We start from the raw sequence: 57,224 nt of genomic DNA, 5'->3' as shown, positions 1-57,224 counted from the left end.
ACATCCCGACCCGTGACCTCGGCCTGAAGCGCCGGGTGTGGATCAACCGCTACGGCCGCAAGGGCAGCGCCGACTACCAGCCCTACGACGAGCTGCCCGACCTGTCGGGCCTGCCGAAGCTGCTCGGCTGCTGACCGGCCGGGACCGAAGCACACCGAGACAGAACACAGAGGACGCACGTCATGAAGCAGATCCCCTACTGGCTCGACACCGCTCCAGCCCTGCCTGACCGTTCCGGCAAGGCGCTGCCCGACGAGGCGGACGTGGTGGTGATCGGCGGCGGCCTCACCGGTCTGTCCACCGCCTATCACGCCGCCCGCAAGGGTGCTCGGGTCGTCCTCGTCGAGAAGGACAAGGTCGGTTCGGGCGCCTCGGGGCGCAACGGCAGCATGTGTACCCAGGGCATCACCATCAGCCCTGCCGAGGCGCGCAAGCGCTACGGGCAGGACCGCGCCCGTGAGTTGTACGACGCGTTCCGCGAGGCGGTCGACGTCGTAGAGGAGCTCACCCACACCGAGAAGATCGACTGCGACTTCCACCGTGCGGGCCGCCTGGGCGTGGCGTTCAAGCCGCAGCACTTCGAGTCGATGAGGGCCACGCAGCGCGACCTGGCCGACAACTTCGACCACGAGACCCGGCTCCTGAGCCGCAGTGAGCTGAAGTCGGAACTGGGCTCGGACTACTACCATGGCGCCCTGCTCGACCCGCTCAGCGCTGCCCTGCATGTGGGCAAGTACGTCCACGGCCTGGCGGAGGCCGCCGAACGCGCCGGCGCCGAGATTCACGAACGCACTGCCGCCACCGGACTCACCCGCCTGCCGGGCGGCGGGTTCGACGTGGAGACCCTGCACGGCACGATCCGTGCCAAGCAGGTCATGGCCGCCACCGACGCCTACACCGACAAGGCGCTGCCCTGGTTCCGCAAGCGGCTGATCAACGTCGGCAGCTTCATCATCGTCACCGAACCGCTCGGTGAGGCGCGTGCTCGTGAACTGATCCCCAAGGGCCGCCTGGTGGTCGACTCCAAGAACATCGGCCACTACCTCCGCCTCACCCCGGACAACCGCCTCGCCTTCGGCGGCCGCGCCCGCTTCGCCCCCTCCAACCCCGCCTCCGACGTCAAGAGCGGCGACATCCTGAAGCGGGAGATGACCGAGATCTTCCCGCAGCTGGCGAATGTCCGCGTCGACTACGTGTGGGGCGGCATGGTCGGCTTCTCCTGGGACCGTCTCCCGCACGCCGGCGAGGCCGACGGGGCCAAGGGCCTGTACTACTCCATGGGCTACTGCGGCCACGGCGTCCAGATGGCCACCTACATGGGCCGGGCAGTCGCCGAGATGATGGACGGCAAGCCGGAGGCCAACCCGCTGCGTGGCCTCGGCTTCCCCAAGGTCCCCGTCCCCTTCTACAACGGCACCCCCTGGTTCCTGCCCTTCGGCGGCGCCTACTACAAGGCCAAGGACCGCCTGCGCTGACCCGCTGCCGACAGTGGCGGCACCGCGGGGGCTTTCCGCGAAGTGGTCGTGGAGAGCCCCCGTGGATACGGGACAGTGCGTTCCCCCTGTGAGGCGTTCGGGGGGCGACTGTTGACGTCCCGGTGACCGCGGTGCGTGCCTGTTCTTCCCTTCGCGCCCGCACCGCACGTCCACCTATCTGAGTCCGCGTATCCCCAGTCCGAACTTGTATCCGGCGATCGTGCGCCTCCGGGAGAACGCGTGGGAGGCGTTCACCCCGTTCCTCCGCTTCGGCACCGAGATCCGCCGCATCGTCTGCACCACCAACGCGATCGAGTCCGTCAACGCCAGGATCCGGCGGGCGGTCAAGGCCCGCGGCCACTTCCACACCGAGCAGGCCGCGTTGACGTGCGTCTACATGGCCATCATGTCCCTCGACCCCACCGGCAAGGATCAGGCCTGCTGGACCGGGCGCTGTAAGACCGCACTCAACGCCTTCGACATCACCTTCGACGGCCGGCTCTCCGCAGCACGTCAGTAACCCCAACAATCCCAGTTACACCGCTCCGCTTTCGCCGACGGCGCGTGACCCACGGTCGTGATCCCGCGTCCGGGCGGCCCCGATGAGGCTGACACAACGTCCGGATGTCGCCTCCCGGCCGGACAGGTCACGCCTTGTCCCGTTACGCGAAGGCTCGGATGCTCGGGTACCGGAGCTGAGCCAAGCCACCAGACCTCGTCGTACGGCCGGGAGACACCATGACCGCACTGTCGCCGCACCTACGCAGGGCCATGCCCTGGTGGCGGCCCGGGGCGAGGGCATCCACCTCCGTGAAACGCCGGATCCTCGCCTTCGCCTCCAGGCGCGCGCTGCACCGGGCGCTGCGCATGGCGAGGACCGGCGAACCGGCGAAGACGCTGCTCTTCGTGGACAGCCTCACCCGCGCCTCCCGCCCCGGGGTGGCCGGAGCCACGGGCCGCGTACGCGCCGACGCCGGCATCCCCTGTACGGCGGAGGACGACCTGCGCCGTGGCCTGACCTGGGTGAGCATCGGCCAACTGTCGCTCGCGCGCCGCATCATGGCCCGCACGGTCGCCCACCTGGACAACGGCGACGACCGGCCCATCGCCGTGGCCGAACCCAGCTGCGCCGCAGCGCTCAAGCGTGACGTGCCCGAAATCCTCGGCACGCACGTGGCCCGCGGCGTAGCGGCCCGCGTCCACACCCTCACGGGAGAGCCCGGTTTCCACGCCGCCGGGCACGGGGAAGGGCCCGCGACGTCTCCTCAGCGACGGCCGAGGCAACCAGCGACTCCAGCAGCCTCTCCTGACCAGGCTCATGGATCGACCGGGGCCGCGGCTGCCGATTTCTCGAATCCAGAAAAGGAAAGTCATGTCGTTCCTGAAGGCCATCGACACCCATCCCTCGTTCGCGCCGCGCGAGTCCGGCCCGCTCCCGGAACGTCTGGTTTCCGGCGACCCCGCGTTCAAGACCTGGGTCCAGGACGTCGCCCGTGGGGAGATGATCCATACGGGCGTCTGGGAAGCGACGCCCGGCGAGACGCGCTCGATCAAGGGCGAGACCTTCGAGTTCTGCCACCTCCTCGCCGGGGTCGTCGAACTCACGCCGGACGGTGGCGAGCCGGTGGTCTACAAGGCGGGCGACAGTTTTGTCATGAAGCCGGGCTTCGTCGGTGTCTGGAAGACCGTCGAGACCGTGCGCAAGATCTACGTGATCGTGAAGTGATGCCGACGCGCGACGCCCGCCTTTGCTCCGGCCCGCGGACGTCAGCCGGCGTGAGGACCAGGAGCCGGGACCGTCGTCAGGCCAGGTGCCGGGCGGTGATCTCCGTAGCCGTCTCGGCGACAAGGCGGCCCAGCTCGGGCAGCCCGTCGGGCTCGAAGCGGGAGTCGGGCAGGGAGACGGCCACGGCGGCCAGCGGTGTGCCCTCGCCGTCGAGCACGGGTGCCGCGATCGCGCAGACACCCTGGAGGTACTGGTTGTGGTTGACGGCGTAGCCACGCTCTCGCACACGGCAGAGCTCGGCGCGCAGTTGCCCCGGGTCGGTGATGGTCTCCTCGCCGTAACCCTCCAGCGTCCCTGCGGCGACCTCTTCGATCTCGGACTTCCCCAGATGGGCCAGGACGGCGTTCCCGGCGGCGGTGGCGTGCAGGGGTGAGGTGTCGCCGATGGCGTGGAAGGTGCGTACGGCGTGGTCGCAGTCGACGCGGTCGACGACGACCATGCCTTGCAGGGCGTCCGGCACCGACAGGTGGATGGTCTCGTTCAGCGCGTCGCGGAGCCGGATCATGGGTTCGCGGGCGGCGGCGAACAGGCTGGAGCCCTGCAGGGCGGCGGGGCGTACGGCCAGGACGCGGGCGCCTACCTCCCAGCGGGTGGTGTCCTTGCGGTTCGCCCGCAGCCAACCCGCTTCGTTCAGGGTGACCAGGGTGCGCTGCACGGTGGACTTCGGCAGCCCGAAAATCCGCGTCAGCTCCCCGACAGTCACGGGTTGATGCCGGGCGACTGCCTCCAGAACGCGTAGCGATCTGGTGACGCTCTTCATTTCCATTCGATGCCCCCTCAGACCCGTGGAATCCCGGTTCTCATTTCTTGACTCCAGTACGGTATTTCATGGTCATGATGCGTGCCGGATTCTAGCATAGCGTTCCACGATGTGGAACGATATGGTGGTTCGGTCGTTCAGTGGCCCGGAGGCTTGAGGCGTGCCCGGGGTCCCGATTCCCCGCGGCGATGGACAGCGGCAGGGCTCTGACCAGGCCTGCCGTGCCGCGTGGTGCGGCCGCCCTGTGTCCGGCTTCCCCCGGCCGGGCGCAGGGCGGTGGCTGCCGTGACACAAGGCTGAGGGCCGGCTCGCACGCGTCAGCGTGCGAGCCGGCCCTCAGTCGACGGTTTGCGGTCGTCTGCCGTTCAGGCGCCCAGGCGGCGCTGCGAGATCTCCGCGGCCGTGTCGGCGACGAGCCGGCCCCACTTCGGTGTCCGCTCGCCGTCGTACCGCGCCTCGGGCATGGAGGCGGCCACGGCGGCCAGCGGGGTGCCGTCCTCGTCGAGCACGGCGGCGGCGACGGCGCAGACTCCCGGCCGGAACTGGTTGCGGTTGACCGCGTAGCCGTCGATGCGGATCCGGTCCAGCTCGGCGCGCAGCTCGTCGGGCTCGACGGGGGTCGTGTTGCTGAACCGCTCCAGCCCCGCCGCGATGAGGTCTTCGACGTCCCGCCTCGGAAGGTGGGCGAGAACGGCGCGCCCGACGGCCGTGGCGTGCAGGGGTGAGGTGTCGCCGATCGTGTGGAAGGTGCGTACGGCGTGGTCGCAGTCGACGCGGTCCACGACGACCATGCACTGCAGGGCGTCCGGCACCGACAGGTGGATGGTCTCGTTCAGCGCGTCGCGGAGCCGGATCATGGGTTCGCGGGCGGCGGCGAACAGGCTGGAGCCCTGTAGTGCGGCGGGGCGTACGGCCAGGACGCGGGCGCCGATCTCCCAGCGGGTGGTGTCCTTGCGGTTGGCGCGCAGCCAGCCGGCCTCGTTGAGGGTGACCAGGGTGCGTTGCACGGTGGACTTCGGAAGTCCGAAGAGCTTCGTCAACTCCCCGACGGTCACGGGCTGATGCTGGGCGACCGCCTCCAGGATCCGAAGCGACCTGGTGACGCTCTTCATTTCCATCCGGTTTCCCCCTGTTAATCCTCGAAAATTCTGCTGGACACCCTCTTGACTCCTCCCTGAAGCCACTGTCATTCTCTGTGCCAGATTCTAGCACAGCATTCCACATAGTGGCACGGCCTCGGGGAGATCCCCCGGAAGTGAGCCGGACTGCGAGACGCGGCGGTTGCGAGCCGCAGGTCCACGAGGGGACCTGGCTCCCGCCCAAACCCTCTCGAATCGAACAGCCTCACGTCGATGGCTCAGCATGCGCCTCGGCGATACGAAAGGAAAGCCCTGTGTCAGCTGCCAGGAAGCGCGTCGCGGTGGTCGGCGTCGGAACGATGGGCAGCCAGGCCGCCTGGCGGCTGGCGTCCCGCGGCGCCGACGTCGTCGGATACGACCGCTACGCACCCGGCCACGACCGCAGTGCCGCCGGCGGCGAGTCCCGGATCTTCCGCAGCGCGCACTTCGAGGATTCCCGCTACGTTCCGCTCCTCAAGCACGCAGACGCCCTCTGGGAACAGCTCCAGCAGCAGACCGGTCGCGAGCTGCGCCGCCTGACCGGATGCCTGCTCATGGGGCCGACCGAGCAGCAGCAGATGGCCACCGTCCTCGAGTCCATCGCCGAGCACGACCTCGACCACGAGGTACTGGACGCCGAGACGCTCGCCAAGCGCTTCCCGCAGTACCGCATCGAGGACGGCGACGCGGCCGTACTCGACCGCCGCGCCGGGTTCATCCGCCCGGAGCTGACGATCCAGACCGCCGCCCGCCGCGCCGAGCAGCTGGGCGCCGTCATCCACCGCTACAGCACGGTCCGCGAGATCGTCCCCGTCGCCGGCGGCGTGGAGATCCGCACCGACTCCGGCAGCGAGCGCTTCGACACCGCCGTCGTCACGCCCGGTCCCTGGGTCAACGACCTGCTGCCCGACCTGCCCTGGGAGGTGGAGGTCCGCCGCCTCGTCAGCGCCTGGTACGTGCCCACCACCCCCGATGCGTGGTTCGGCGAGGAGCGCCCGGCGTTCATCCGCACGGCACCCACCCACTGCTACGGCCTGCCCTCCCCGGACGGCATCTCGGTCAAGCTCGGACTGTCCCGCACGCTGCACCGGCTCGCCGACGACCCCAACCAGCTGGACCGCACCGTGCGCCCGGACGAGCTGGAGATCTACACCGAGCTGATCGGGCGCTACCTGCCCGACCTGCACCCGGACCCCACCCGCCTCTCCGTCTACATGGAGGGCTACACCGAGAGCAGCCGCCCCCTGGTCGGGCCGCTGCCCGGCGCCGAGAACGTCATCCTGCTCGCCGGTTTCTCCGGCCACGGCTTCAAGCTCTCACCCGCCTTCGGCGACATCGCGGCGGACCTCGCGCTGGACGGCGCCTCGCCCCAGCCCATCGACTTCCTGTCCACCATCGGCCGTACGGAGGCATGACCATGCAGGACACCACTCTCTGTGTCGACCACCTTCAGGCCCTCCCCGGCACCAAGGCGCGCGGCACCGTCCAGGCCGATCTCGGCACCCTCACCACGGACATCCCGGTGACCCTGGTCAACGGGAGCCGCCCGGGTCCCCGGGTCGTCATCACCGCCGGTGTGCACGGCGGCGAGTTCACACCCGTCGAAGCCGCCGTGCGCCTGGCGGACCTGCTGGAGCCCGGCGAGGTGAGCGGGCAGGTGATCGTCTGTCCGGTCGCCAACCCTCCCGCCGTGTACCGGGGCCGGCTCAACGTCTCCCCGGTCGACGGCGTGAACCTCAACCGTGTCTTCCCCGGCGACCCGTCCGGGGGCCCCACCGAGCGACTGGCCGCCTGGCTCTTCGGGAAGCTGGTCGACGGCGCCGACGTCTACATCGACCTGCACTGCGGCGGCATCGACCAGGTCCTGCGGGACTTCGTCGGCTACCGCCTCACCGGTGACCCGGACCTGGACAAGGCGACGGCCGAACTGGCAGGCTCCTTCGGCATCCAGGACGTCATCCTCGGGCTGACGCCCGAGGGCGGCAACAGCCACGCGGCTGCCGCTCGCCGGAACATCTCGGCGGTCCTCGTCGAGGTGGGTCAGCTCGGCCAGCGGGACGAGGCCACCGCCCTTCGCCGTGTCGACGGCCTGCTGAAGGCACTTCGCCACCTCGGCGTCCTCGACCAGGACGGCTCCGCCCCGGAACCGATCCGCGAGTGGGTCTGGTCCGGCGGCGCCACCGCCGAGGCCACCGGCCTGTGGTACCCGGAGTTCTCCTTCGACGCCGACGTCATCGGCGAAGTCGCCGAGGGCGACCTCCTCGGCCGCATCGTCGACCCGACCGACGGCACGGAGCACACCGTCCACGCCCCGGCCGACGGACGGATCTTCTACGGCATGCACGGTCTCACGGTCGCCACCGGTGCAGAACTCGCCGCCATCGCCATCCCGTGGGACCCCGACACGGCCGCGCGGGCCGACACCCTCCGGGCTCCCGGTCTGGGCGCCGGATCAGACGAGGCGGATCCCCGCCCCTAGAACCCCCCTTCCAGCCGCTCCCCTTTCCACATCCCCAGTTGCTCCCCTTCTCACGGCCAGCACCACCCAGGAGGCACACGATGAAAGATGCCCGAATAGACCGCAGACTGTTCCTGCGAGGAATAGGCGGGGTCACTGCGGGTGTCGCCGCCGCGACCGCCCTCTCCGGCTGCGGTACCGGCACCAGCCGCGCCTCGGCCGGTGGAGGTAAGGGCGGCAAGACGGTGGTCGTCCGTGACAGCGGTGGTTCCTATGGTGCGGCTCTGCAGAAGGCGATCTATACGCCGTTCACGCAGGAGACCGGCATCCAGGTGAAGGTGCTGAACCTGGACGACGCGCCGCTGCTGGCGCAGATCAAGCAGGGCCGCCCGCAGTGCGACCTCATCAACAACTCGATGATGTCGCACACCAAGTACGTCCAGCAGGACGCCCTGGAGAAGCTGGACCTCGACCGGGTCAAGGGCGTGAAGAGTGCGAAGATCCCCGAGAGCCAGATCACCGATCATGCCGTCGGCAGCAGCTTCTACGGCGCCTGTATGGCATACCGCACGGATGCGTTCGGGGGTAAGAAGCCGGAGTCGTGGGCGGACTTCTGGGACACCAAGGTGTTCAAGGGCGGCCGTTCGATGTGCAACCCGGACGGTGACCTGCCGGAGCTGGAGTTCGCGCTGCTGGCCGACGGCGTGCCGATGGACAAGCTGTACCCGCTCGATGTGGACCGGGCTTTCAAGGTGCTGACCCGGCTGCGGGGTGACATCAAGAAGTACTGGGACAGCGGCCCGCTCCCCGGTGTGCTGCTCAGCCGCCAGGAAGTGACGATGTCCACCGTCTGGGACGGCCGTGTCGCCGATCTGCAGAAGCAGGGCGTCCCGGTGGAGCGGCAGCTCAATGGTATGCGCCGCCAGTTCCAGGGCTATGCCATCGCCAAGGGCGCCACCAATGAGGACAACGCCTACCAGCTGATGGACTTCTCGCTGCGTGCGGAGAGCCAGGCCGCCCTGGCGAAGGCGTTCCCGTCGAACCCGTCGTCTCCGCTGGCCTACGCCAAGCTCAGCGAGGACGAGCGCAATGCGCTGGCGGGTGCGCCGAAGCATTACGACAAGGGTTTCGACACGGACATCGACTGGTGGCTGAAGAACGAATCGGCCGTCACCAAGCGTTGGTTGGAGTGGGCTCGTGGCTGAATTCGGTATCGCGGCACCGTCGGTGAAAGTGGCCGGTGGCAAGCCGGCCACGGCGACCGGAAAGGCGCTGTCGGTGGTGGCGTTGCGCAAGACCTACGGGGACGTGGTCGCTGTCGACGAGGCGTCGATGGAGATCGCGGCGGGGGAGTTCGTCACCTTCCTGGGCTCGTCCGGGTCGGGCAAGACCACGACGTTGATGATGATCGCCGGGTTCTGCGAACCCGACTCGGGCACCATCACCGTCGGCGGCCGGGATGTGACGCGGCTGGCGCCGCAGAAGCGAAACCTCGGCTTCGTCTTCCAGCAGTATCTGCTCTTCCCGCACATGACCGTGCGGGAGAACGTCGCCTTCCCGCTCACTCTGCGTGGGGTGGGCAAGGATGAGATCCGCCGTCGGGTGGGGGAGACGCTGGAGATCGCGGGCCTGTCCCGCTTCGCGGGGCGTAAGCCGCGTGAGCTGTCCGGTGGTCAGCAGCAGCGTGTGGCGTTGTGCCGTGCGCTGGTCTACCGCCCGCCGGTGATCCTCATGGACGAGCCGCTGGGCGCCCTGGACAAGAAGCTCCGTGACCAGCTCCAGGTGGAGATCAAGACCATCCAGCAGGAACTCGGCCTGACCGTCATCTACGTGACGCATGATCAGGAAGAGGCGCTGGTCATGTCCGACCGCATCGCGGTCATGCGCAACGGCCTGATCGAGCAGTTCGACACCCCCCGGGAGTTGTTCGAGCGGCCCAGGACGCCGTTCGTGGCGGACTTCCTGGGCGCGGCGAACTTCCTGCCCGGCCGCATCGAACAGCACGACGGGGAACACACGCTCGTCCGCCTCGACAACAGTGGCGGCCTGCTCAAGGCCCGTCGCCACGACCTCGCATCCGGCGCGCAGGTGAAGGTTGCCGTGCAGCCGGGCCGGCTGCGGGCTTGTGCCAGTGATGACGGGTTCTGTACCGGCACCGTCGAGACCGCCACCTACGTGGGCACCCTGGTGCGCGCGGGGGTGCGGATCGACGGTAAGGACGCACCGTTGCTGCGCCTGGAGGTCCCCGCAGGCCGCGGCCCCGTCGCCGGCGAGCGAGTGGGCATCTGTGCGGACCCCGAGGACGTCAACCTCTTCTCCACCGACGAACAGGCAGGGTGAGCCATGGCAGCCCTCACCGCCACCACCCCCGCACGCCCCCGCAAACTGCTGGCTTCGCGCCGGACGCGGGTCGGGATCTTCTACGCCCTGCCGGTTGTGATTTACCTGCTGGTGCTGTTCGTCTACCCGATCTTCTCCACGCTGCTGCTCAGCCTGAAGAACGTCGACGGCTCGTTCACCCTGCACTGGTATGCCGACGCACTGACCGGTGTGAACCTCTCCGTCCTGATCACCACGCTGCGGATCTCGGCCGAAACGGCTGTGTTGAGCCTGGTCTTCGGGTTCGTCCTGGCCCAGGCCATCACCCGGCTCAAGCCCATCTGGGCGGGTGTGGCGATGCTGGTCGTGGTCGTGCCGCACTTCGTCAGTGCCCTGGTGCGCACCTATGGCTGGATCATCATGCTCGGCGACAAGGGCCTGGTGAACGAGACCCTCACCAGCATGTCGATCCCCGGAGCGCCGTTCCAGCTGCTCTACAACGAGCTGGGTGTGGTCATCGGCACCACCTCGATGATGCTCCCCTACACCGTGCTGCTGCTCTACGGCGTGATGCGCGGGGTGGACCGGCGCCTGCTGGCGGCCGCGTCCAGCATGGGAGCGGGCAAGGTGACCATCTTCCGCCGTATCTACCTGCCGCTGGTGGCCCCGGGCCTGGCCAGTGCGGGACTGCTCAGCTTCATCCTGTCGCTGGGTTACTACATCACCCCGGCCCTGATGGGCGGCCCCCACCAGACGATGATCGCCACCCTCATCAACCAGCAGGTCACCAAGGAAAACCAGTGGAACGGAGCCGCCGCCCAGGGCGTCATCCTGCTGGTCCTCACCCTCGCCGGACTGCTCCTGGTCAAGGCCGTGACCTCGCTCGGCGCCAGCCGTAAGAAGAGGAGCGCGACATGATGGAACTGCGCAAAAGCATCGCCGGACGCATTGCTCTCACGGCCGTCGCCACCGTCATCCTGCTGTTCCTGGCGCTGCCGATCATCGTCATCCTGGTCACGTCCTTCAGCAACAACGCCTTCGCCTCCTTTCCCCGGAGACGTGGACGCTGAACTGGTACAAGGCGCTGTTCGCCGACGGCAGCAAATGGCCGGCCGCGTTGTCGCTGAGTGCCCTGGTCGCCGCGTTGAGTACCGTGTTCTCCCTGATCATCGGGGTGACCGCGGCGACCGCTCTGGTCCGCAGCGAACTGCCGCTGCGCTCCGCGGTCTTCGCCCTGGTCCTCGGGCCGCTGGTCATTCCGCAGATCGTCACCGCGCTGGGTCTGTTCCTGTTCTTCGAGCCTGCGGCGATGCTGGGCAGTCCGATCGCGATCGCGCTCGGGCACACGGTGCTGGCCTCGCCGATCGCGGTCCTGATCCTGATCGCGACCCTGCGCGGCATCGACGAACGCCTTGAGGACGCCGCCGCAAGTATGGGCGCCGGCCGGCTCACGATCGCCCGGAAGATCACCTTCCCGCTTGCGGCGCCGGGCATGATCGCGGCGGCGATCTTCTCCTTCATCACCAGTTTCGACGAGTTCTACATCTCCCAGTTCCTGTCCTCCGTCGACACCGTCACCCTGCCGGTGCAGGTCTACAACTCGCTGACCTTCGAGATCGATCCCAGCGTGACCGCGGTCAGCGCGATCCTCATCGCCTTCGCCATCCTCGCCCTGGGCCTGGTGGCCCTGGTGCGCTGGCTCGGCTCCGGACGGCAGGACTCCCTGCTGTCGGTCGAGAACACGGTCGGCGTCGCCAACCCCGGAGGCGAAGCCGTATGACCACCGTCGCCGCTCGGCTGACCGCGGCCACCGCTCAACGGCACCTGCTGCTGCACATGACCGCCAACGGATCGCTCGGCGACGAGGGCGAAGACCTCCTCGTCGTCCAGCGAGGGGAGGGCCCTTACGTCCACGACGCGGACGGCAGGCGCTACATCGACGGTCTGTCGGGGCTGTACTGCTGCCAGCTCGGCTACTCCTACGGCCCTGAGTTCGCCGAGGCCGCCGAACGGCAACTGCGTGAGCTGTGCTACAGCCCGCTGTGGACCGGGTCCGCGCACCCCTCGGCCATCGAACTCGCCGAGCGGCTGTCCCACATCGCCCCCGTCGACATCGAGCACACCTTCTTCTCCAGCGGCGGCGCCGAAGCCGTCGAGACCGCCTGGAAGCTAGCCCGCCGCTACCACGTCCTGCGCGGTGAGCCGGGCCGGACCAAGGCGATCGCCCGGCGCGGCGCCTACCACGGCCTGACCGTGGGAGCCCTGTCCCTCACCGACGACCCCGGTCTGACGGAGCCGTACGGTCCGCCGGCGATCGACACCCGGTTCGTGTCGAACACCAACCGCCTCGGCCTCGCACCGGAGTTCGCGGACGACGAGGTGTACACGGCGTGGCTGCTCGCCGAGTTGGAGGCCGCGATCCTGACCGAGGGCCCGGAGACCGTCGCGATGCTCATCGCCGAGCCGGTGCAGAACCGGGGCGGCTGCATCACCCCGCCCCAGGGTTACTGGCAGGGGTTGCGGGCGCTGGCCGACCGGTACGGCTTCCTGCTCGTCGCCGACGAGGTCATCACAGCCTTCGGCCGGATCGGCGAGTGGTTCGGCGGGGACCGCTACGGCGCCCGCCCGGACATGGTCACCGTCGCCAAGGGCATCACCGCCGGATACGCCCCCCTGGGCGCGACCCTGGTCGGCACCAAGGTCACCGAGGTCATCAACCAGCCCGGCGCGGTCCTCAACCACGGTTACACCTTCGCGGGGCATCCGTTGAGCACGGCCATCGCCCTGCGCAACCTGGAGATCATGGAGCGAGACCGCATCCTGGACAACGTCCGAGGTCTCCAGGGCGACCTGGCCAAGCGCATGACGGCCCTCAAGGACCTGCCGATCGTCGGTGACGTCCGCGGCACCGGGTTCTTCTACGCCTGCGAACTCGTCGGCGACCTCGAAGACGGCGCTTTCAGCGCCAACGCCCGAGCCGCTCTGATCGGCGACCTGATCCCGCGTCGGCTGCGCGAGGCCGGCCTGCTGGCCCGCGTCTACAACCGCTCCAGGCCGCTGGTCCAGATCGCGCCCCCGCTGATCAGCGACCGCGCCGTCCTCGACCGTATCGCCGCGATCATCGCCGGCACCCTCGCCGAGGCGTCGTCCCGCATCTGATCCACGTATTGGGAAGGAACCACATGTTCTCCATCGGTCCGCTGACCGTCGCCCCGGGCGAGCGTGCCCACGGCCTCATCCCCGTCGGCACCAGCAGCTACGGCGTGGAGCTCGGCATTCCGCTGATCGTCGTCAACGGCGTCCAGGACGGCCCGGTCCTGTGTGTGGACGCGGGCGTGCACGGCGACGAGTACGACGGCCAGGAGGCCATCCGACGCGTCCTCGCCGAGCTCGACCCGGCCACCCTGCGCGGCACCGTCGTCGGCATCCCCTGTCTGAACACCCCGGCCTTCGAGGCGGCCGCCCGCGCCAGCGGCATCGACCACCTCAACCTCAACCGGATCTTCCCGGGCGACGCCGAGGGCTCGTACTCGCAGCGTCTGGCCGCCACCTTCGTCGAGCAGGTCGTGCCGGCGGTCGACGCCGTGGTCGACCTGCACACCGGAGGCGCCTACGGCGAGATCGCCCCGCTGGTCATCCTCCAGGGCGGTTACGAGGACATCGCGACGGACCTGGCCCTGGCCGCCGGGCACGAGCTGGTCTGGAAGGGCGGAAAGTGGGGCGGCACGGTCCGCCACCCCGTCCTCGAGGCCGGCAAGCCCGCCATCACCATCGAGTGCGGCGGCGCCACCTACCGCGAGACCAACGTCGAGCACCACATGAACTCGATCCGCAACATCCTGCGCAGCCTCGCCATGATCGACGGCGAGGCGGAACTGCGGGACACCTACACGACGGTCTCCGGCACCTTCGCCCGCTCCGCCTCCGGCGGCTTCTTCGTCGCCCGCGCCGAGCCGGGGGAGACCTGCAAGGAAGGCGACCTGATCGCCACCATCACCGACCACTACGGCACCACGCTGGAAGAGGTCACCGCGCCGCAGGACGGCATCGTGCTCTGGGTCCGCCGGATCCGCACGGTCCGCCCGGGCGACGAGGTCGTCATCTTCGGCGAGGTGCTGGGGGAGATCCAGCCATGAGCGACGAACTGCAGCTGACCGAGCTGCTGATCGACGGCAAGCACGTCCCCGCCGCCGACGGACGCTCCTTCACCGTCCTCGACCCGTCGAACGACACGGCCATCGCCCAGGTGGCGCTGGCCGGCACGGCGGACGTGGACCAGGCGGTGGCCGCCGCGCGCGCGGCCTTCACCGCTCCCGAATGGGCCGGGATGCGCGCCGCCGACCGGGGGCGCATCCTGTACCGGATCGCTGAGGCCATCCGCCACGAGGGCGAACGGCTGGCCCGTCTGGAGAGCCAGGACGTCGGCAAGCCGCTGCGCCAGGCGAAGGCGGATGTCGAAGCGGCCGCCCGCTACTTCGAGTTCTACGCGGGCGTCGCCGACAAGCTCGGCGGCTCGACGGTCCCGCTCGGCCCCGGCCTGCTCGACTACACAGTGCGCGAGCCGATCGGCGTCTCCGGCCACATCATCCCGTTCAACTACCCTCTCCAGAACACCGCGAGGGGCTCCGCCCCGGCGCTGGCCGCCGGCTGCACCGTGGTGCTCAAGCCGTCCCCCGAGGCGCCGCTGACCCCGCTGGAGATCGGCAGGATCGCCCTGGAGTGCGGTCTGCCGCCGGGCGTTCTGAACGTCGTCCCCGGCGACGGGGAGACCGGCGCGGCCCTCGCCGGCCACCCGGACATCGACCAGGTCACCTTCACCGGCTCGGTGCCGACCGGCATCAAGGTCGCGCAGGCCGCCGCCGCCAACGTGGTCCCCTCGGTCACGGAACTGGGCGGCAAGTCACCGGTCGTCGTATTCGCGGACGCCGACTTCGACGCGGCGCTCGGGGCGGTAGCCGCCTCCGCGTTCGGCAACGCCGGGCAGACCTGCTCCGCCGGCACCCGGTTGCTGCTCCAGCGCGGCGCGGAGGAGTTCCTGGACAAGCTCGTCGCGCACGCCGCCTCCCTCAGCGTCGGCCCCGGTCTCAGTGACCCGGACGTAGGCCCCCTCGTCGCCGCACGGCAGCGGGACCGGGTCCTCGGCTACCTGCAACTGGCCCGCGAGGAAGGCGCCGTGGCACGGGCCGGCGGAGGCGCCCCCACCGACCCCGAACTCGCCGACGGCTACTACGTCCAGCCGACCGTCCTCACCGGCCTGGACAACCAGGCCCGGTGCGCCCGCGAGGAGATCTTCGGCCCGGTCGTCACGGTCATCGAGTTCGACGACGCGGACGAGGCACTGGAGATCGCCAACGACAGCCCGTACGGCCTCGCCTCGTACGTCTGGACCCGCGACATCGACAAGGCGATGCGGCTCGCCGAGGGCATCCGAGCCGGCCAGGTCTATGTCAACGCCACCGGCGTCGGCACGGGCGTCGAGCTGCCCTTCGGCGGCTACAAGCACAGCGGCTGGGGCCGGGAGAAGGGTCTCGAAGGCCTGGCCAGCTACCTGCAGACCAAGAACGTCTGCATCGGGTTCGGGAACCGGTCATGAGATACCGCACGCTCGGAGAGCGCGGCCCGACCGTCTCGGTGGTCGGCGTCGGCGGCAACAACTTCGGCGCCCGCCTCGACGAGGACGGCACGAAGGCCGTCGTCCACGCCGCCCTCGACGCCGGGATCACCCTGTTCGACACCGCCGACATGTACGGCGGGTCCGGCGAACGGGGCGGTTCCCGCGGCGACGGTGAACGGCTCCTCGGTGCCGCGCTCAAGGGCAGCCGTGACCACGTGGTGCTGGCCACCAAGTTCGGCATGGAGATGAGCCGGGATGCCGACCTGTACGGTCCGCGCGGATCCCGCGCCTACATCCGGTACGCGGTGGAGGCGTCACTGCGCCGGCTCGGCACCGACCGGATCGACCTGTACCAGTACCACGAACCGGACGGCGTCACGCCGCTGGAGGAGACGGTCGCCGCGCTACAGGAGCTGGTCCGGGAGGGCAAGATCCGGTACATCGGTTGCTCCAACCTCCCGGCCGAGCAGGTCACGGACGTCTTCGTGTCCACCCAGGACCGCTACCACCTGCTCGACCGCGGCGTGGAGCAGGACCTGATCCCGGCCTGCCTGCGCCACGGCGTCGGTCTGCTGCCGTACTACCCGTTGGCCAACGGCCTGCTCAGCGGCAAGTACCGGCGCGGCGAGGAGCCGCCGCCCGGAAGCCGGCTGTCCTGGCGGGAGGGCTGGCTCACCGACGCGGCCCTCGACAAGGTCGAGGCGCTCACCGCGTACGGCGCCGCACGCGGCCTGACCCTCCTCCAGGTCGCGATCGGCGCACTGGCAGCCCTCCCCGCCGTCGGCTCCGTCATCTGCGGAGCCATGACCCCCGAACAGGCCGCCGCCAACGCGGCGGCGGCCGACTGGATACCGAGCCCGGCCGACCTGGCCGCACTCGACGCGATCGTCGCCCCCGGCGAACGCGTCGTCTGAAGCTCCCACCCCCTCTGAAAACCGCGAGAGCAAGGCTGGACACCATGCGAGAGATCGTCACCTTCGACGCCTACGCCACCCTGATCAACTTCGAGCTCGGGCCCACCACCTTGAAGGTCCTGGAGGACCGGCTCGACCTGGACAACCTGGATGTCGACGAGTTCCTCGACGACTTCCGCGTCATGCGCTTCCAGGCCGTCCTGGAGGCCTACCGCCCCTACCACGAGATCCTGCCCTCCAGCCTGCGCAACGCCATGCGCCTGCACGGCCTGGAGTACCGCGACTCCGACGGCGACGCCCTTGTGGACGCCGTCCCCACCTTCGGCCCCTTCCCGGAGGTCCCGGACGCCCTGCGGAAGCTGAAGACCAAGTACGAGATCGCCATCATCTCCAACACTGACGACAACCTGATCGCGCGGAACGTCAAGAACATCGGCGTCGAGTTCGACTACGTCATCACCGCCCAGCAGGCCGGCGCCTACAAGCCCGACCGCCAGACCTTCAAGCACGCCTACCGGACCATGGGTGTCGAGCCCTCGCAGGTCATCCACGTCGCCCAGGGCTGGGAGTACGACCACATCCCGACCCGTGACCTCGGCCTGAAGCGCCGGGTGTGGATCAACCGCTACGGCCGCAAGGGCAGCGCCGACTACCAGCCCTACGACGAGCTGCCCGACCTGTCGGGCCTGCCGAAGCTGCTCGGCTGCTGACCGACGGCATAACCGGCGAAACAGACCGAGAAGACAGAGGACGCACGCCATGAAGCAGATCCCCTACTGGATGGACACAGCCCCCGCCCTGCCCGACCGTTCCGGGAAGGACCTGCCCGACGAGGCGGACGTGGTGGTGATCGGCGGCGGCCTCACGGGCCTGTCCACCGCTTACCACGCCGCCCGCAAGGGTGCCCGGGTCGTCCTCGTCGAGAAGGACCAGGTCGGTTCGGGCGCCTCCGGGCGCAACGGCAGCCACTGCAACCCCGGCATCACCATCAGCCCGGCCCAGGCCCGCAAGCGCTACGGGCAGGAGCGTGCTCGCGAGCTCTACGACGCGTTCCGTGTCGCTGTGGACGTCGTCGAGGAGATTGCGGTCAGGGAGAAGATCGACTGCGACTTCCACCGTGCCGGGCGCCTCGGCGCGATCTGCAAGCCCCAGCACTTCGAGGGCCTGCAGGCCAAGCAGCGTGACCTGGCCGAGAACTTCGGCCACGAGACGGTCGTCCTCAGCAAGAGCGAGCTGCGCGCCGAGCTGGGCACGGACTACTACCACGGCGCCCTGCTCGACCCGCTCGGCGCAGCCCTGCACGTGGGCAAGTTCGTCGTCGGCCTGGCGGACGCCGCCGAGCGTGCCGGTGCCGAGATCCACGAGCGCAACGCCGCCACCGGCCTCACCCGCCTCCCCGGCGGCGGCTTCTCGGTGGAGACCCTGCATGGCACCATCCGTGCCAAGCAGGTGATGGCGGCGACGGACGCCTACACCGACAATTCGATGCCATGGTTCCGCAAGCGGCTGATCAACGTCGGCAGCTTCATCATCGTCACCGAGCCGCTGGGGAGGCGCGCGCCAAGGAGCTCATCCCGAACGGCCGCCTGCTGGTCGCCCAGAAGAATGTCGGCAACTACATCCGTCTCACCCCGGACAACCGCCTCGCCTTCGGCGGCCGGGCCCGCTTCGCCCCCTCCAACCCGGCCTCCGACGTCAAGAGCGGCGACATCCTCAAGCGGGAGATGACCGAGATCTTCCCGCAGCTGGCGGGGGTGCGCATCGACTACGTGTGGGGCGGCATGGTCGGCTTCTCCTGGGACCGCATCCCGCACGCGGGTGACGTCAACGGCCTGTACTACTCCATGGGTTACTGCGGCCACGGCGTTCAGATGGCCACGTACATGGGCCGCGCGGTCGCCGAGATGATGGACGGCAAGCCGGAGGCCAACCCGATGCGCGGCTTCGGCTTCCCGAAGGTGCCCGTCCCCTTCTACAACGGCACACCCTGGTTCCTGCCGTTCGGCGGCGCCTACTACAAGGCGAAGGATCGCCTGCTCTGAGCAGGTACCGACACCGGTGACACCGCGGGGGCCTTCCGCGCAGCGGCGCGGGAGGCCCCCACCATGCCTCCCGAGAGAGACCCCCAGCCCATGACCGCCGTCACCCGCATCGAGCACGATCTGCTCGGCGACCGGAACGTCCCCGCCGATGCCTACTGGGGAGTTCACACCCTGCGTGCCACGGAGAACTTCCCGATCACGGGCATGCCGATCTCCGCGTACCCGCATCTGATCGACGCTCTTGCCGCGGTCAAGGAGGCCGCCGCCCTCGCCAACGAGGAGCTCGGGCTGCTGGAGCCGGCGAAGGCCGCAGCGATCGTCGCCGCCTGCCGGGAGATCCGCGCTGGCAAGCTGCACGACCAGTTCGTGGTCGACGTCATCCAGGGCGGCGCCGGCACCTCGACCAACATGAACGCCAACGAGGTCGTCGCCAACCGGGCGTTGGAGCTGTTGGGCCACGAGAAGGGGCAGTACGCGTACCTGCACCCGAACGAGGACGTCAACCTCGGTCAGTCGACCAACGACGTCTACCCGACCGCCGTCAAGATCGCGACGGTGTTCGCGGTGCGCGGGCTGCTCGTCGCGATGTCCGTCCTGCAGGACACGTTCGCCCACAAGGCCATCGAGTTCCGCGCCGTGCTCAAAATGGGCCGCACCCAACTCCAGGACGCGGTGCCCATGACGCTCGGCCAGGAGTTCTCCGCGTTCGCCGTCATGATCGAGGAGGACCGCAGCCGGCTCGCGGAAGCGGTGGAGTTGATCCATGAGATCAACTTGGGTGCCACCGCGATCGGTACCGGTCTCAATGCTCCCGCCGGATACGCCGAGTCGGCCCGCCGTCACCTCGCCGGGATCACCGGGCTGCCCCTGGTGACGGCGGCCAACCTGGTCGAGGCGACCCAGGACTGCGGTGCCTTCGTGCAGATGTCCGGGGTGCTCAAGCGCATCGCGGTCAAGCTGTCCAAGAGCTGCAACGACCTGCGGCTGCTGTCCTCCGGGCCGCGGGCGGGCCTGGGCGAGATCAATCTGCCGCCGGTGCAGGCCGGTTCGTCGATCATGCCCGGCAAGGTCAACCCGGTGATCCCCGAGGTCGTCAACCAGGTCGCCTTCGAGGTGATCGGCAACGACGTCGCCATCACCATGGCCGCCGAGGCCGGACAGCTCCAGCTCAACGCCTTCGAGCCGATCATCCTGCACTCCCTGTCGGAGTCGATCACCCATCTGCGTGCGGCTTGCCTGACCCTGGCCGAGCGGTGCGTGGCCGGCATCACCGCCAACACCGAGGCACTGCGCGCGAGCGTGGAGAACTCCATCGGCCTGGTCACCGCCCTCAACCCGCACATCGGCTACACGGCGGCCACCGACATCGCCAAGGAAGCCCTCGCCTCCGGCCGCGGCGTGGCCGAACTCGTCCTGGAGAAAGGTCTGTTGCCGGCCGAGACACTCGTCGACCTGCTCCGTCCGGAGGTCGTGGCGGGCAGCGGCCAGGCCCTGGCCTGAGGTGCTCACCGACTGTTGGCCACAACGGTCACCAGTCCGCGTCTCCCAGGTTCTGGGACTCTCGGTAGCACGCGGCGCGGTGCACGCCTGCCTGGCCATGACTCACAAGCGTCTGCAGGACGCGCTGCTCAGGGCACGCGCTCAGGGACCGAAGAAGGAACAGGCTGCGCCGGCCTTCTGATCCGGTCGTTGCGGGACATGAGGAGAAGAGTCCAGCAACGACCGGAGTCAAGTGGCCGGCGATTCCCAGGTTGCTGCGTCGAGGCGGCGGGAGTGGGTGGGCTACCTGGTCTTGAACCGGTCCGGGCGCACGAAGTCCAGGCCGTCGATGGTCTGTTTGCCGAGCGCCTCGTGTGCGGCGATGTGGCCGTAGCCGGTGGCCATTTTGAAGCCCTTTCCGGAGAATCCGGTGGCGTAGTAGACCCTGCTCTTCTGATCCAGCCAGCCGAGGAGGGGATGCCTGTCCTCGGTGAAAAGGTCGGGGAACGCGTCGGAGCGCACGATGGTGGGGGTCAGGCCGGGGAAGAATTCGGTGACGGTCTCGGTGACCTTGTCGATTTCTTCCGGGGTGAGTTCCCTGGGCACGGAGGCCGGGTCGGGGTTGTCCTTCTGCGCCCCTCCATCGGTGCGTCCAATGATGCCTTGACCGTCACGCCATCGACGGCGGGTGCGCCGTACAGGGAGCGATCGTCATACAGCCGGCTGAAGACGGGGAAGTTCTCGGGCGAGAACTGCGTGCTGTCCTGGGCGATGAACCAGGTCAGGACGATCCGATGGGTTTCCGTGACGGCCTTGAGGTGGTCGGGCATGAGCTTTCGGGACCAGCCGCCCGAGGCGACGATGACCTTCTCGAACGTCCAGGTTCTGTCGCCCGAGGTGACGACCACGCCGTGGTCGGTTTCGGTGACGCTGTCCACGGGTGTGTTCTGAAGGACGGTGGCGCCGTTGGCCTGGGCCGCGGTGACGGCGGCGCTGACGGCGCGGTCGGTGCGCAGAACGCCGGCGCGGGGGTCGTAGATGGCGCAGTCGTCGGGGCGGAGGTTGTGCTGGGGGTAGCGTTCCGCCAACTCCTCCCGGCTGAGGACGTAGTGCTCGGCTCCGTTGAGGCGCGTTGTCTCGAGGAGGCTGTTGATGAAGCTGCCGTTCGCCGTCCCGATGGACAGCCCCCCGGTAGGTATGAAGATGTCCTGCCCGGTTTCCGCTTCGAGCTCTGCCCACAGGCTGCGGGAGCGTTCCATGATGGGGTAGTAGTCGGGCTGCCCGAAATAGACCATGCGGAACAGGCGGGTGTCCCCGCCCACGGCACTGCGGCCGTGGGCAGGGGTGGCGGCCTCGAAGCCCACTACCGAGTCGGACAGCCGGGAGGCCTGCCACAGGGCCATGCTTCCGATGCTGCCCAGGCCGATGACTGCGAGTTGTGCGTCCATGAGAGCGGTTTCCTTGTCTCTACTCGTGAAGTCCGGCGAGCCTGCTGCCGAATCTGGCCAGGAGCGAGGTCGTGGTGGAACCCCTGCGCTCTTCCCACTGGTCGGCAATGCCGAAGAGCCGGTACATGGCGTGAACGCCCAGCCAGCGGATGGGTTCCGGTTCCCACTTCCGTGCCCGGTAGCCGACCCAGGGAAGGGTGGTCCGTTCGGTTTCCTTCTCGAAGGCGAGCTCCACGAGAGTCCTGCCGCCGACGTAGGCCGACGTGACGCCGTGTCCCGCGTAGCCGGTGGACGATCCGACCCCGGATACCGGGTCCCAGTGCACGCCGCCGTTCCAGTCCCGTGTGACGCCCAGGACTCCCGACCAGGCGTGTTCCACCTCGAAGGGGATGCCCGGGAAGAAGGAACTGAGCTTGTGCGAGATCAGGTCGATGGTGGACTGGGCGGTCGCACCGGCTCCTCCCGTACCGGACCCGAAGCGGTAGGGGACACCGCGGCCCCCCATGGCGATACGGCCGTCCGCCGTCCGCTGGGCATAGATGAACGTGTGCGCGGAGTCGTTGAGGCACTGCGGCCCGTTCCAGCCGATCTGCTGCCACGCCTCCTCCGGCAGAGGCTTGGTCACGATCAACGAGGAGTTGACCGGGATCACGCTCCGGCGGCCGAGCAGCGGTCCCGAATAGCCCTCGGTGCAGATGAACGTCCGGGCGGCGGTGACCCGCCCGTCGGCCAGGGTGAGAGTCCTGCCCGCGACACTGTCCACCCGGCTGCCCTCGTAGATCCGCACCCCCATGGAGGTCAGGGTGTCGGCGAGGCCGTAGACGAGTTTCGCGGGGTGGAACCGCGCGCAGTGCTTGTAGAAGAGCCCGCCGTGGACGGTGGAGATGTTGATCGTGGACTGGAACTCCTCCCGGCCGAGCAGGTGGACCTCGTCGTCGGTCAGCCCGTACTTCAGTTCGGCGTCACGCCTGGCCGCGAGCCGGCCCAGCCCCGCCTGAGTGTGGGCGGCGACGAGTGCGCCACCCTTGTGCTGATCGGCATCGATGCCCTCGGCCCGGAGGATGTCGAGGACCGCGTCGACGCCGGCGACGAATTCCTGCTGAAGCGCCCGGCTCGCCTCCAGCCCTCCCCCGGCGCGGGCGAAGGTGGCACGGTTTCCCGGGGGCATGGCAGAGAGCCAGCCACCGTTGCGCCCCGATGCGCCGTAGCCCACCTGTTCGGCCTCGAAGACGGCGACCGAGAGCGACGGTTCGAGCTTCTTGGCGAAGTACGCCGCCCACAAGCCGGTGTAGCCGCCGCCGACAATGGCCACGTCAACGGAGTCCTGGCCGGTGAAACGGGGGAACGAGGGCTTCTTGTCAGCTAGTTGGGCCACCCAGAAGCCGAGCTCTCCGTTTCTGGGTGGTGCCGCGGGGGCTTTCATGGTGTGTCCTTCAGCTGTCTCTGGGAACCGCGGGGGTCGGTACTGGAAGGGTGCGTAGCCGGCGTTGACGGGGGAGGGGACGCCCCGGTGAGGTACGAGAACTCCGACGACGCGGGGGAAGAGGACGGCGTCGGCGATCACCTCGGGAGCGGCGGGGCGTCTGACCGGGGCTCTGCCTTCACGCTGTGGCGTGTGGCCTCGAGGTCGGACCTGCGCTGGAAGGAAGCCTCGATGGCTCGGTCGACGCTGTTCTGACATCGCGTCGGCCGGCACGATCGGCGCAGGGGTGCCCATCGTGCCGGCCGAGGGCGTCGAGGGTTTGCCGGAGCCCGGTCACAGCCCGCTGCTCATGACCGGCTCGCCGCTACACCGCAGTGCAGATCACCTGGATCTCGACAGGGGTGTTGAGCGGCAGCCCGGCGACACCGATCGCGGTGCGCGCGTGCCGTCCGTTCTCACCCAGTACCTCGATGAGCAGTTCACTGGCCGCGTTGGCGACGTTCGACTGCTCACCGAAGTCCGGCGTGCTGGCCACGAAGACCAGCATCTGCACGATCCGGACCCGGTCCAGATCGCCCACTGCCTGCACAGCGGCGGCGAGCGCGTTGAGCGCGGCATGGCGTGCGAGCTCCTGCGCGGTCTCCAGCTCCACGTCCCGGCCGACAACGCCCTGCCCCAGCAGCTCGCCGTCCTTGAAGGGGAGTTGGCCGGAGAGGTGGATGGTGGAGCCCACCGTCCGGTGGGGCACGAGGTACGTGGTGCCGGCGAGGACGGGTAGCTTCAGTCCCAGGGCCTGGAGCCTTTCTGAAGCCGAGTCACCCTTGACGGTCTGAGGCAGGGGCTGATTCATTCCGTCACCGCCTTGCTGTGGATCATTTCCTCAGTTCTCCGCTCGGGCGTCAGGGGCGCGGCAGACCGAAGAGGACGGGGAGGTCGGCGATGTCGGTGATCCGCTCGTAGCCGAGCCAGTGCTCGTCGTGCTCCCAGCCGCGGTCCACGTACACCTTGTTCTCGATGCCCATGATCGCCGCGGAGCGCAGGTCGTACATCGGGCTCGCGGATACATGCACGAGCTCGTCGGGTGTCACGCCGAGCTTGTCGAACATGTAGTCGAACGTGCCGAGTCGCGGCTTGTAGATGCCCATCTCCTCGGCGCTGATGATGACCTCGAACGGCGCCTTGAGGTTCTCCGCGAGGCGCACGGCGTGCGCGGTGTCGCTGTTCGTGATGATCACCAACGGGACCGCCTCGGCCAGGCGGTTCAGCGCCTCGGTGACACCGGGGTGCGGGCCCCACGTGGGGATGCGCTCGTACACCGCCCGCGCATCGTCCTCGCGGTACTCGAGACCGACCTTGCGCGAGGCGCGTTCCATGGAACGCGCGACGACCTGGTGGAACGGCTGGTAGGCGCCCGTGCACTCGTCGATCCGGTACGCCTTGCAGATCCGCAGGTATTCATCGGCGATCTCGGTCGGCAGCCGGTCGCCCAGGACCTCGCGCATCGTGTCGTTGATTCTGAAGTTGATCAGCGTGCCGTTCATGTCGAACGTCACGAACTTGGGCTTGACGTCGAATCCCACTGGTCCTCCTAGTGCTCAGTGGAGCAACCTGCCCCTTTAGTCGATTGTCGACCATCTGACTGGTCGATTGTCGACCAAGTTGGTCTGGGCTGTCAACAGAGTCAGAGGGGTGTCCAGGGCGCCGGAGTTGATCCGCTTGCGCGCAAATGAGGTGATCGGCGGATCGGGCGCAAGGCTGTGAATCCAGGAACTTCCTGCCAGGCAACCGAGTTGAGGTGTGGCTACAACCGGCGGAGGTATAGTCGACAAACGACCAAGTGGTCGACAAGCACTGAGGGAGGGCGACGGGGTGGACCACAAGTTCGAGTGGCAGGCGCAGCGGATGACGACGCCGGACGGCGTCTACCGCACACTGCGTGCCGCCATCCTCGACGGGACCGTACCGCCTGGTGGCCAGCTGCGCGAGGCGCACATCGCCGCAGATCTCGGCATCAGCCGGTCCCCGCTGCGCGAGGCGCTGACCAAGCTGGAGGAGGAAGGGCTCGTCGTCAAGATTCCCTACCGTGGGGCGTTCGTCGTAGAGGTGAGCGCTCGTGAGGTCGCCGAGATCGACTCGGTCCGGCTGCGTGTCGAGCCGTATGCCGCCGAGCTCTCGGCCGAAGCGCTGCGCGGTCCTGAGCGGCCCCAGTTGCTGCAGACCGTCGAGGATCTCCGCCGGGCAATGGAGAAGGACGACATCCCGGCCAGCATCGACGCGCACCTTCGATTCCACAGGCTCTTCTACGATCTCTCGGGGCACGGCGTCCTGCAGAGTCTCTGGAACGGCTGGGAGACCAAGCTGCGCCTCCACCTCAGCGTCGATCACCGCACTTACAGCGACGACCCGCAGCAATTGGTCGTCGAGCACGAGAGGTTGGCCGCGGTTGCCCTGGAAGGCGACACGGACGCGTTCCGCCAGGAACTGGCTGCCCATTTCCCCATGGGGCTGGGGGCCCTGCGGGAGCCCCAGGGGAAGGCGCGCCCCGGCAAGGATGAGGCCGTGCCGCCTGCGTGAAGTGTCCAAGCCCGCTCGCCACCGTGATGTTGTGACCAACGTCGAAATGTCAAGATCAAGCTCGCACTGCCGTGCGATCTTGTAGCGGATCTTGAGCGAGGGTTGCCGGTTGCCGGTTGCCGGTGCCGGGCGGCGCGATGGAGCGAGCGGGCGGGCGACGACGGGACGTTCAAGACTGTGGGGGTAGCTGCGCGGGTGGGGCCGTTCCTCCAGAGGCGGCGGGGCGCGGCGGCCTTGTGTCATACGCGCGGCTTCTCCCGCGGCGCAGTCGCCGTCGACCCCGGTGCGCTCGATGATCGATGCGACCACGGGCAGGTGGCTGGGAGTCACGGTGGAAATGCGGAAAGGCTCCGGTCCGCCAGCAGCATGCCCGTCGGCAGGGTTCCCGGCAGACGGCCGGCGAAGTTCTGCTCGCTGACGAACCGCGACCGAACGCGGCATGGACCACTGCACGTCCCGCACCCCATCAGTGCCGACGCCCGGATCTTCCCGAACCCGGATCGAGCGGCTGCGCGGAGTCCTGGGTGCCTCTCATACCGGCCGCAATCGGTCGCGTTCTGTCCGGTCGGCAGCCCCGTACGCCATGACGGACTCGATCGCGCACCGCGACCCGGCCCAGGCGCCGATGCACCGAGTTCGTCGAGGGTGCCCCGGTGCGGGCTGGCTCGGTCTCTGACGTCGGCCCCTTGAGCGAAGCGCAGGTGTGCGGTCGCCCAGGCGGACCCGAACCCGGAGGAACCCCCTGAGGCCGGTGAGCCGGGGCGCGGCTGCACCTGTGGCTTCCAACAGCGACGGGTGCAGCCGCACGTGGTGTTCCGGGGCCGCATTCGAGGTTGAAGTGTGTATTGACAGTGCTCGACGGCCAGCCATATGGTCGACAAACGACAAAACGGTGGCAGTTTTAAGCCACCATACGGCGATTTGTCGCCGCTGTTACTCGAGAGGAGAGCCGAGTGCAGATGATCGGGATTCATGTGAAGCGGGTTCGCGTGGCCAACTGTGCGGTTATGTGCCCTGGTCCGTCCGCGGAGGTGGCTCGGTGAGCCAGTCCGTGACTTCGGCAGCGAACACCGACTCGGCTTCCGATCGGCTTCAGGCCTTGGGGCTGGCCCTTCCCGAGCTCCGTGACAACCCGTACTACGTGCACCACCGGAGTGTGGGCTCCAGCATCTACATTTCGGGTCAACTGCCTTACCAGGACGGTTGGCTGCTGGGGCAGGGAGTTGTCGGCGTGGACGTGGAGCTGGAGGAGGCTCGGGAGCTCGCGCGCCATGCCGCGCTCAACGCGCTCGCCGCCGCTGTGCAGGCGGTGGGCGATCTGGAGCGGGTCCGGATCGTGCAGATGCTGGTCTTCGTGGCCAGCACGCCGGACTTCGGTGAACAGTCGCAGGTCGCCAACGCGGCCAGTGAACTGCTCATCGAGGTACTGGGTGAGAACGGACGGCACGCCCGCACCGCGATCGGTGTCGCCGGGCTGCCCCTCAACAGTCCGGTCGAGATCCAGATGGTCTGCACCCCTGCGTAGGGCGGGCCGGACGGCGGTGCACGCAAGTGCGCTCGCTATCGCGGGCCGCGCGCGTTCGGCATCCAGGGGGGAATCAGCACCCGCGCCCCTCGATCATTCCAGGCAAAACCACAAGGAGGGCAGCGTGAACCGGCTGCAACGAGCACTCGACGCTCTGGCCGAGCGGATCGACACCCCCGCGCCGATCGTGCTGGTCGACGTCATGCAGGGAAACATCGACCGCATCCAGGGCTTCGCCGACCAGCGCAACCTCAAGGTCAGGCCGCACATCAAGACCCACAAGTGCGTGGAGATCGGGCGACGCCAGATCGAGGCCGGCGCGGTCGGGATCACCGCGGGGAACGTCGGTGAGGCCGAGGTCTTCGCCGCGGCCGGGTTCGACGACATCTTCCTCGCCTACCCGATCTGGGCCGCGGGATCGAAGAAGCCCCGGATCCGGCGGCTCGCCGAGTCCGCCCGGCTGCGGGTCGGCGTCGACAACGTCGCGGCGATCGAGGCCCTCGCCGGCGCGATGGGAGACCAACCGGACCGGCTGCAGGTCGTGATCGAGGTCGACTGTGGCGCCCGTCGTTCCGGGGCGCCGCCCGAGGTCGCGGGCGACCTCGCGCTCGCCGCCCGAAAGCGCGGTCTGGTGCCGGTGGGCGTCTTCACCTATCCAGGTCACGGCGGCGCCGGTCGCGACGCTCGCCGGCGCGCCGCGCAGGACCAGGAGGCCGCGCTCACCACCGCGGTACGCAGCCTCGCCGGTGTCGGGGTCACCGCTGAGGTGGTGAGCGCCGGCTCCACTCCCACCCTTGAGTTCTCCACCAGCAGCGTGATCACCGAGATCCGTCCCGGCGAGTACGTCTTCGGCGATCTGAACAACGCCCGGCTGGGCTCCTGCACGGAGGACCAGATCGCGCTGTTCGTCGCCGGCACCGTGGTCAGCGACTGGGTCCCCGACCAGGTCATCGTCGATGTGGGCAACAAGGCCCTCAGCAAAGAAGGAAGCCCCGAGATCGGCTACGGCGGCATCGCCGGCACGAAGGCGGTCCTCTCCAAGGTCAACGAGTACCACGGGTTCCTTCCGCTGCCGGACGGCGAGTTCCGACCCAGCGTCGGCAGCGTCGTACCGGTCGTGCCGAACCACGTGTGCCCGGTCGTCCTCGGCTTCGAGGAGCTGATCGTCACCGACAGCACGGGCACGTCGCTGCAGCGCTGGCCGGTCGACGCCCGCGGATTCCTCAACTGACCGGCCCCAGGGACACGACCCCGTGGCCGAGCCCGCAACCCGACGACCGACCTCCCCCTTGAAGGAATGCCTGACATGAGACTCAACAACGTAACGGCCCTGGTGACCGGCGCCAGCAGTGGCATCGGACAGGCGGTGAGTTCCCACTTCCGCCGCGAGGGCGCGCGCCTGCTGCTCACCGGCCGCAAGGAGCGGCTCGACAGCACTCAGCCCGATGACCTGTACGTTTCCGGAGACCTCAACGACGAGGCGTTCGTCGAGCACCTGGCCAAGCAGGCCGCCGAGTCCTTCGGCACCGTCGACGTCGTCGTCCTCAACCACGGCCTGCAGGCGACCAGTCCGCTCACCGAGATGGCCTGCGACGACGCGAAGAGCGTGCTGGAGAGCAACCTGCTCAGCGCGTTCCTGGTGATGAAGCACTTCGCGCCGCTGATGCCCGAGACTGGTGGCTCGTTCGTCTGCGTCAGTTCACGGCTGGGCATGGTCGGCATGTCCGGGCAGGTCCTGTATTCCGCCGCCAAGGGGGGCCTCATCATGCTCGCCAAGGGCGCGGCGATCGAATGGGCTCCGCGCAACATCCGTGTCAACGTCGTCGCTCCGGGCCTGACCGCCACTCCGATCATCGAAGCGGCGTTCCAGCGCAGGCCCGACCCCGAGGGCTACCGCCGCGAGCGCGAGAGCACGATCCCTCTCCAACGCCTCGCCACCCCGAAGAGGTCGCCGACGCGGTGCTCTTCTTCGCATCGTCGGAGTCGTCGTACGTGACCGGATCGGTCCTGACCGTCGACGGCGGGTACACCGCTTCCTGAACACCCCTGCTGTTCATCACCACAAGCAATGGGCTGAACGACCTGCCTCCCGTCTCGCCTTCTGCCTCGTGCGACCGCCGATAGCGGCACGACGATCGAACCCGCGTCGAGCGCATGCCCCATTCGCCACCCTCGAACGGCGCCACCCTCAGTGCGCCCCTGCCGACAACCGCATCCGCCCCCCCGGGCTCCCGGCACCAGCCGCGATGCGTCGCCAGCCTCCGCACATCGGGAACGGGCCACTCCCACGAGTGCGTGCCAGACGCCGCTCGGCAACGGCTCATCGACCGTGGCCGCGGCTACCAACTTCGCAAGCTCAAAAAGGAAAGACATGTCGCTCCTGAAGGCCATCGACACCGATCCCTCCTTCGCGCCGCGCGAGTCCGGCCCGCTCCCGGAACGTCTGGTTTCCGGCAACCCCGCCTTCAAGACCTGGGCCCAGGACGTCGCGCGTGGGGAGACGATCCATACGGGTGTCTGGGAAGCGACGCCCGGCGAGACGCGCTCGATCAAGGGCGAGACCTTCGAGTTCTGCCACCTCCTCTCCGGCGTCGTCGAAGTCACACCCGAAGGCGGCGAGCCGGTGATCTACAAGGCCGGCGACAGCTTCGTCATGAAGCCGGGCTACGTCGGCGTCTGGAAGACCATCGAAACCGTGCGCAAGATCTACGTGACCGTGAAGTGACGTCGATTGCGGGCCCCGATCGTCTTCGGGATCTCTCGCGAAGCTACCTGCTGAGCAACGTCCTCGGGGCCGATGGACTGCTCGGCCCGTCCCTCAGCCGCAGGCCCGGCTCTGCTTCATCCCTCACGAGAGCCCTCATACTGCGGCTCCGGTGAGGACCGCTCTCACCCCGCTGGGTCACCTCCTGCCACGGCTCCAGCTTCCCCACCGCCACTCACCCGGTCTTCTGGCCGGCGTTGCTCCGACGACAAGGTCGTCGGGGACTTCGATCCACGGCGAACACGCGCCCAAAGCGGCGATCGGCAACCCAAGCGGCCGATGCTCTGACCGCGTTCGCCACCCTGCACCACCCCCCCGCGCCCGCGAGGTAAAGCCCCGCACAGCTGGTCCCACGCGTCCCCAGATGAGGAGTATTGCCATGAGTGATGCCCAGATCGGTCGTAGAGCGCTCCTGCGCGGAGCAGGCGGTCTCGCCGCCCTCGCCGCTCTTCCCTCCCTCTCCGCCTGCGGTACCGGTACCAGCCGGTCCGTCGCCGGCAGCGGTGGTAAGGGCGGCAAGACGGTGGTCGTCCGTGACAGCGGTGGTTCCTATGGTGCGGCTCTGCAGAAGGCGGTCTATACGCCGTTCACGCAGGAGACCGGCATCCAGGTGAAGGTGCTGAACCTGGACGACGCGCCGCTGCTGGCGCAGATCAAGCAGGGCCGCCCGCAGTGCGACCTCATCAACAACTCGATGATGTCGCACACCAAGTACGTCCAGCAGGACGCCCTGGAGACGCTGGACCGGGACCGGCTCAGGAGCGTGAAGAGTGCGAAGATCCCCGACGCCCAGATCACCGACCATGCGATCGGCCACAGCTTCTACGGTCAGTGCATCGGCTACCGCACGGATGCGTTCGGGGGCAAGAAGCCGGAGTCGTGGGCGGACTTCTGGGACACCAAGGCGTTCCAAGGTGCCCGTTCGATGGTCCACCCGGACGGTGACCTGCCGGAGCTGGAGTTCGCGCTGCTGGCCGACGGCGTGCCGATGGACAAGCTGTACCCGCTCGATGTGGACCAGGCTTTCAAGGTGCTGACCCGGCTGCGGCCGGACATCAAGAAGTACTGGGACAGCGGCCCGCTCCCCGGTGTGCTGCTCAGCCGCCAGGAAGTGACGATGTCCACCGTCTGGGACGGCCGGCTGGCCGATCTGCAGAAGCAGGGCGTCCCGGTGGAGCGGCAACTGAACGGCACGCGCCGTCAGTTCTCGGGTTATGCCATCGCCAAGGGCGCGGCCAACGCGGACAACGCCTACCAGCTGATGGACTTCTCGCTGCGTGCGGAGAGCCAGGCCGCGCTGGTCAAGTTCTTCCCGTCGAACCCGTCCTCGCCGGTGGCCTACGAGAAGCTGAGCGAAGGCGAGCGCAACGCGTCCGCGGGTGCGCCGAAGTATTACGACAAGGGTTTTGACGCGGATGTCGACTGGTGGCTGAAGAACGAATCGGCCGTCACCAAGCGTTGGTTGGAGTGGGCTCGTGGCTGAATTCGGTATCGCGGCACCGTCGGTGAAGGTGGCTGGCGGCAAGCCGGCCACGGCGACCGGAAAGGCGCTGTCGGTGGTGGGATTGCGTAAGACGTACGGGGATGTGGTCGCTGTCGATGAGGCGTCGATGGAGATCGCGGCGGGGGAGTTCGTCACCTTCCTGGGCTCGTCCGGGTCGGGCAAGACCACGACGTTGATGATGATCGCCGGGTTCTGTGAACCCGATTCCGGCACGATCACCGTCGGGGACCGGGATGTGACGCGGCTGGCGCCGCAGAAGCGAAACCTCGGCTTCGTCTTCCAGCAGTATCTGCTCTTCCCGCACATGACGGTGCGGGAGAACGTCGCCTTTCCGCTGACGCTGCGCGGGGTGGGCAAGGACGAGATCCGTCGCCGGGTGGGGGAGACGCTGGAGATCGCGGGCCTGTCCGGGTTCGGTGGCCGTAAGCCGCGTGAGTTGTCCGGTGGTCAGCAGCAGCGTGTGGCGTTGTGCCGTGCGCTGGTCTACCGGCCGCCGGTCATCTTGATGGACGAGCCGCTCGGTGCCCTGGACAAGAAGCTGCGTGACCAGCTCCAGGTGGAGATCAAGACCATTCAGCAGGAGCTCGGCCTGACTGTCATCTATGTGACGCATGATCAGGAAGAGGCGCTGGTGATGTCGGACCGTATCGCGGTGATGCGTAACGGTCTGATCGAGCAGTTCGACACCCCCGGGAGTTGTTCGAGCGGCCCAGGACGCCGTTCGTGGCGGACTTCCTGGGTGCGGCGAACTTCCTGCCCGGCCGCATCGAGCAGCACACCGACGAACACACCCTGGTCCGTCTTACCCAGTCCGGCAGTCTGCTGAAGGCGCGCCGCCACCAACTGCCCACCGGTACTGGGGTCAAGGTCGCCGTGCAGCCGGGCCGGCTGCGGGCCTGTGCCACCGACGACGGGTTCTGTACCGGCACGGTCGAGACCGCCACCTACGTGGGCACGCTGGTGCGCGCGGGGGTGCGCATCGACGGCGGTGACGCGCCGCTGCTGCGCCTGGAGGTGCCGGCAGGCCGTGGCCCCGTCGCCGGCGAGGGAATCGGCATCTGCGCGGACCCCGAGGACGTCAACCTCTTCGCCGACGAACAGGCAGGGTGAGCCATGGCAGCCCTCACCGCCACCACCCCCGCACGCCCCCGCAAGCTCCTGGCCTCGCGCCGCACGCGGGTCGGGATCTTCTACGCACTGCCGGTCGTGGTCTATCTGCTGGTGTTGTTCGTCTACCCGATCTTCTCCACGCTGCTGCTGAGCCTGAAGAACGCGGACGGCTCTTTCACCCTGCACTGGTACGCCGACGCGCTGACCGGCGTGAACCTGTCGGTGTTGTTCACGACGTTGCGGATCTCCGCGGAAACAGCGGTCCTCAGTCTCGTGTTCGGGTTCGTTCTGGCCCAGGCGATCACCCGGCTGAAGCCGGTCATGGCGGGCCTGGCGATGCTGGTCGTCGTCGTGCCGCACTTCGTCAGCGCCCTGGTACGCACCTACGGCTGGATCATCATGCTCGGCGACAAGGGCCTGGTGAACGAGACCCTCACCAGCATGTCGGTCCCCGGAGCGCCGTTCCAGCTGCTCTACAACGAACTCGGTGTGGTCATCGGCACCACCTCGATGATGCTCCCGTACACGGTGCTACTGCTGTACGGCGTGATGCGGGGGTGGACCGGCGTCTGCTCGCGGCGGCGTCCAGCATGGGTGCGGGCAAGGTGACCATCTTCCGGCGTATCTATCTGCCGCTGGTCGCCCCGGGTCTGGCCAGTGCGGGACTGCTCAGCTTCATCCTGTCGCTGGGTTACTACATCACCCCGGCCCTGATGGGCGGACCGGATCAGACGATGATCGCCACCCTCATCAACCAGCAGGTCACCAAGGACAACCAGTGGAACGGGGCCGCCGCGCAGGGCGTGATCCTGCTGGTGCTCACCCTGGCCGGGCTGCTGCTGGTCAAGGTCGTCACCTCGCTCGGCGCCAGCCGTAAGAAGAGGAGCGCCGCATGATGGAACTGCGCAAGTCCCTCACGGGACGGATCGCCCTCACGGCCGTGGCCACCGTGATCCTTTTGTTCTTGGCGCTGCCGATCGTGGTCATTCTGGTCACCTCCTTCAGCAACAACGCTTTCGCCTCGTTCCCGCCGGAGGCGTGGACGCTGAACTGGTACAAGGCGCTGTTCGCCGATGGCAGCAAGTGGCCCGCCGCGCTGTCCCTGAGCGCCCTGGTCGCGGCCTTGAGTACCGTGTTCTCCCTGGTCATCGGGGTGACCGCGGCGACCGCTCTGGTCCGCAGCGAACTCCCGCTGCGCTCGGCGGTCTTCGCGCTGGTCCTCGGGCCGCTGCTCATTCCGCAGATCGTCACCGCCCTGGGCCTGTTCCTGTTCTTCGAGCCGGCCGCGATGCTGGGCAGCCCGATCGCCATCGCTCTGGGGCACACGGTGCTGGCCGCACCGATCGCGGTGCTGATCCTGATCGCGACGCTGCGCGGGATCGACGAACGCCTGGAGGACGCGGCGGCCAGTATGGGTGCCGGCCGCCTGACCATCGCCCGGAAGATCACCTTTCCCCTGGCGGCGCCGGGCATGATCGCGGCGGCGGTCTTCTCCTTCATCACCAGCTTCGACGAGTTCTACATCTCGCAGTTCCTGTCCTCCGTCGACACCGTCACGCTGCCGGTGCAGGTCTACAACTCGCTCACCTTCGAGATCGACCCGAGCGTGACCGCGGTCAGCGCGATCCTCATCGCCTTCGCGATCCTCGCGCTCGGCCTGGTGGCCCTGGTGCGCTGGCTCGGCTCCGGACGCCAGGAATCCCTGCTCTCCGTCGAGAACACGGTCGGCGTCGCCAACCCCGCAGGCGAAGCCGTATGACCACCCACCGATCGTGCTCTCACAACACCATCCTGCGATCAGCGAAAGAGCCATGCGCATGACTGACACGCTCACCGCTCCCTCAGAGGAGTCGGCAGTCCTCGAATCCGTCCCCCGTGGCTTCCTTGCCCACGACTGGCAACCCGCCACCGGTGGTCGCACCTTCGAGGTGCACAACCCCGCGACCGAAGAAGTCATAGCCACCGTCGCCGACTGCGGCGCACAAGACGCGCTGAAAGCACTGGACGCGGCGGCTGCGGCCGCCGACCAATGGGCCCTCACCAGCCCCGGGACCGCGCGAGAGTCCTCCACCGGCTCACCGACTCGATGACCGAGCACCGTGAGCGTCTGGCCCGGATCATCACCCTGGAGATCGGCAAGACGATCACCGAAGCGCGGGGCGAGGTCGACTACGCCGCAGCCTACTTCCGCTGGTACGCCGAGGAGGCGGTCCGCCCGCACGGGCGGAGCACACCTTCCCCGGACGGCAGGAGCCACATCGTCACCGTCGCCGAACCGGTCGGGCCCTGCCTTCTGATCACTCCGTGGAACGTGCCGCTGGCCATGGCCGCACGCAAGGTCGCCGCCGCCCTGGCCGCGGGCTGCACCGCCCTGCTCAAGCCGGCGGCGCTCACGCCGCTGTCCTCCCTGGTCCTCGGAGAGCTGGCCCGTGAGGCCGGCGCGCCCGCGGGTGTCCTGACCGTGATCACCAGCAGTGACGCGGCAGCAGTCAGTACGGCGCTGCTGACCGACCCCCGGCTGCGCAAGCTGTCCTTCACCGGGTCCACCCCGGTCGGCAGGCTGCTGCTTCAGCAAGCCGGTGCGCGGGTGCTGCGCACCTCGATGGAACTGGGCGGCAACGCGCCGTTCCTGGTCTTCGACGACGCCGACCTCGACCTCGCTGTCCGCGAAGCGATGATCGCGAAGATGCGGCTGGGCGGCCAGTCCTGTGTCGGCGCCAACCGATTTCTGGTCCAGGAGGGAATCGCCGACGCGTTCGCCGCGGCGATGGGCGGACAGATGGCCGCTGTCCGTGTGGGTCCCCCGGACCGGGAAGACACCGAGCTCGGTCCGCTGGCCGACCACCGGGCGGTGGACAAGGTCCGCCATCTCGTCGAGGACGCCGTGGCCCGTGGTGCCGTCGTCATCGGCAAGGCGGACATCCCTGACGGTCGGGGCCACTACGCCGCCCCGACCGTGCTGGACCACGTCCCCGCCGACGCCGCGATCATGCACGAGGAGGTCTTCGGACCCGTCGCCGCCATCCACCGGTTCTCCACCGAGGCCGAGGCCATGGCGGTGGCCAACAACACCGAGCACGGCCTCGCGTCGTACGTGATGACGTCCCACATCGACCGTGCCCGCCGGGTCGCCGCACGTCTGCAGGCCGGAATGGTCGGCATCAACCGCGGGCTGGTCTCCGAGGTCGCGGCGCCCTTCGGTGGGGTCAAGCAGTCCGGCCTGGGCCGCGAAGGGGGACCCGAGGGCCTCCACGAGTACCAGCAGCTCAAGTACTTGTCGATACCTGGCTTCAACACCTGAGCAAGCCGACGTGAGCGCAGGGCTCGCCCGCGTCCTGGCCGGGCAGCGCAGTGACCAGTGTGCTGCTCCGTTCCGCATAGTCCACCGGCTGTATTGACCTGCGGCCTTGTTGACGCGACAGGAGTTCTCGGGCCGGCAGCTGTGGCTTGATGTCGAGTCGGACTGTGTTGCGGACCGACAACCTCGTCCGCCGCGCAGGTCAGGTTCCGGACGAAGGGCAAGGTCCTGCGTCTGGCCGCCTGCACCAACCGCGCGGAACCCCTCGTGGCCGCCACCGTCGTCCAGCAGGCGAAGCTGCGCCTGGTCCGGTGGTCACACTGGTTCGGAGTCGATTTCGAGTCCGCTCGTCTTGGCCCGCAGCCATGCCGTCAACCGGCGGACGCGTTCGTCCTGCTCGGGTGATCGACGGCTGAGGAGGTGGTAGCTGGTGCCGTCGGGGACGAAACCGAAGGGTGCGACGAGTTGCCCCCGCTCCAGGTCGTCGCGGGCGACGGCATACGGGGCGATGGCGACACCGACGCCGGCCGCGGCGGCCTGGAGGGTCAGGTAGAAGTGCTCCAGGGTCTGCTGAGAGGCGGGCTCTGCCTTCATGCCGGTGATACGTCGCCAGTCGTCCCACGCCTGCGGCCGTGTGTCGGTGTGCAGAAGGTTTACCTGCGATACGCCGGCGGCGCCGGTCAGGCGGGTCGCGAGATCGGGCCGGCAGACGGGGCCGATCCGTTCTGCGAACAAGCGGGTCCGGCTCGCCTCTTCGGGGAACGGGAAGTCGTCTCGGCGGATCGCGAGCTCGATGTCGTCCCGCTCGAAGAAGACAGGGCCGCTGCGCCGGCGTCGATCTCCTCGCGTACCGCGCCACCGATGCCGACCCTCTCGACCTGGTCCGCGCCGCCCGCGCCGCCACCACCGGCCGCCTGGTCGTCGCCGGATCGATCACCAACACCGATCAGATACAGGCGCTCGCAACAGCCGGAGCCGACGCCTTCACCATCGGATCCGCCGCCTTCGACGGCTCCTTGCAGCCTCACGCCGGCGCCCTCCGGTCCCAACTGGCCCCAGTGGTGAGTCTGTAGCGTGAGCCGCCCCGGGAACTCAGAAGCGAGGAGGCTCGGAGCTTCCCCGAGCGGGGGGACGCGGTCACCGCTTCGCCGTCCGGGATGAAGTGGCATCCGCCAGTGCACGAAGACCGGTAAAGGCCACAGGCGAGGTGAGGTCGAGTCACGAGGCCATCCGCTGGACCTCTTGACTCCCCCTGAGCCGCTGCCATTCTCTGTGCCAGATAACAGCACGACATACCACATTGTGGCACAAGGAAGGGTTCGGGAGCGGGGATGGGTCCCCGAACCCGGGACGAACACGAACCTTGGGGCCCCAAGGGCGCGCCTCCTCCAAGCCGCCACAAAGCATCCTCACGCGCGGGCCCAGCTTGCGGCCCGGCGATATGAAAGGAAAGTTCTGTGCCAGCTGCGAGGAAGCGCGTCGCGGTGGTCGGCGTGGGAACGATGGGCAGCCAGGCCGCCTGGCGGCTGGCCTCCCGGGGTGCCGAGGTCGTCGGCTACGACCGGTTCGCGCCCGGCCACGACCGCAGTGCCGCAGGCGGTGAGACCCGGGTCTTCCGCAGTGTGCAGACCCACGACGGCCGCTATGTGCCGCTCGTCCGGCACGCCGACGCCCTCTGGAAGCGGTTGCAGGCGGAGACCGGGCGGGAACTGCGCCGTCTGATCGGAGCCCTGGTCATGGGGCCGGCCGACGACCCCGAGATGCGTACCGTCATGGACGGCATCGCCCAGCACGGCCTCGACCACGAGGTGATCGACACCGAGGCGATGACGAAGCGGTTCCCGCATTTCCGCGTCGACGACGGGGACCTGGTGGTCCTCGACTCCCACGCGGGGTTCGTCCGCCCGGAGCTGACGGTCCAGACCGCGGCCCGGCGTGCCGAGGAGCTGGGGGCCCGGATCCGCCGCTACACCCCGGTGCGGGAAGTCACTCCCGTTACCGGGGAGGAGTGGAGATCCGCACCGACACCGACACCGAGCGCTTCGACGCCGCGGTCGTCACCCCGGGCCCCTGGGTGGGCGACCTGCTGCCCGACCTGCCGTGGGAAGTGAGCGTCTACCGCGCCATCAGCGCCTGGTTCCTGCCCCACGAGGACCACCCGGCGGACGCCGAACGTCCCGCCTTCATCCGCTGCGGCGACATCCCCTTCTACGGCATCCCGTCCCCGGACGGCCTGGCCGTCAAGCTGGGCCTGCCCCAGCCCCACCACAAGCCCGTGGACGACCCCAACCGGCTGAACCGGACCGTCGCACCGGAAGAACTGGAGACCTTCACCACGGCGGTGCGACGCCACCTGCCCGGCCTGAACCCCGACCCGGTGCGCCTGTCCGTCTTCATGGAGGGCTACACCGACAGCACCCGCCCTCTGGTCGGCCCCCTGCCGGGCTGCGACGACATCGTCCTGCTGGCTGGCTTCTCCGGCCAGGGCTTCAAGATCTCGCCCGCCATGGGCGACATCGCCGCGGACCTCGCCCTTCAGGGCCGCACCTCCCAGCCGATCGACTTCATCACCACAAACGGCCGCACCGCGGCCTGAGCACGAACGAGGAAAGCCATGACCCTGACCATCGGCACGCTGAGGGCCGATCCCGGCCGGAAGACCCGCGGGAGCCTGCCCGCCGACCTCGGCACCACGACAGTGGAGGTGCCCCTGATCCTCGTCAACGGCTCCCGGCCCGGCCCCAGGGTCGTGATCACCGGTGGAGTCCACGGAGGCGAGTTCATCGGCGTCGACGCCGCCACCCGCCTGGCCGGGCTGCTGGAACCGGACGAGGTCGCCGGCCAGGTGGTGATCTGCCCGGTGGCCAACCCGCCGGCCGTCTACGGGGGCAGGCTGAACATCTCCCCGCTTGACGGGGTGAACATCAACCGCGTCTTCCCCGGCGACGAGGACGGTGGCCCCACCGACCGCATGGCGGCCTGGCTGTTCGAGAACCTGCTCGACGGCGCCGACGCCTACGTGGACCTGCACAGCGGCGGAATCGACCAGCACCTGCTCGACTTCGTCGGCTACCGACTGGCCTCCGACGACGAACTGGGCGCGAAGACCAAGGCCATGGCCCACGCGGTCGGATACGAGCGGGTCATCTTCGGCACCAGCCCGGACGGCGGCAACAGCCACGCCGCGGCGAACCGTCAGGGCATCCCCGCGATCCTCGTCGAGACCGGCCAACTCGGCGACCGCGACCCCGCCACCGTACGCAGGCTCCTCGACGGCCTGTACCGGCTCCTGCACCACCTCGGCGTCATCGAGGCGCCGCAGCACCTCGCGCCGGTGGCCGTGCAGCCGCGCGACTGGATCTGGACGGGCGAGGTCGAATCCCCGGCCGCAGGCCTCTGGTACCCGGACGCGGTCACCGGTGACGAGGTGACCGAGGGGCAGACCATCGGCCGCATCATCGACCCGGCCGACCGCGCCGAACTCAAGGTCTCCGCCGTCTCCACCGGAACGATCATCTACAACATGAACGGGCTGACCGTGCGCCCCGGCTCGCACCTCGCCGCCATCGCCACCCCCCATGCCTGACGAGCCCCATGCCCAGCCCACTGAGCCGCCCCCATCCCGGTGAGCCGGCCTTCCCGTCGAACTCGCACCCTCCGTCAAGGTGGCCGGCGTCAAGCCGGCCACCGAAACTACGGGGACGTCGTCGCCGTCGACGAGGCGTCCATGGAGATCGCCGGGCCCTGGTCCGACGGCGTGGAACAGCAGAGCGGCGGGCACATCCTGGTCCGCTTCGGCCGGAGCGGCGGCCTGCTGAAGGCCCGTCGCCACGGCCTCACCCCGGCACCGGGTCAAGGTCGCCGTCAGCCGGGCCGACTGCGGGCATGCGCGCCACCGGCGGCTTCTGTACCGGCGCGTTCGAAACCGTCACCCACGTCGGCACCATGGTCCGCGCGGGCGTACGCAGCTTCAGTGATCCCGCCGAAGTGAGCCTGGATGCCGGAAGCCGGAAGGACAGCCTTCCGAAGCGTCGGCCCGGGACGAGCCAGAACGCGCCGGAGACTCTTCCCGCGCGCAACAGCAGGGGGGCCGGGCGGCTGTCGTGGCCGCGCCGTCCCATGGTCTGAGGCGGTCCCGCCTGCCGCGGGGTCTTACGACCTCGACCGATTCGCGAAGGAGACGGTCCGCCGTGGACACCATCGACGAGAAGATCATCGCGGAGCTGACCCGCAACGCCCGCACCTCGCACTCCGAGCTGGCCGCCAAGGTGCTGCTGTCCCGCAACGCGGTGCGTCAGCGCATCGAACGCTTGGAGCGCCAGGGCCACATCGCCGGCTACACCATCGTCCGCGCGGGCCACGACACCGGCGATGTGGTCTCCGCGCTCGTACTCGTCTACCGCCGGGACCGCATGCGTGGCGGCGAGGTCCTGGCCGCGCTCAAACGCATCCCCGAGGTCGTCATCTGCGAGATCCTCAGCGGCGACTTCGACATCATGGTGCGCCTGGAGGCGGCCTCACTGGAACGCGTACGGAGCATCTGGGAGGAGATTGCCAAGATGCCGGGCGTACAGGACACGGTCACGGCGCTCACCCTGTCCAGGGTGGTCGACCGACCGCGAGGAGAGCGGAGTTCTGTGGCGGCGGGGTGAGCAGCGTGGCCTGCTCCCGGCCACTGCGCTGCAGGACGGACCTTCGGCGTCTCGTCACTCGCGCTCGGGTCATTGGACCACGTCAGTGATGTGGTTGACGCAGACGACCTTGGGCTGGGTCATCTCCTCGAAGGCGAAGCGCACGCCTTCGCGGCCCATGCTGCCGTACTTGAACCCGCCGAACGGCATGGCGTCGAAGCGGTAGTCGGACGAGTCGTTGATCATGACTCCGCCGGCTTCCAGCAGCCGGGCCGCGGTCAGGGCGCGGTCCAGGCGCGAGGTGAAGACGCCCGCGTGGAGGCTGTAGTCGATGGCGTTGGCCTGCTCGATGGCGTCCTCGAAGGACGTGAACGGCTGCAGCACGACGACCGGGGCGAACACCTCCTCCTGCCAGATCGAGCAGGTCGCCGGGACCTCTTCCAGGACGGCCGGCGTGTACAGGGCGCCGGTGGCCTCGTTGCCGCACAGCAACACCGCGCCCTGGGCCACCGCCGTGTCGACCTTGGCCCGGGTGGCGGCCGCGGCCTGCGGGGTGATCATGGGGCCGACGTCGGTGTGCTCGTCGAGCGGGTCGCCGACGCGCAGCAGTTTGGTGCGGGCGACGAAGGCGTCGCGGAAGCGCTCGTAGACCTCGGCCGCGATGAGGATCCGCTGGGTGCCGATGCAGTTCTGGCCGGCGGCCCAGAACGCGCCGGAGACGCAGGAGGCGACGGCCTCGTCCAGGTCGGCGTCGTCCATGACGATGACCGGGGCGTTGCCGCCCAGGTCCATGGCGAGCTTTTTCAGGCCGGCCGTGCGGCTGATGGCCTCGCCGGTGGTGAATCCGCCGGTGAAGGACACCATGCGCACGTCGGGGGCGGCGACGATCGCGGCGCCGATGCCGGCATCGCCGTTGACGACGGTGACGATCTCCTCGGGCAGGCCGGCCTCGATGAGGGTGCCGACCAGGCGCAGCGCGGACAGTGGGGTCAGTGCGGACGGTTTGAGGATGACCGCGTTGCCGCCGGCGATGGCCGGGCCGAGTTTGTGGGCGACCAGGTTGAGGGGGTCGTTGAACGGGGTGATGGCGGCGATGATGCCCAGCGGCTCGCGGGTGAACCAGCCCTGCCGTTTCTCCGAGCCCTCATAGGAGTCGAAGGGGATGACCTCGCCGGCGTTGCGCCGTGCCTCCCCTCCGGACAGGGACAGGGTGTTGACCGCGCGGGCGACTTCCTTGCGGGCCTGCGCGATGGTCTTGCCGGACTCACTGACGATCAGCTGGGCGAAGGACTCGGCGCGCCGCTCGACCAGATGGGCGGCGCGTTCCAGGACCCCGGCCCTGGAGGCGCGGGACAGCGCGGCCGCGGTGCGGCGCCCGCACCTGGCCTGCTGCAGGATGCCGCCGACGGCGCCCGCATCCACGGTGGGCACCGAGGCGATGACCTCGCCGGTGTAGGGGTTGAGCACGGGCGCCGTGTCGGTGCGGAGTTCGACGCCGGGGGCCACGATGGTCTCAGACACGGTGAGTCTCCTGGAGAACGGGGCGCGTGGGGGCGGTGTCGTCGTCGGCGTGGCGCTGGTGGATGGCGATGATGTCCGCCAGCAGGGCGTAAGCGGTCTCGATACGGCCGGCGCCCGGGCCCGAGACCGTGACGGTGCCCAGGAGGTCGGTGTGGAAGGCGACCGCGTTGAGGGGGCCGGAGACTCCCGCCAGCGGATGGTGTGCCGGCAGGGCGAGCGGGGCGACGCGGGCGTCGACGCTGCCGTCCTCGTGGCGGGTGGCGGAGCCGACCAGCTTCCAGCGCAGCCCCTTGGAGGCGGCGTCCCGCACCTCGTCCGGTGTGATCGCCGAGATGCCCTCGCGGAAGACGTCCTCGCGGCGCAGGTCGGCGCCGAGGACCTCGTTGGCCAGGATCATGACCTTGAGCTGGACGTCGTGGCCCTCGATGTCGGCGGTTGGGTCGGCTTCGGCGTACCCGAGGCTCTGGGCTTCGGCGATGGCGGCCGACAGTTCGATGCCCTCTTCGAGGCGGCCCAGGATGTAGTTCGAGGTGCCGTTCATGATGCCCTGGACGCCGGTGATCTGAAGGCCGCCGAACATGCGCTCGGCGGTGCGCAGGACGGGGGTGCCGCTGAGGACCGAGCCCTCGAACTCGAAGCTGACACCACGCTCGGCAGCCAGTTGCTTCAGTGCGCGGCCGGCGAGTGCGACCGGTCCCTTGTTGGTGGTGCACACGTGCTTGCCCGATTCCAAAGCCCAGCGCACGTGGGAGAGGGCCGGCTCGCCGTCGGTGGGGTTGGTGAACGTCGCCTCCACGACGATGTCGGCCGGCACCTCGCGGATCACCCACTCGTTGTGCGGATCCGCGCTGCCGCCGGTCAGGCCCGCGAAGCTCAGCTCCCCGGGCTCCGTGGCCAGCAGCGGCGCCAGATCGATGCCGTCGGTGTCCACCAGGGAACCGGCCCGCAGATCGGTGATCGCCACCACCCGCAGGGCGAAACCCAGCTCCTCGGCCAGGCGGCCCCCGCTCTGGGATATGAGTTCGGCGAGCGCACGATTGACGCCGCCGAATCCGATGAGGGCGAGATCGTATCGGCCCATGAGATCGCTCCTTAACAGTCCGCCGCCTTCACGGTGCGGCTGCTTAAGAGCCTCACTTCTGCGCCTGTCACCTGCTCCATGTCACAACGGCCACCACGCATGCCGATCTGCTGTGTCCGATGGCGATTTGCCCACCCAAGGCCGGTGGCACCCGGGTCGCTCCAGCTGAAGGCGGAGGGCTGGGGAAGACGAGGTCCCCCATCCTCAGGGCGAAGCAGGACAAAACCGTCAGTGGCCCGGTGACGCACCGACCGTACGTTTCGGGCGGCTCGGCAGCAGACCCACCGCGAGGGCCGGAACGGCGGCGAGGAGAAGCCACGGCACGGCGGCCGGGAGCCCCAGATCGAGCAGGGAGCCGGTGGCCGAGCTGCCGATGAGGACGATCAGGCCGGAGACGGAGGACAGCGCTCCCGTGTAGAGGCCGATGCGGCCGTCTTCGGCTAGGTCGGGCACCCAGGCGCGGGCGGCGGGGACGACCAGCATCTGGCCGAGGGTGAGCAGGACGACGTACCCGGCGGCGGGCAACAACCCCGCCACCCCCGTCCAGCCGGCCGGCCGGGCGGCGGCCACGACCCCGAAACCGGCCGCGATGAGCAGCAGCCCGGCGATCATTGAGCGGCGCAGGCCGAGCCGGTCACCTGCCCAGCGCGTGACGGGCAGTTGGGCGCAGACGACCAGCAGGGAGGACAAAGCGAACAGCCAGGACAGGGCCGCCTGGGAGCCGGTCGCGCGCTGCACCTCCTCCGGCAGGGCGAGGTAGAGCTGGTTGTAGGCGAGCAGGTAGGTGCCGTACGCGCAGCACAGGGCGAGGAAGCGGCGGTTGCGCAGCAGTACGCGTGCGCCGCCCCGCTGCCGCGTGCGCACTCGGCCGGGGATGTGCTGCGGCATCAGCCGGATATGCCCGGCCAGGACGAGGACGAAAACGGCGGCTCCGGCGAGGCAGGCGGTGCGGAAGTCCACGGCGAGCAGCAGGCCGCCGAGCAGCGGGCCGACGAAGGCACCGGCCTGTCCGGCCGCGCTCAGCAGAGCCAGCACCCGAGTACGTGAACCGTGGCCCTCCTCCTCCCAGATCACCGCCTGCCGGGCCACTTCGGACTCCACCGCCGGGGAGAACAGCGCGGCGGCGAAGCCGATGAGGAGCACCGCGCCGATCACCGTCCAGGTCTGCTCCGCGTACCCCAGCCAGACGAACCCGGCGACCCGCAGCACGCAGCCGGCCAGCACGATCGCGCGCACGCCGTAGCGGTCGACGAGTGCGCCGCCGACCACGAAGAGGCCCTGCTGGCTGAAGGTCCGCAGGCCCAGGACGAAGCCGACCATCCACCCCGCCATGCCGAGCGCGGTGCCGAGGTGCTCGGCGAGGAACGGCAGGACGGCGTAGAAGCCGATGTTGAAGATGAGTTGGGTCAGGAGGAGCAGCCGCAGGAGCGGTGACAGGTGTTTCCAGGTGTGCTCGCGTGAAGGCTTCGTGGACCGGGCGGTTCGGCGGGGCAGGACGCGGGAGAGGAGATCGGTCATGGCGGTGCCCGTCAGTTTCTGGGAGGTGTGAATACGGGCGTGCGCGGTGGCTCCGGCACCGGCTGCGCCGTCCCGCGGGGATGGTCCGTGGGCGCTCCAGGGTGGGACGACGCCGACCGCCTCAGTCGGGGGATGCGTACTCCGCCGGCCGCCGTGACCGCGAGCGCTCCGAGCATGGCCAGGACGGCGGCCGGGGCGAGGACGGCCCAGGGGGCGCGTTCGGCATACGGCTGGTTCTCGGCGAGCAGCAGGCCCCATTCGGGGGAGGGGGGCTGGGCACCGAGGCCGAGGAAGCTGAGCGCGGCCAGGCTCAGGGCGATGCCGGGCAGCCGGAGCAGGGCGTGGCGGACGACGGGCGGCAGCACGGCTGGGAGCACTTCGCGGGTGAGCAAGTACCAGTCGGTGGCGCCGAGGGCGCGGGTGGCGGTGAGGTGGGTGGTGGCGCGTTCCTGTTGCAGGAGGGCGGAGGTGTGGGTGGCCAGGGGGGTCCAGGCGCCGACGGCCACGGCGATGACCGGGGTCCATGGGCCGCTGCCCGCGAGGCCGGTGACGAGGAGTCCGGCCAGGACGGGTGGTATGGCGTTGACGGTGTCGGCCACGGGCCCGCACAGGCGGGGGAGCAGGCCCAGCAGGATGCCGGTGACGAGGGCGACGGCGCTGACGGCCAGGGCGATACCGAGGGTGGTGAGCGCGCCGTGGGCGACGCGGGCCAGGATGTCGCGCCCCAGCGCGTCGCTGCCGAATGGATATGTGAAAGAGGGGGGTTGGAGCCGGGCGGCTGGGTTCAGCGCGAGCGCGTCGCGTGGCAGGCCGAAGCCGATGACGGCGGCCAGCAGCGCCCCGTACAGCAGGGGGAGGATGCTGCGCCTCGGCGGTGCGGGCGCATGCAGGGATTGCAGGGCGCCGTCGTGCAACGCGGGACCGATGAGCAGCCGGGCAGTGAGTCGCGCCAGGGCACTGGCGACTGCGGCGAGCAGGACCAGGGTGAGCGTGCCGGTCTGCAGGACAGGCAGGTCCTGGGCGAGGGCGGCGCGCAGGGTGAGCCGGCCCAGACCGGGGATGTCGAAGACCTGTTCCACGGCGACGGCGCCGCCGGTCAGGCTGACCACGAACAGTCCCGTGTTGGGCAGCAGCCCGGGCACGCAGCGCCGCACCGCTTTGCGGGCCACGGACGAGGGCGGGACGCCGCGGGCGGCCGCTGCCAGCGCCCACGGCTCGGCGAACGCGCCGGGCAACAGGTCGTCCAGGAGCTGCCCGAGGACCGCTCCGGCGGGCAGACCGAGTGCGAGGGAGGGCAGGACCATCCACTGGGGGCCGTACCAGCCCAGAGCGGGCAGCCACCCGAGCTGTACGCCGACGACCGAGGCGAGTACGGAGGCGACGAGGAACTCCGGCAGCGCGGCCAGCACCGCCGATCCGGTGCCGCCCGGACGCCTGGTGTCCAGCTGGCGCCTGGAGCCCAGCCACAGGGTGCGGGCGCACACCGCGGCGGCCGTGCATACGGTGACTGCGATCGCCCCGGCCATTAGCATCAGGGAGACGCCGAGGGCCTGCGTGACGGAGGGCAGCACCTGGCCGCCGGAGACCCAGGAGCGGCCCGCCTCCCCGTGCAGCAGCCCGCCCAGCCAGCGCCCGAGAAGCGGCAACGGGCCGTCGCTCAGGCCGAGTTGGTCCCGTACGGCCAGCAGCGCCTCGGGAGTGGGATCGCGCTCGGCTGAGCGGGCCTTGAGTACGGTCAGCGCGGGGTCGGTGCGCGACAGCCAGGGCAGCAGGCCGATCGCGCAGACCAGCGCGGCGGCGAGTACGGCCCGCCACAGCAGTGTGAGGCCGCCGCCCCGCGCGAGAGAGCGCAGGGCGGCAAGCAGAGCGGAGGGGCCGCCGGGGCGGCCGGAGGTGCGGTTCAGCGCCGGGTTCCTGTTCCCACGTACTGGCGCTCGTCCCAGCTGAACAGCGCGCCCTGCACCGACTTGGCGATGCCCAGGACGGCCTGGAGATGGACGAGGGGGATCACCGCGTCGGTGCCGAGGATCGCCGCCTCGGCCTTCATGGCGGCGTCCTGTCGCCTGCCGGTGTCGGACTGTGCCTGGGCGGCGGCGACGAGCCGGTCGACCTTCTTGTCGCACAGCTGCGACAGGTTGTAGGGGCCGTGGCAGGTGAAGTCGCTGGCCAGGACGGAGACGGGGTCACCCGTGTCGAGCATCATGTTGCGGGAGGTCACGGCGGCGTCGTACTTCCCGGCCAGCAGGTCGCTTTCGACCTGCGAGTCACTGCGCACCACCAGCTTCACCTTGAACCCGGCCTTCTCCAGATCCTGTTGCAGCACCTGGGCGACCTCGGGCAGCTCGGGCCGGGTGGAGTAGGTGGCGATGGTGATGGTCTTGCCGTCGGGGTCGGCAGCCTTCGCCCGTCCGGTGGGCGCGACGCGCTTGCCGGCCGTCCAGGGCAGGGCTGGGCCGAAGACGCCCTTGGCGGTTTCGGCGTATCCCTCGTACACCTGCTTGGCGAGGACGGAGGTGCCGATCGCCTCGCGCGCGGCGGCCCGCAGTCCAGGGTCGGTGAAGGGGCCGGACTTGGTGTTCAGGTACAGGCTTGTGTCGCGGGCGGTGTTCGTCTCGTGGACGGTGTCCTTGTCCAGGGAGGCGAGCTGCGATACGGGTAGCGCCTGGGCGATGTCCACCTGGCCGGTGCGCAGGGCGTTGGCGCGGGCGGTGCCGTCGGCGATGAACTGGACGTCAATGCCCGGGGCCTGCGCGCGGCCGTCCCAGTAGTCGTCGAAGCGGTTCAGGGTGGCTGCCGTGTCGCCGGTGATCTTCGTGATCTCGAACGGGCCGGTTGCGGTGCGGACCGGGTTCACCGTGCCGTTCTTCTCGTACGCCTTCGGGGAGAAGATCGCCAGGCTCGGGTTCGACAGCCGCAGCGGCAGTACCGGGTCGGCGATGCCGGTGTCGACCCGCACCCGGTCCTCGCCCTCGGCCTCGGCAGTCAGCTTCACTCCGCTCAGGGCGGTGGGCGCCGGCTCGGCCCGGGCGGCGTGGGTGAGGGCGGAGGCGACGGCCTTCGCGGTGACCGCGGTGCCGTCCTGGAACGTGGCGTGCCGCAGCGTGAACACCCAGCTCCTGGCGCCCTTCTCGCTGCTCCACGACTCGGCGAGCGCGGGGATCGCGGAGCCGTTGGTGTCCAGCTTGGTCAGCCCCTCCGAGACACCCAGCCTGGACATGGCGAAGGCGTCGTCCTGGCCGTAGGGGGAGTAGTGCTGGGTCGGTGCGAAGGCCAGCGCCACGCGCAGCCGGGCTCCCGCTGCGGAGTCGGACGAGCCAGGGGATGACGAGTCGTCCTCCTTGGAGGCGAAACAGCCGGTCAGGAGGGGAGCGAGGAGCAGGCCGGCTATCAGCCGACGGCGGGGTCTTCTCATGGTTCGCGTTCTTGTCTTCCGACGGGGGTGATCAAGGAGGCTTCGACGGAAGAGTACGTGAAAACTGTTTTCATTTCACCAAGAGGGTTTCAAGATGCGGAATCGCTTCCTCGCGGGGCCGTCGGCTCTTCGTCGTGAGCCGGAGGGCGTGCGTGCGTCCCGCCAGCGGTCTGGTTCGTGTACGCCCGCCGCGTGTGCGCGGCCCCGCTCGGCGTCCACCACTCTCACGGTGCGTACGCGGTATGGGCGTCAACCGTCGTTGTGTGCAGCCAGGATGCGCTGCACTCTCTCGGCGTTCGTCTCGATGTGATGACTCGCCTCGCGCTGTGCGCGCCGGGCGTCGCCTGCCCGGATCGCTTCCATGAGCGGCTCGTGCTCGCTGACCACCTTGCGCGGGTTCTCGTACTCCCGCTCGTGCGCGGACAAAGCCATGAGGTAGAAGCGCAGTTCACGGGTCAGTCCCGCGTGGAACGCGTCGATGCGGCTACTGCCGAGGGCTGCCACGATCGCGGCGTGAAAGGCCAGGTCCGCGGCGACGATGTCGGCACGCTCGTGTGACGTGGTCACCGTCTCGAGGCGGGAGTAGGCCTCTTCCACGGCCGCGAGTTGCTCACCGGAAAGGGGTGTCGCCAGCGCGGCCGTCTCCAAGTGCCGGCGAGCGGTGTAGAGCTCCGCGACCGTCTCGGGTGTCGGAGAGATGATCACGGCCCCGCGGTTCACCTCGAACCGGACCAGACCTCCGTGCTCGAGCAGGCGGACCGCCTCGCGGACCGTGTTGCGCGCGATGCCGAGTTCGGCGGCGATCGCACTCTCGCGCAGGCGCTCACCGGGGCGGAAGGCCCCCGCGAGAATCCGCTGGGAAAGGCCGTCCGCGATCTGCTGCGCGGTCGTCGTCCTGCGGGTCACCAACCCGTCGAGTGCCGTCATGGCGGCATCGTACCGAGCCGGACCCCTAGCGCTCAACAGTAGAACTGTTCTACAGTTCCACACTGGCGGTCGCGCAGCTCGACTTCCCATCTGGGGCAGCGTCTCCGGGCGGTCGCCCGACGGCGCACGTCCTGCCCCCGCCCAGCCACCGCGACGCCAGGCGCTCCGCGTCCGCTTCCGACGCGCAGGCCGTATGACGCGCGCACGGCCCCCGTTGTCGCATGCGCGACCCCGGCAGCGACGCCGCAGAAAGGCTCAGAACAGTGCAGACAGCCCCCGAAGTCACCACAGAGCGCCTCCAGTCCGACGCGCAAGGACCGCTCAGACAACGGCACGTCCGAATGATCGCCCTCGGCGGCATCGTCGGCGCGAGCCTCTTCGTCGGCAGCGGAGCGGTCATCCATACGGCGGGTCCGGCGAGCATCTTGTCCTACGCCTTCGGCGGCCTCTTGGTCATCCTCGTCATGCGGATGCTGGGGGAGATGGCCACCGCCTCCCCCACCCTCGGTTCGTTCATGGAATACGCCCGTGCCTCGCTCGGTGGCTGGGCCGGCTACACCATCGGCTGGCTGTACTGGTACTTCTGGGTCGGTGTCGTGGCGTTCGAGGCGGTGGCCGGCGCCAAACTGCTCATGCTGTGGATCCCGGACGTGCCCCAGTGGGTCTTCTCCCTGATCCTGATGACCCTTCTCACCGCCTCGAACCTCGTGTCCACCCGCTCGTTCGGCGAGACCGAGTTCTGGCTTGCTTCGGTCAAGATCGTCACGATCGTCGTCTTCCTCCTCGCCGGCACCCTCTTCGCTCTGGGAGTCTGGCCAGGGTCCAACCTGTCGGTCGGCAACATCACCCACGGCGGCTTCGCCCCCCACGGCCTGTCGGCGGTCCTGCACGGCATCGTGATGGTGATCTTCGCCTACGTCGGCACGGAGATCGTGACCATCGCCGCGGCGGAGTCCGCCGACCCGGTGAAGTCGGTGGTCAAGGCGACCTCCTCGACGGTCTGGCGTGTGATCATCTTCTACGTCGGCTCGGTGACCCTGCTGGTGATGATCACTCCGTGGGACCAGATCCCGACCCAGACCAGCCCTTACGCGGCCGCCTTCGGCAAGATGGGCATTCCCGCGGCGACCACCATCATCAACGTGGTCGTCCTCACCTCGGTACTGTCCGTGCTGAACTCCGGCCTGTACACCGCCTCGCGGATGCTGTTCGCACTCCAGCGCCACAACTGGGCGCCGAGATGGGTCGCCGACCGCAGCCGTGAGGGAACGCCCTGGAAGGCCATTCTGGCCTGCACGTCCGCCGGTTATGTCGCCGTCGTCATGAGCTACGTCGCCCCGGACGCCGTCTTCGACTTCATCATCAACTCCGCCGGGGCCGTAGGGCTGTTCGTCTACGCGATCATCGCCGGATCGCAGCTGCGCATGCGGCGCCGGCTGGAGCGCCAGGCCCCCGAGCGGCTCAAGCTCCGCATGTGGGGCTATCCGTACCTGAGCTGGATCACCCTGGGAGGCATCCTGCTCGTGGTGAGCTCCATGCTGCTGGTTCCGGACGCCCGCTCGCAGCTCTACCTCAGCATCCTCAGCCTGGCCGTCATCCTCGCCACGTACGGGGTCGTGCGGTACGCGCAGAAGGCCGCCGCACGTCGATGACGAGCCAGGAACCGACGTCGTCCCGGGTGGCTCTCGTCACGGGCGCCACCTCCGGGATAGGCGCCGCAGCCGCCCGGCGCCTCCACCATGACGGATACGCCGTGCTCCTCAGCGGCCGCTGCGATGAACGAGGTGAGGCCCTGGCGCGTGAACTCGGCTCCGTCAACGCCTGCTTCGTCCCGGCCGACCTCACGAAGGACGGCGAACCCGACCGCCTCCTGGAACACACCGTCGACCGGTTCGGCAGGGTGGACGTGGTGGTGAACAACGCGGCAGCCGACCACACCGGAGAGCTGCTGCATGTCCCCGTCGCCGACATCCGCGCCACCTTCGAGATCAACACCTTCGCCGCGATCGCCGTCCTCCAGGCGGCGGGGCGCGCCATGCGGCAGTCGGGCGGCAGCATCGTCAATGTCACCTCCCGGCTGGCCAAGGTGGGCGTTCCCACGATGGGCGTCTACAGCGCCAGCAAGGGCGCGATGAAGGCCCTGACGGCCGCGTCCGCGGTGGAACTCGCGCCGTACGACATCCGCGTCAACGCCGTGGCACCCGGTATGACCCGTACCCCGCTCTACGAGGCATGGCTCAACTCCCACCAGGACCCGGAAGCAGCCGCCCGCAGAGCGGCGGACAGCATTCCGCTCGGCCGGCCGGCCGCCCCGCAGGACGTCGCCAACGCCATCGCGTTCCTGGCCTCACCCGACGCCGAGTACATCACCGGCATCACCCTTCCCGTCGACGGCGGCTACACCGCCCAGTAACCGCACCCCCAGGGGAAAGCCATGTCCAACGAGAACCAGCCCGTCCTGACCGGTCCCGCCCTCTGGAGCGCCCAGGCCCACCTCCCGTCCGTCCTGGGACGCCAGTTGACCGTCGACCGCGCCGAAGGAAGCCACGTCTTCACCACGGACGGCCGCCGTCTGTTCGACGGCACGGCCGGTCTGTGGCACGCAAACGTCGGCCACGCCCGCCCCGAACTCGCCGAGGCCGCCTACGAGCAGATGCGGCGCCTGGAGACGTACCACATCTTCGGCCGCTACCTGAACGACCGAGCCGTCGAACTCGCCGAGCGCCTGGCCACGCTCTCGCCCATCGACGACCCCAAGGCCATCCTCAACAGCGGTGGCTCCGACGCCATCGACGTCGCCTGCAAGCTCGCCCGCCGCCACTGGCAGCGCGAGGGACGCACCGGCAAGACGGCGATACTCAGCCGCGAGTTCGCCTACCACGGCCTGCACGCCTACGGAACCAGCATCGCCGGCCTCGACTTCAACCGCGCCGGCTACGGCACCGAGTCCCTCGTGCCCGAGACCGCCCGGGTATCGACCCACGACATCGAGGCGGTCGAGCGCACGGTGCGCGACATCGGCCCGGAGAACATCGCGGCGATCGTGGCCGAGCCCATCCAGGGCACCGGCGGCGTCAACCCGCCCGCGCCCGGCTACCTGGAGGGTCTGCAGCGCATCTGCCGGGAGAACGACATCCTCCTGATCGTCGACGAGGTCATCACCGGGTTCGGACGTACGGGCCACATGTTCGCCTCCGAGCGGTACGGCCTGCGGCCTGACCTGATCACCTTCGCCAAGGGCATCACGTCCGGATACGCCCCACTGGGCGGCGTACTCGTCGCGCCTCACATCTGGCAGCCGTTCTACCGCGACTCCGCCGACACCCCCGTCTTCCGCCACGGAGCCACCTACGCCGGGCACGCGACCGCCTCCGCCGTCGCCCTGCGCAACCTCGACCTCCTCGAAGAGGACAAGCTGCTGCCCCGAGTGACCGAACTGGAGCAGTTGCTCGCCCGCGAACTGAACGGTCTCACGGCCCGGGCAGCCGTGGTGGAGACGCGAGTGGCGGGTTTCCTGGGCGGCATCACGCTCGCGGACGACTTCAACGCCGAAGCGGTCACCGACGAACTGGTCGAACACGGTTTCATCACCCGACCGCTGCGCGGCAACACCGTTCAGATCAGCCCGCCGTTCATCACCACCGACGACGAGATCCGGCAGCTCGTGGCCGCCATCGACACCGTCCTCGCCGCACAGGAAGCCAAGTGACCACCATGCGCGCCCTCCCTGACGCCGAACCGACCGCCCTGGCCGACTCCGACAAGGTCCTGGCCGACCTCCACCTCGCCGTGCCCGGCGTGAATCGCACCTTCGACGTCCACGATCCGGCCACCGGCCGGACGATCGCCGAGGTCCCCGACTTCGACGTCCGGCAGGCCCTCGACGCCGTTGCCCGCGCCGACGAGGCCGGCCGCTCCTGGGCCGCCACCACCACCCGGCATCGTGCCGACATCCTCCGCACCTGGTACGAGCTGATCCTCGGCAACGCCGACATGATCGCCCTGCTCATCACCCGAGAGATGGGCAAGCCGCTCGCCGAGGCCCGCGCCGAAGTCAACTACGGCGCCGACTTCGTCCGCTGGTACGCCGAGGAAGCGGTACGCCCCGCCGGAAACCTCCGCGACGCTCCCACCGGTGGTGCCCGTCTGTTCACCCGGCGCGCACCGGTGGGGCTGTCGGTCCTCATCACCCCGTGGAACTTCCCCCTCGCCATGGCCACCCGCAAGATCGCCCCGGCTCTGGCCGCCGGCTGCCCCGTCGTCATCAAACCCGCGCCCAACACCCCCCTGACCACGATCTTCGCCGTCCAGCTCGCCTTCGCAGCAGGTGTCCCCGAAGACCTGGTGCAGGTCGTCAACACCACCGACGCCCCCGCGTTCAGCACCGCCGTGCTGGCCGATGCACGGGTGCGCAAGGTCTCCTTCACCGGTTCCACCGGGGTCGGCAAGGTGCTCCTGCGCCTCGCGGCCGACAACGTCCTGAAGAGCTCGATGGAACTGGGCGGCAACGCCCCGCTGCTGGTCTTCGACGATGCCGACCTGGAACGGGCAGTCGACGGAGCGTTCGCCGCCAAGATGCGCAACGGCGGCCAGTCGTGCATCGCCGCCAATCGCATCTTCGTCCAGGACGGTATCGCCGACGCCTTCGTCGAAGCCCTGACCGAGCGACTGGCCACGTTGCAGGTCGGCCACGGACTCGCCCCCGGCGTCGGCCTCGGCCCCGTCATCGACACCAGCGCCGTGAACAGGCTCGCCGGCCTGGTCGAGGACGCCACCCGCCGCGGCGCCCACCTGCTCACCGGCGGCTCGGCTCCCAGCCACCCCGGCACGTTCTTCGAGCCGACGCTGCTGGACCACGTACCGTCCGACGCCGACCTCGCCCGCGCCGAGATCTTCGGGCCGATCGCCGCCGTTCAGCGCTTCTCGCACCAGGACGAGGCCATCGCCCGCGCCAATGACACCGAGCACGGCCTGGCCGGCTACGTCTTCACCGAGAACCTAGACCGCGCCTTCAACGTGGCCGACCAACTGGCCACCGGCCTGGTAGGCATCAACCAGGGCGTCCCCTCGAACGCGGCCGCACCGTTCGGCGGGGTCAAGCAGTCCGGTCTCGGACGCGAGGGCAGCAGCGAGGGACTCGAGGAGTACGAGGAGATCCGTTACTACAACCTCTCCTTGCGTCCGACCAGTTGACGGGCCCTCGTTGGGCTTCGCGCGCGGATTGCCCATGACGGCATGGCGGAGTGGCTCGGGCGCCGGGATTGGAAGATCACTCTTCAGAGCCACGCTCACGTCATGCCCGAGCGCCGGCCTTCTTGCGATCTGTCATGGATGCGTCCTCAACCGTGGAGCCGCTGCGACGCAGGTCGGCCCGACACCGAGTCAGCACGGCACAAAGCCCCGTGCTGGTTCCGTGCTGACCGCGAGGGCCGAGATCATGGAAAACCGCAGGTCCTAGCCTCGATCGAATGAGTTTGTCGTACCACTCGATGGTGGTGCCGATGAGGCTGGCGACGACGATGCGCCTGAGGTTGGCGGGGGGTGGAGGAGCGGTCGCGGGGGAGGGCATCGGCACCACTTCCTGGCGGTTGGCGGGGACGGTTGTGTGTCGCCATACCGTAGGAAACCGCAGGTCAGTGGCGTATGTGGTGGGACACCATAGTTCTGGAGGTGGGAGTGCGTGGGGGCACCATGACGGTGCTGGCGGAGCGACTAGGAGGGCCTCAAGTGGGCCTGCGTGAGCACTGTCCGGGTTGCGTTGGTCGGGCAGGATTTGGTGGCCGGGTGCTGACTGCCGTGCTGGTTTGGTGCTGACCAAAAAGCGCACGCCATCACCTGTCTTCACACTTCCCGTGCTGACTTGGTGCTGACTACGCTGCGTTGAACTCGGTCTTCTGGGGCTGATCGGCCAGCAGTCGCCTGGTCCTGAATGAAGCTGAGGTCCGAGAGCAGGAGGGTCAGGTCTGAGGCGAACGGAATGGTGACCGGCGCAAGGCCCGGAGGCCGCGAGCGATCACGCGTGGGCAGGGAGTCTGATTGCCCGCCAACAGCGCCGCACCCTGGTGCACCGTGGACAATCGGCGCGTCAACGCTCTCTTCGATCCGCCGACCTCGCACGCCAACGCGCCGTCCCGGCCTGGGAGATGGCCATGCTGGGCGACCCGCTCGCCGAGGTAGGCCAGTTCCACTTGTTCTGGAACTGGATCGGACGGTCACAGGAGGAGATCGTACAGGCGCGTCAGGACTGGATGGAAGGCTCGCGATTCGGGGAGGTGAAGGGGTACGACGGTGCTCCCTTGCCGGCACCGGAACTTCCTCTGGTGCCGTTGAAGCCGCGAGGAAGAGTTCGCTGACCTGCGGAAACTCGTCAGCGTTGGTGGCCGCGGGGCGGAAGACGGTCGGGGCATTCTCGCTGTCTTCCACCTGCTTGCCGGAAAGCGCCCTGACAGCCGGCCGGCTCGGGCCGACGTGGTGGACGATTCCACGGTGTGGCTGTCTGTGGGTGGTTGTGGCAGAACTCTTGCTGACCTGATGCTGACCTACCTGACAGCTTGTCAGGTAGGGATGCGAAGTCCTTTTCCCAGCTTCAGTGCATGTGTAGGCGTTTGCAGGTTCGGTGGTGTCCGGACCGATGCCAGTCCGGCTGGTGGCAGGGTCAGACGTTGTGGAGGGATGGCGTCGTTCACGCTGCCTCCTTGTTGGGATGCCACAAGGCCTCGATGTCATCGCTGTCTGCCGGCAGCGCCGCTTGCGTCCGATCCGAAAAGCGCTGCGCCGGAGAGGGGCTAGCAGGTTCTTGGTCTACTGGTGGTACACGGCTCAGAGGCGGCTTGACCAGCTAAAACAGCTCCGATCGCCACAAGCTGCGGACGGCTGGTCCGGGTATGGTCCGGATCTTGGTTCGAAGGTTCGTGGTGATGAGCGCTGCTCGCATGTTGCGCTTGTACGACGATGACGGCCTCGGCACTGCTTCGAGAGGCGACGCAGAAGACTGTCCTGACCGGGCTGCACCAAGGCTGGATCCGGCGCTGACGGAGGCCAGCGGCGGTTTCTTCGACCCGGCCCTACAACCGTGGCGGTGTCCTCACAGGACCGCGACGACACCTCGTTGAGAATCGTCCTGTGGGGGCTCGGTTGGCCGAGGCGTCGCGGCGGCGGGTTGACCAGTGCCTACCAGTGCCTCCCGACCCTGTGACGCCCCCGGGCCGTGGTCGCAGTACCACGGTTCGAAGGGGCGGCTCCGGCGCACTATGGCTGTGAGTGCGCCTCCGCTGCTTTTCGCCATTCGTCGGCAGAGATCCGCTTGGCGTGACCGGGGCTGTTTCCGCAGGTGGGAGACGGACGGTCACGCGCCGTATGAGGGCTGGCGGAAGGGCCATGGTGAACCGCTTGGAAGCTGAGAAGGGCATTCGCCCAGCTGAGCTGCCTCAGGCTCGCTGCCCCGTGACTTGGCTGGCGGTGTGGACCCTCCTGGCCTGATGGCGACTCGACCAGGACGTAGCGCCGTGATGACCCATCAGCTGCTGTCAGTGCCCACTGTTACACCTTTTGTTGGGATGAGCCGCGCTCCGCGGCCCACCGATGGGAGGGGGAAACATGTCGAAGGTGCCGGACGGGTTCCACCGGGTGCGCGGACACATCCGTCGCAATCCGAAGTCCAGGAGCGCCAAGCGCATGAGCGGTTGGATGATCGCCGGCTTACTGGCCGGCGTGTGGCTGTGGGGGCAGGTGTTCGGGTTCAGTGAGTCCACTGCCACGACACCGCCGGCGGATCCGAAGCCGGCGGTCAGCGCGACGGCCGACCGCTGATGGGACGGATACGTCTGCGGCGCCCTCGCGGTGCCGCGGAACTGGTCGCAGCGGCTGTAGTCGCCCTGGCTGTGCTCGTCCTGGTGGCGCGGACGGCGGCCACGGCGGTCGGCACACTGAAGGCGGCCTGGCCTGTCCTCTTGGCTCTCGCCCTGCTCACGGGAGCCGTCGCGGCGTGGCGGATCGGGCAAGCGACCACGATGCGGCGTCGGGAGAAGGAGCGGCTGGCCACTCTGCGGATCACGCTCGCGGAGTTCGACGCCATGGACGACCGTCGCTTCGAGTACGTCCTGCGGGATCTGCTGGTCCGCGACGGCTGGCCGGCCCGCCGAGTGGGTGGCGGCGGCGACCAGGCTGCCGACGTCATCGGTGACCATCCGCAGCGCGACCGGATCGTGGTGCAGGCCAAGCACACCCGCGTCGGCGGGAAAGTGGGCTCATCGGTGATGTACGCGGTGAAGGGGACGGCCGGGCCGGTCCACAAAGCCGATCATGCTGTCGTCGTCACCAACGGAGCCTTCACCCGCGATGCCATGGCGTGGGGCGACCGGCACGGCGTCCACTGGATCGACCGGGAGAAGCTACGGCGCTGGGCCGAGGGCGGTGCGGCTCTGCACGAGCTCCTCGGATTGTCCGCGCGCTCCCGCCCGAGCCGATTCAGGCGTGCGGCATGACTGGCAAAGAGCGTGATCGCTGCCCAAGGGGCACTGCAGA

The 57,224-nt window shown here is 68.9% G+C and carries 48 protein-coding genes and 9 pseudogenes (2 of these 57 only partly in view); 42 read left to right on the top strand and 15 right to left on the bottom strand.

What is annotated here, in order from left to right; genetic code table 11:
- The 3 genes and pseudogenes from ACQEV8_RS03670 to ACQEV8_RS03660 form a co-directional block, all read left to right on the top strand.
- A protein-coding gene (locus ACQEV8_RS03670) for a haloacid dehalogenase type II (RefSeq protein ID WP_432957269.1) crosses the window boundary here: on the top strand, nucleotides 1-134 show its final stretch. It extends 532 nt beyond the left edge of the window; 134 of the gene's 666 nt are visible here — the last part of the coding sequence; the start codon falls outside the window, past its left edge; its stop codon occupies nucleotides 132-134.
- Between the two features lie 48 nt (nucleotides 135-182).
- Nucleotides 183-1,475 (top strand): NAD(P)/FAD-dependent oxidoreductase, encoded by a 1,293-nt coding sequence (locus ACQEV8_RS03665; RefSeq protein WP_432957268.1) that lies wholly within the window; start codon nucleotides 183-185, stop codon nucleotides 1,473-1,475.
- 208 nt (nucleotides 1,476-1,683) lie between these two features.
- Nucleotides 1,684-1,995: pseudogene (locus ACQEV8_RS03660) on the top strand (transposase); the annotation flags it as partial.
- A gap of 142 nt (nucleotides 1,996-2,137) precedes the next feature.
- Here the strand turns inward: ACQEV8_RS03660 and ACQEV8_RS03655 are convergent.
- Nucleotides 2,138-2,395 carry a hypothetical protein gene (locus tag ACQEV8_RS03655; RefSeq protein WP_432957266.1) on the bottom strand — a complete coding sequence of 86 codons (258 nt, stop codon included), beginning with the start codon at nucleotides 2,393-2,395 and terminating at the stop codon, nucleotides 2,138-2,140.
- A 452-nt stretch (nucleotides 2,396-2,847) separates the two neighbouring features.
- On the opposite strand from ACQEV8_RS03655, the gene ACQEV8_RS03650 reads away from it, so the two are divergent.
- Nucleotides 2,848-3,201, top strand: a complete 354-nt coding sequence (locus ACQEV8_RS03650) for a cupin domain-containing protein (RefSeq protein WP_432957264.1) — start codon at nucleotides 2,848-2,850, stop codon at nucleotides 3,199-3,201.
- Nucleotides 3,202-3,277: 76 nt separating this feature from the next.
- Here ACQEV8_RS03650 and ACQEV8_RS03645 read toward each other — a convergent pair whose 3' ends face one another.
- Nucleotides 3,278-4,021 (bottom strand): IclR family transcriptional regulator, encoded by a 744-nt coding sequence (locus tag ACQEV8_RS03645; RefSeq protein WP_432972422.1) that lies wholly within the window; start codon nucleotides 4,019-4,021, stop codon nucleotides 3,278-3,280.
- A 365-nt stretch (nucleotides 4,022-4,386) separates the two neighbouring features.
- On the bottom strand, nucleotides 4,387-5,133 hold the full coding sequence (locus ACQEV8_RS03640) for an IclR family transcriptional regulator (protein ID WP_432972419.1): 747 nt from the start codon (nucleotides 5,131-5,133) through the stop codon (nucleotides 4,387-4,389).
- Between the two features lie 281 nt (nucleotides 5,134-5,414).
- Here ACQEV8_RS03640 and solA point away from each other — a divergent pair, with 281 nt between their 5' ends.
- From solA to aspA, 14 genes and pseudogenes are all read left to right on the top strand, one after another.
- Nucleotides 5,415-6,554, top strand: a complete 1,140-nt coding sequence (solA, locus tag ACQEV8_RS03635) for an N-methyl-L-tryptophan oxidase (RefSeq protein WP_432957262.1) — start codon at nucleotides 5,415-5,417, stop codon at nucleotides 6,552-6,554.
- 2 nt (nucleotides 6,555-6,556) lie between these two features.
- Nucleotides 6,557-7,618, top strand: coding sequence for a succinylglutamate desuccinylase/aspartoacylase family protein (locus ACQEV8_RS03630; protein ID WP_432957260.1), 1,062 nt, complete (start codon nucleotides 6,557-6,559; stop codon nucleotides 7,616-7,618).
- Nucleotides 7,619-7,698: 80 nt separating this feature from the next.
- On the top strand, nucleotides 7,699-8,802 hold the full coding sequence (locus ACQEV8_RS03625; RefSeq protein ID WP_432957259.1) for an ABC transporter substrate-binding protein: 1,104 nt from the start codon (nucleotides 7,699-7,701) through the stop codon (nucleotides 8,800-8,802).
- Nucleotides 8,795-9,937 carry an ABC transporter ATP-binding protein gene (locus tag ACQEV8_RS03620; RefSeq protein WP_432957257.1) on the top strand — a complete coding sequence of 381 codons (1,143 nt, stop codon included), beginning with the start codon at nucleotides 8,795-8,797 and terminating at the stop codon, nucleotides 9,935-9,937. Before ACQEV8_RS03625 ends, ACQEV8_RS03620 begins: the two co-directional genes overlap by 8 nt.
- A 3-nt stretch (nucleotides 9,938-9,940) precedes the next feature.
- Nucleotides 9,941-10,834, top strand: coding sequence for an ABC transporter permease (locus tag ACQEV8_RS03615; protein WP_432957255.1), 894 nt, complete (start codon nucleotides 9,941-9,943; stop codon nucleotides 10,832-10,834).
- Nucleotides 10,831-10,986 carry a hypothetical protein gene (locus ACQEV8_RS03610; RefSeq protein WP_432957254.1) on the top strand — a complete coding sequence of 52 codons (156 nt, stop codon included), beginning with the start codon at nucleotides 10,831-10,833 and terminating at the stop codon, nucleotides 10,984-10,986. Before ACQEV8_RS03615 ends, ACQEV8_RS03610 begins: the two co-directional genes overlap by 4 nt.
- A gap of 83 nt (nucleotides 10,987-11,069) precedes the next feature.
- Entirely contained in the window at nucleotides 11,070-11,696 is a 627-nt protein-coding gene (locus ACQEV8_RS03605; protein WP_432972416.1) for an ABC transporter permease, read from the top strand.
- Nucleotides 11,693-13,075, top strand: a complete 1,383-nt coding sequence (locus ACQEV8_RS03600; protein WP_432957253.1) for an aminotransferase class III-fold pyridoxal phosphate-dependent enzyme — start codon at nucleotides 11,693-11,695, stop codon at nucleotides 13,073-13,075. Before ACQEV8_RS03605 ends, ACQEV8_RS03600 begins: the two co-directional genes overlap by 4 nt.
- Before the next feature lie 23 nt (nucleotides 13,076-13,098).
- Nucleotides 13,099-14,052 carry a succinylglutamate desuccinylase/aspartoacylase family protein gene (locus tag ACQEV8_RS03595; RefSeq protein WP_432957251.1) on the top strand — a complete coding sequence of 318 codons (954 nt, stop codon included), beginning with the start codon at nucleotides 13,099-13,101 and terminating at the stop codon, nucleotides 14,050-14,052.
- Nucleotides 14,049-15,509, top strand: coding sequence for an aldehyde dehydrogenase family protein (locus ACQEV8_RS03590; protein ID WP_432957250.1), 1,461 nt, complete (start codon nucleotides 14,049-14,051; stop codon nucleotides 15,507-15,509). The genes ACQEV8_RS03595 and ACQEV8_RS03590 overlap by 4 nt, the downstream gene beginning before the upstream one ends.
- Nucleotides 15,506-16,444 carry an aldo/keto reductase gene (locus tag ACQEV8_RS03585; protein ID WP_432957249.1) on the top strand — a complete coding sequence of 313 codons (939 nt, stop codon included), beginning with the start codon at nucleotides 15,506-15,508 and terminating at the stop codon, nucleotides 16,442-16,444. The genes ACQEV8_RS03590 and ACQEV8_RS03585 overlap by 4 nt, the downstream gene beginning before the upstream one ends.
- A 44-nt stretch (nucleotides 16,445-16,488) precedes the next feature.
- A complete protein-coding gene (locus ACQEV8_RS03580) occupies nucleotides 16,489-17,154 on the top strand; it encodes a haloacid dehalogenase type II (RefSeq protein ID WP_432957248.1) in 666 nt (221 codons plus the stop codon).
- Nucleotides 17,155-17,203: 49 nt separating this feature from the next.
- Nucleotides 17,204-18,486 (top strand): annotated as a pseudogene (locus ACQEV8_RS03575) (NAD(P)/FAD-dependent oxidoreductase).
- A gap of 90 nt (nucleotides 18,487-18,576) precedes the next feature.
- Nucleotides 18,577-19,986: an aspartate ammonia-lyase gene (aspA, locus tag ACQEV8_RS03570; RefSeq protein ID WP_432972413.1), complete on the top strand. Its 1,410-nt coding sequence runs from the start codon at nucleotides 18,577-18,579 to the stop codon at nucleotides 19,984-19,986.
- A gap of 282 nt (nucleotides 19,987-20,268) precedes the next feature.
- Here aspA and ACQEV8_RS03565 read toward each other — a convergent pair whose 3' ends face one another.
- The 5 genes and pseudogenes from ACQEV8_RS03565 to ACQEV8_RS03545 all read right to left on the bottom strand — a co-directional run bounded on the left by ACQEV8_RS03565 (nucleotide 20,269) and on the right by ACQEV8_RS03545 (nucleotide 24,416).
- Entirely contained in the window at nucleotides 20,269-20,622 is a 354-nt protein-coding gene (locus ACQEV8_RS03565) for an NAD(P)/FAD-dependent oxidoreductase (protein ID WP_432972410.1), read from the bottom strand.
- Nucleotides 20,623-20,720: 98 nt separating this feature from the next.
- Nucleotides 20,721-21,368 (bottom strand): annotated as a pseudogene (locus tag ACQEV8_RS03560) (FAD-dependent oxidoreductase); the annotation flags it as partial.
- Between the two features lie 64 nt (nucleotides 21,369-21,432).
- A complete protein-coding gene (locus ACQEV8_RS03555) occupies nucleotides 21,433-22,836 on the bottom strand; it encodes an NAD(P)/FAD-dependent oxidoreductase (RefSeq protein WP_432957247.1) in 1,404 nt (467 codons plus the stop codon).
- Nucleotides 22,837-23,200: 364 nt separating this feature from the next.
- Nucleotides 23,201-23,686 carry a RidA family protein gene (locus ACQEV8_RS03550; RefSeq protein ID WP_432957245.1) on the bottom strand — a complete coding sequence of 162 codons (486 nt, stop codon included), beginning with the start codon at nucleotides 23,684-23,686 and terminating at the stop codon, nucleotides 23,201-23,203.
- Nucleotides 23,687-23,735: 49 nt separating this feature from the next.
- Nucleotides 23,736-24,416, bottom strand: a complete 681-nt coding sequence (locus tag ACQEV8_RS03545; protein WP_432957244.1) for a haloacid dehalogenase type II — start codon at nucleotides 24,414-24,416, stop codon at nucleotides 23,736-23,738.
- Nucleotides 24,417-24,705: 289 nt separating this feature from the next.
- Here ACQEV8_RS03545 and ACQEV8_RS03540 point away from each other — a divergent pair, with 289 nt between their 5' ends.
- From ACQEV8_RS03540 to ACQEV8_RS03485, 12 genes and pseudogenes are all read left to right on the top strand, one after another.
- Nucleotides 24,706-25,410, top strand: a complete 705-nt coding sequence (locus ACQEV8_RS03540) for a GntR family transcriptional regulator (RefSeq protein WP_432957243.1) — start codon at nucleotides 24,706-24,708, stop codon at nucleotides 25,408-25,410.
- 1,051 nt (nucleotides 25,411-26,461) lie between these two features.
- Nucleotides 26,462-26,935, top strand: coding sequence for a RidA family protein (locus ACQEV8_RS03535; protein WP_432972407.1), 474 nt, complete (start codon nucleotides 26,462-26,464; stop codon nucleotides 26,933-26,935).
- Between the two features lie 124 nt (nucleotides 26,936-27,059).
- Nucleotides 27,060-28,166, top strand: a complete 1,107-nt coding sequence (locus ACQEV8_RS03530; protein WP_432957242.1) for an alanine racemase — start codon at nucleotides 27,060-27,062, stop codon at nucleotides 28,164-28,166.
- A 66-nt stretch (nucleotides 28,167-28,232) separates the two neighbouring features.
- Nucleotides 28,233-28,975: pseudogene (locus ACQEV8_RS03525) on the top strand (SDR family NAD(P)-dependent oxidoreductase).
- A gap of 331 nt (nucleotides 28,976-29,306) precedes the next feature.
- The gene (locus ACQEV8_RS03520) at nucleotides 29,307-29,660 is read left to right on the top strand and encodes a cupin domain-containing protein (protein WP_432957240.1); all 354 of its coding nucleotides are present in this window, start codon (nucleotides 29,307-29,309) and stop codon (nucleotides 29,658-29,660) included.
- 176 nt (nucleotides 29,661-29,836) lie between these two features.
- A pseudogene (locus ACQEV8_RS03515) lies at nucleotides 29,837-30,019 on the top strand (transposase); the annotation flags it as partial.
- 59 nt (nucleotides 30,020-30,078) lie between these two features.
- On the top strand, nucleotides 30,079-31,182 hold the full coding sequence (locus ACQEV8_RS03510; protein ID WP_432957238.1) for an ABC transporter substrate-binding protein: 1,104 nt from the start codon (nucleotides 30,079-30,081) through the stop codon (nucleotides 31,180-31,182).
- Nucleotides 31,175-32,313, top strand: a pseudogene (locus ACQEV8_RS03505) (ABC transporter ATP-binding protein). Before ACQEV8_RS03510 ends, ACQEV8_RS03505 begins: the two are co-directional and overlap by 8 nt.
- Nucleotides 32,314-32,316: 3 nt before the next feature.
- Nucleotides 32,317-32,922, top strand: a complete 606-nt coding sequence (locus ACQEV8_RS03500) for an ABC transporter permease (RefSeq protein ID WP_432957236.1) — start codon at nucleotides 32,317-32,319, stop codon at nucleotides 32,920-32,922.
- Complete coding sequence (locus ACQEV8_RS03495; RefSeq protein ID WP_432957234.1) at nucleotides 32,919-33,209, top strand: ABC transporter permease subunit; 291 nt, start codon at nucleotides 32,919-32,921, stop codon at nucleotides 33,207-33,209. The genes ACQEV8_RS03500 and ACQEV8_RS03495 overlap by 4 nt, the downstream gene beginning before the upstream one ends.
- Complete coding sequence (locus tag ACQEV8_RS03490; RefSeq protein ID WP_432957233.1) at nucleotides 33,206-34,072, top strand: ABC transporter permease; 867 nt, start codon at nucleotides 33,206-33,208, stop codon at nucleotides 34,070-34,072. Before ACQEV8_RS03495 ends, ACQEV8_RS03490 begins: the two co-directional genes overlap by 4 nt.
- Nucleotides 34,073-34,124: 52 nt before the next feature.
- A pseudogene (locus tag ACQEV8_RS03485) lies at nucleotides 34,125-35,614 on the top strand (NAD-dependent succinate-semialdehyde dehydrogenase).
- 312 nt (nucleotides 35,615-35,926) lie between these two features.
- Here ACQEV8_RS03485 and ACQEV8_RS03480 read toward each other — a convergent pair.
- A complete protein-coding gene (locus ACQEV8_RS03480; protein ID WP_432972404.1) occupies nucleotides 35,927-36,394 on the bottom strand; it encodes a LysR substrate-binding domain-containing protein in 468 nt (155 codons plus the stop codon).
- Between the two features lie 719 nt (nucleotides 36,395-37,113).
- Here ACQEV8_RS03480 and ACQEV8_RS03475 point away from each other — a divergent pair.
- The 4 genes and pseudogenes from ACQEV8_RS03475 (at nucleotide 37,114) to ACQEV8_RS03460 (ending at nucleotide 40,263) form a co-directional block, all read left to right on the top strand.
- Nucleotides 37,114-38,207, top strand: a pseudogene (locus ACQEV8_RS03475) (FAD-dependent oxidoreductase).
- Between the two features lie 18 nt (nucleotides 38,208-38,225).
- Nucleotides 38,226-39,197, top strand: coding sequence for a succinylglutamate desuccinylase/aspartoacylase family protein (locus ACQEV8_RS03470; RefSeq protein ID WP_432957232.1), 972 nt, complete (start codon nucleotides 38,226-38,228; stop codon nucleotides 39,195-39,197).
- Nucleotides 39,198-39,496: 299 nt separating this feature from the next.
- Entirely contained in the window at nucleotides 39,497-39,739 is a 243-nt protein-coding gene (locus tag ACQEV8_RS03465; RefSeq protein ID WP_432957230.1) for a hypothetical protein, read from the top strand.
- Between the two features lie 62 nt (nucleotides 39,740-39,801).
- Nucleotides 39,802-40,263: an Lrp/AsnC family transcriptional regulator gene (locus tag ACQEV8_RS03460; protein ID WP_432957228.1), complete on the top strand. Its 462-nt coding sequence runs from the start codon at nucleotides 39,802-39,804 to the stop codon at nucleotides 40,261-40,263.
- A 69-nt stretch (nucleotides 40,264-40,332) separates the two neighbouring features.
- Here the strand turns inward: ACQEV8_RS03460 and ACQEV8_RS03455 are convergent, their stop codons facing one another.
- The 6 genes from ACQEV8_RS03455 to ACQEV8_RS03430 all read right to left on the bottom strand — a co-directional run bounded on the left by ACQEV8_RS03455 (nucleotide 40,333) and on the right by ACQEV8_RS03430 (nucleotide 48,701).
- Nucleotides 40,333-41,763: an aldehyde dehydrogenase family protein gene (locus tag ACQEV8_RS03455; protein ID WP_432957227.1), complete on the bottom strand. Its 1,431-nt coding sequence runs from the start codon at nucleotides 41,761-41,763 to the stop codon at nucleotides 40,333-40,335.
- Nucleotides 41,756-42,844 (bottom strand): homoserine dehydrogenase, encoded by a 1,089-nt coding sequence (locus ACQEV8_RS03450; RefSeq protein WP_432957225.1) that lies wholly within the window; start codon nucleotides 42,842-42,844, stop codon nucleotides 41,756-41,758. Before ACQEV8_RS03450 ends, ACQEV8_RS03455 begins: the two co-directional genes overlap by 8 nt.
- Nucleotides 42,845-43,072: 228 nt before the next feature.
- Nucleotides 43,073-44,362 (bottom strand): MDR family MFS transporter, encoded by a 1,290-nt coding sequence (locus tag ACQEV8_RS03445; protein ID WP_432957224.1) that lies wholly within the window; start codon nucleotides 44,360-44,362, stop codon nucleotides 43,073-43,075.
- Between the two features lie 11 nt (nucleotides 44,363-44,373).
- Entirely contained in the window at nucleotides 44,374-46,182 is a 1,809-nt protein-coding gene (locus ACQEV8_RS03440) for an ABC transporter permease subunit (protein WP_432972401.1), read from the bottom strand.
- Between the two features lie 80 nt (nucleotides 46,183-46,262).
- Nucleotides 46,263-47,774, bottom strand: coding sequence for an ABC transporter substrate-binding protein (locus tag ACQEV8_RS03435; RefSeq protein ID WP_432957222.1), 1,512 nt, complete (start codon nucleotides 47,772-47,774; stop codon nucleotides 46,263-46,265).
- Between the two features lie 249 nt (nucleotides 47,775-48,023).
- Nucleotides 48,024-48,701: a GntR family transcriptional regulator gene (locus ACQEV8_RS03430; RefSeq protein WP_432957220.1), complete on the bottom strand. Its 678-nt coding sequence runs from the start codon at nucleotides 48,699-48,701 to the stop codon at nucleotides 48,024-48,026.
- A 263-nt stretch (nucleotides 48,702-48,964) separates the two neighbouring features.
- Here ACQEV8_RS03430 and ACQEV8_RS03425 point away from each other — a divergent pair, with 263 nt between their 5' ends.
- The 8 genes and pseudogenes from ACQEV8_RS03425 to ACQEV8_RS03390 all read left to right on the top strand — a co-directional run.
- A complete protein-coding gene (locus tag ACQEV8_RS03425; RefSeq protein WP_432957219.1) occupies nucleotides 48,965-50,353 on the top strand; it encodes an amino acid permease in 1,389 nt (462 codons plus the stop codon).
- A complete protein-coding gene (locus ACQEV8_RS03420) occupies nucleotides 50,350-51,114 on the top strand; it encodes an SDR family NAD(P)-dependent oxidoreductase (protein ID WP_432957217.1) in 765 nt (254 codons plus the stop codon). Before ACQEV8_RS03425 ends, ACQEV8_RS03420 begins: the two co-directional genes overlap by 4 nt.
- A 21-nt stretch (nucleotides 51,115-51,135) precedes the next feature.
- Nucleotides 51,136-52,410: an aspartate aminotransferase family protein gene (locus ACQEV8_RS03415; protein WP_432957216.1), complete on the top strand. Its 1,275-nt coding sequence runs from the start codon at nucleotides 51,136-51,138 to the stop codon at nucleotides 52,408-52,410.
- A gap of 5 nt (nucleotides 52,411-52,415) precedes the next feature.
- Nucleotides 52,416-53,894 (top strand): NAD-dependent succinate-semialdehyde dehydrogenase, encoded by a 1,479-nt coding sequence (locus tag ACQEV8_RS03410; protein ID WP_432972398.1) that lies wholly within the window; start codon nucleotides 52,416-52,418, stop codon nucleotides 53,892-53,894.
- Between the two features lie 995 nt (nucleotides 53,895-54,889).
- Nucleotides 54,890-55,054, top strand: a pseudogene (locus ACQEV8_RS03405) (pirin family protein); the annotation flags it as partial.
- Nucleotides 55,055-56,297: 1,243 nt separating this feature from the next.
- A complete protein-coding gene (locus tag ACQEV8_RS03400; RefSeq protein WP_432957214.1) occupies nucleotides 56,298-56,510 on the top strand; it encodes a hypothetical protein in 213 nt (70 codons plus the stop codon).
- On the top strand, nucleotides 56,510-57,184 hold the full coding sequence (locus ACQEV8_RS03395) for a restriction endonuclease (RefSeq protein ID WP_432957212.1): 675 nt from the start codon (nucleotides 56,510-56,512) through the stop codon (nucleotides 57,182-57,184). Before ACQEV8_RS03400 ends, ACQEV8_RS03395 begins: the two co-directional genes overlap by 1 nt.
- 12 nt (nucleotides 57,185-57,196) lie before the next feature.
- Nucleotides 57,197-57,224 carry the start of a hypothetical protein gene (locus tag ACQEV8_RS03390; RefSeq protein ID WP_432957211.1) on the top strand. It continues 434 nt past the right edge of the window, so the window shows 28 of its 462 coding nt (coding positions 1-28); it begins with the start codon at nucleotides 57,197-57,199; the stop codon falls past the right edge of the window.

Source organism: Streptomyces sp. CA-179760, assembly GCF_050937045.1.
GTDB lineage: Bacteria > Actinomycetota > Actinomycetes > Streptomycetales > Streptomycetaceae > Streptomyces.
This window is presented reverse-complemented; position numbering and strand designations above follow the sequence as displayed.

Coding starts and splice junctions, on each gene's coding strand:
- ACQEV8_RS03665 (WP_432957268.1), top strand. CDS start 183: ATGAAGCAGATCCCCTACTGGCTCGACACCGCTCCAGCCCTGCCTGAC.
- ACQEV8_RS03650 (WP_432957264.1), top strand. CDS start 2,848: ATGTCGTTCCTGAAGGCCATCGACACCCATCCCTCGTTCGCGCCGCGC.
- ACQEV8_RS03645 (WP_432972422.1), bottom strand. CDS start 4,021: ATGAAGAGCGTCACCAGATCGCTACGCGTTCTGGAGGCAGTCGCCCGG.
- ACQEV8_RS03640 (WP_432972419.1), bottom strand. CDS start 5,133: ATGAAGAGCGTCACCAGGTCGCTTCGGATCCTGGAGGCGGTCGCCCAG.
- ACQEV8_RS03630 (WP_432957260.1), top strand. CDS start 6,557: ATGCAGGACACCACTCTCTGTGTCGACCACCTTCAGGCCCTCCCCGGC.
- ACQEV8_RS03625 (WP_432957259.1), top strand. CDS start 7,699: ATGAAAGATGCCCGAATAGACCGCAGACTGTTCCTGCGAGGAATAGGC.
- ACQEV8_RS03615 (WP_432957255.1), top strand. CDS start 9,941: ATGGCAGCCCTCACCGCCACCACCCCCGCACGCCCCCGCAAACTGCTG.
- ACQEV8_RS03610 (WP_432957254.1), top strand. CDS start 10,831: ATGATGGAACTGCGCAAAAGCATCGCCGGACGCATTGCTCTCACGGCC.
- ACQEV8_RS03600 (WP_432957253.1), top strand. CDS start 11,693: ATGACCACCGTCGCCGCTCGGCTGACCGCGGCCACCGCTCAACGGCAC.
- ACQEV8_RS03595 (WP_432957251.1), top strand. CDS start 13,099: ATGTTCTCCATCGGTCCGCTGACCGTCGCCCCGGGCGAGCGTGCCCAC.
- ACQEV8_RS03590 (WP_432957250.1), top strand. CDS start 14,049: ATGAGCGACGAACTGCAGCTGACCGAGCTGCTGATCGACGGCAAGCAC.
- ACQEV8_RS03585 (WP_432957249.1), top strand. CDS start 15,506: ATGAGATACCGCACGCTCGGAGAGCGCGGCCCGACCGTCTCGGTGGTC.
- ACQEV8_RS03580 (WP_432957248.1), top strand. CDS start 16,489: ATGCGAGAGATCGTCACCTTCGACGCCTACGCCACCCTGATCAACTTC.
- aspA (WP_432972413.1), top strand. CDS start 18,577: ATGACCGCCGTCACCCGCATCGAGCACGATCTGCTCGGCGACCGGAAC.
- ACQEV8_RS03555 (WP_432957247.1), bottom strand. CDS start 22,836: ATGAAAGCCCCCGCGGCACCACCCAGAAACGGAGAGCTCGGCTTCTGG.
- ACQEV8_RS03550 (WP_432957245.1), bottom strand. CDS start 23,686: ATGAATCAGCCCCTGCCTCAGACCGTCAAGGGTGACTCGGCTTCAGAA.
- ACQEV8_RS03520 (WP_432957240.1), top strand. CDS start 29,307: ATGTCGCTCCTGAAGGCCATCGACACCGATCCCTCCTTCGCGCCGCGC.
- ACQEV8_RS03510 (WP_432957238.1), top strand. CDS start 30,079: ATGAGTGATGCCCAGATCGGTCGTAGAGCGCTCCTGCGCGGAGCAGGC.
- ACQEV8_RS03500 (WP_432957236.1), top strand. CDS start 32,317: ATGGCAGCCCTCACCGCCACCACCCCCGCACGCCCCCGCAAGCTCCTG.
- ACQEV8_RS03490 (WP_432957233.1), top strand. CDS start 33,206: ATGATGGAACTGCGCAAGTCCCTCACGGGACGGATCGCCCTCACGGCC.
- ACQEV8_RS03470 (WP_432957232.1), top strand. CDS start 38,226: ATGACCCTGACCATCGGCACGCTGAGGGCCGATCCCGGCCGGAAGACC.
- ACQEV8_RS03465 (WP_432957230.1), top strand. CDS start 39,497: ATGCGCGCCACCGGCGGCTTCTGTACCGGCGCGTTCGAAACCGTCACC.
- ACQEV8_RS03450 (WP_432957225.1), bottom strand. CDS start 42,844: ATGGGCCGATACGATCTCGCCCTCATCGGATTCGGCGGCGTCAATCGT.
- ACQEV8_RS03445 (WP_432957224.1), bottom strand. CDS start 44,362: ATGACCGATCTCCTCTCCCGCGTCCTGCCCCGCCGAACCGCCCGGTCC.
- ACQEV8_RS03435 (WP_432957222.1), bottom strand. CDS start 47,774: ATGAGAAGACCCCGCCGTCGGCTGATAGCCGGCCTGCTCCTCGCTCCC.
- ACQEV8_RS03430 (WP_432957220.1), bottom strand. CDS start 48,701: ATGACGGCACTCGACGGGTTGGTGACCCGCAGGACGACGACCGCGCAG.
- ACQEV8_RS03420 (WP_432957217.1), top strand. CDS start 50,350: ATGACGAGCCAGGAACCGACGTCGTCCCGGGTGGCTCTCGTCACGGGC.
- ACQEV8_RS03415 (WP_432957216.1), top strand. CDS start 51,136: ATGTCCAACGAGAACCAGCCCGTCCTGACCGGTCCCGCCCTCTGGAGC.
- ACQEV8_RS03410 (WP_432972398.1), top strand. CDS start 52,416: ATGCGCGCCCTCCCTGACGCCGAACCGACCGCCCTGGCCGACTCCGAC.
- ACQEV8_RS03400 (WP_432957214.1), top strand. CDS start 56,298: ATGTCGAAGGTGCCGGACGGGTTCCACCGGGTGCGCGGACACATCCGT.
- ACQEV8_RS03395 (WP_432957212.1), top strand. CDS start 56,510: ATGGGACGGATACGTCTGCGGCGCCCTCGCGGTGCCGCGGAACTGGTC.